Raw genomic sequence first — 57,671 nt, 5'->3', positions numbered from 1 at the left:
CGCTCGAACGGGGAAGGGTCTGGGTGTGTGGCTCGTGGGCGGCGCGTGTGTCTTCACGCTCGCGTGCATTGGCTTGAGTGTCTGGTGGGGCTCGACCGACATCGAGGTGGAAGCGCCGCCACCGCTCGCGGAGGTGCCGCTGCCCATTCCGCCTCCCACGCCCGAGGTGCGTGCCCGCGCGCCGCGGACACGGCCGCCTCCCGTCGCTGCTTCAGCTCCGCGGCCCGCCCCCGAGCCTGTCGCCGAACTGGCCACCGATACCGATGTCCAGGAGCCGGCCATGGAGTCCGAACTGACGGGCATGCAGCTCTACCGGCCCGGGACGAAGCCCATCAAGAAAGGCCTCGTCGTCCCCGATGACTTCGAGCTGCCGCCCGGGTACGTGCGTCATTTCCAGTACAAGGACTCGGGTGAAATCGTGGCGGCTGTGCTGATGTTCCATCCCGACCATCAGCCTGTGGATGCGAACGGCCAGCCGATTCCCAAGCCCGCCGACGGGCTGGTGCCCGAGGAGCTGGCCCCTCCGGGAATGCCTATCCGACGGTTGGAGCTGCCCGAGGGCGCGGAGAGTGGGGCGCCCTCGCCGTGACCGGCGTCCAGGTGGGGGTGGGCCGCGGGCGGCACCTGGGGGTGGCGCTGCTCGGTGTCCTGGGGACCACGGTCCTGTTCGCGCTGTTCGGGCGGCTGGAGGCTCGCTGGCTGGCGCTCGGCTGGGTGGCGATGGTGCCCTGGCTCGCGGCGCTGGACCGGGCCCGCTCGGCACGCGAGGCGCTGGGCCTGGGCGTGCTGCTCAGCGTGACGTTCACCGCCGCCGTCTTTCACTGGTTCCCGGGCGCGCTCCAGGCGTACTCGCGGGCGCCCACGGTGGTTGGTTGGGCGCTGTTCCTGCTGGTGGCGCCGCTGCTCCAGCTCCAGTTCGTCGCTGCCGCGCTGGCCCGGTACGCGGCGCGGCGTCTGGCGCGGGAGGGGCAGGGCTGGTTGCCGCCCCTGGTGGGGACGCTCGCATACGTAGGCGTGGAGGGCGTCACGCCCAAGCTCTTCGCGGACACGCTGGGACACGGGCTCTATGCCTCCGAGTGGCTGCGGCAGGGCGCGGACGTGGCGGGCGCGCCGGGACTCACGCTGGTGTTGCTCCTGGGCAATGAGTGCGTGCTCGCGGCGTTTCGTGCCTGGAGGGGCCATGGGGCGCGTGCCGCCTGGAAGCCCGTGGCGGGGCTCGCGGCGCTGGTGCTCGTGCTGTCGGGGTACGGCGCCTTCCGGCATGCGCAGGTGCGCGAGGCGACCCGGGCTGAGGGCGGGCTGGTGGTGGGCGCGGTGCAGGCGAACATCACCCGCTACGAGAAGCTGAAGGCGGAGATGGGCGCCTACGAAGTCGTGCGGATGGTGCTCGACACGCATTACGCGATGTCAGACGCGCTGCTGCGCGACGGACCGGTGGACCTGTTGGTGTGGCCGGAGACGGTGTACCCCACGCCTTTTGGAGCGCCGCGCAGCGAGACGGGCGCGGCGCTGGACGCGGAGATCGCCGGCTACGTCTCCGAGCGCGGGGTGCCGCTCGTGTTCGGCACGTATGACCTGGAGGGCGAGCGCGAGTTCAACGCGGCCATGTTCCTGGGGCCGTCGTCACCTGGAGGCGCGTTCGAGCGCGCCGCGTACCGCAAGACGATGCTCTTCCCGCTGACGGAGTGGGTGCCGGACGCCATCGACACCCCCACGCTTCGCGAGTGGTTGCCGTGGACAGGACGCTGGAAGCGAGGGCCCGGGCCTCGGGCGGTGAGCTTCACGCTGCGCGACGGACGCCAGCTCCGGGTGGCGCCGCTCATCTGCTACGAGACCATCTTCCCCGAGTATGTCGCGCAGGGCGTGCGGCAGGGCGCGGAGCTGCTGCTCACGCTGTCCAATGACTCGTGGTTCACCGGCACGCCCGCGCCCCGGCTGCACCTGATGCACGCGGCCTTTCGCAGCATCGAGACGCGGCGGCCACAGGTCCGGGTGACGAATTCGGGTGTGACCGCGCTCATCGACATCACGGGCGCGGTGGTGGCCGAGGTGGACGACAACCAGCGCGCGGGCCTCACCATGCGCGTGCCGGAGTCGGCCGCGCTGACGACGCTCGCCCTGGCATGGGGAGACTGGCTGAGCCCATTGGCGCTGGTGTCAGCGGTGGTGGGCCTCGCGGGCGCGGCACTGGCGCGGCGGAGGGCTCGGCACTGATGGGCTTCAGGACGTAGCGGGGCCCTCGGTGCCGCCGTCAAGCAGGCTCAGGCGGTGCCAGAAGCCCGTGTTCATCTCCACCGACGCGATGTGGCGCGTGGGAAAGCGCCGGGGCGATTTCTACGCGAGGCGCGCACCGAGCATGGCGCGCACCGAGCGAGTGAGGCTCTCGATGGAGACCGTATGGCCGCGCTGAGCCAACTGCTCGGCGAGCACCGCCATCGACCTGTCATCGCCGAGCGCCATGAGTTCGCGGCAGTGCGGGTCGCTCGCCAGCCATGCGAGCGCCTCGCGTGTTGCGAGTCCCTTGCTTCCGCGCAGCCGATTCTCGACCTCGGGCCGCAGCGCTGAGCGCCCTTCATTCGCGAGCGCCATCGCCCGGCCAGAATCGAGGTCGCCGCGTTCATCGAAAGCGGCGGGTTCGAACAGCTCCTCGAACGTCGCGTGGTCGTGGAGGTCCGGGGTGAATTCGCCCCAACCAGTCGACCCACACACCAGCGTTCGCCGGCACCGGTCCGCGTCGATGCTCGTGTTGCCGTCGAGCAACACGAGCGCGGCTTCGCACGACCGCGCCCACAGCACCGCGCCGCCGTCACCCCACGTTCCGCTCACGATGCCGAGCCCACCGCCGCCGACCAGGTCGCCTTCGATTCCGACGCGCGCGCTCGCGGCGAAGCGCACGTTCCTCGCGCGCACGTTGCCAATCACAATCAGCGTGCTCGTCAGGTAATCGTCGGTCGCGCACACGAGATCGCCGCTCGTCTCGAGGTCCCCGTCGATGATGACCGCCCAGGGGCCGGGCCCACTCTTGAGCGTGTCGTCGAGGCGCAGACCTGCGTTGACGATGCGAGGCACGACGATGCCGTTGGTCTCCGGGTCGTTGAGCTGCTCGGTCTCGAGGAACGAGGCAAGCCAGCTCGCCCCAGCAAGTCGCCTGGCGACCTCTGCGAACGTCGTCTCTTCTCCGAGCTCGTCGACTTGAATCATCGCGAGCACGCTACGGTATGCAGCGCCGGAGCCGCAACGCTCGCCACCCCGTCACAGACGCCCGGCCTTGAACTCCTTCACGATGTGCGCACTGGCACGCACGGCGATGGCCATCATCGTCAGCGTGGGGTTCTGCGGTCCCTGGGACGGGAAGCAGGCACCGTCGTTGATGAAGAGGTTGGGCACGTCCCAGCTCTGATTATGGGGATTGAGCACCGACGTCTTCGGGTCCGTGCCCATGCGCGCCGTGCCCACTTCGTGGATGGCCATGCCCGGCGTGGACAACGTGGCGTTGGCCTTCTCCACGGTGAAGCCGGCCGCTTCCATCATCTCCTTGCAGGCCGCCAGCGCGTCCTCGGCCATCTTCAGCTCGTTGGCGGAGTGCCGGCATTCGATGTGCGCGGCGGGGATGCCCCAGCGGTCCTTCACCGTCGGGCTGAGCGTCACGCGATTCTCCGGGCGCGGCACCATCTCCCCGAAGGGCACGAAGTGGCAGTTGTCTCCAAAGGTGAAGACCTGCACGCCGTAGCCGCGCGCGAAGTCCTGCTCCTTCGTGGCCACGTTGCGGAACTGGGGGATGTACGCCCAGCTATGCTCCTGCCGCTGGGCTTCGGGAGGCAGGTTCATCTTCGCCTCGATGCCCAGCATGTACGTGTGGTCCATCAGGTTGCGGCCCAACTGCCCCGACGCGTTCGCCAATCCGTCCGGGAACGCGCTGCATCGCGAGTTCAGCAGCAGCCGCGTGGATTCAATCGCGCCCGCCGCCAGCACCACCACCCGCGCGTGGGCCTCGTAGGACTTGCCCGTCCTCGCGTCGAGGAAGTGCACCCCCGTGGCGCGCCCTGTCGCCGCGTCGTACAGCACCTGGTCCACCACCGCGTTCGTGCGCAGCGCGAGCCGGCCCGTCTTCAACGCGGCGGGCATCGTCACGGGCGCTCCCGCGGTGCGGCGGACGATGACGCGGCGTTCCGGCCAGCGGCGCTCCACCTGTTCCTTCAGGCGTTGCTCCGCGGGCGTCATGGCGATGGCACCCGCGAAGACGGAGTCCGGCAGAATGTCCAGGCCATCCGCGTTGCCGTGGATGCCCATCCACCGCTCCACCGTCTCGTAGTGCGGCGCCAGGTCCGCCAGCGTCAGCGGCCAGTCCGGCCCCTGCCCATCCTGCGTGCCTGCTTTGAAGTTGAAGTCAGACAGCCGGTAGAACTGGCGCCCGTGTGCCTTCACGGACGTGCGCCCGCCCACCTGCCGTGCACGAATCCACGTGAAGGGCTGGTCCTCCGGCGTGGTGTAGGGATTGTCCACGTCGTCGACGAAGGCGTGCGGGTGGAAGGGCCACGCGAAGGTGGTGCTCTGCACCGACTGGCGCACCTTGCGCTGGTCGTCCGTCTCCGCCAGGTAGCCAAGGGATTGGCGCATGCGGTGGAGCATCCACAGCATCCGGTCCGCGCCCATGCCGCGGCCCGCTTCGAGCACCAGGACACGCAAGCCTGCTTCCGTCAGCTGCTTGGCTGTCCATCCGCCGCAAGCGCCACCACCCACCACCACCACGTCGAACATCATCCTGGATGTGCCCACAGGTTTCCTGGCGCGACAGTGCCGTCTTTGATGGCACTGTGAGTTGTCTATGTGGAGTGTAAGCTGCTCAGTACGTGGCGGAGCAACGTGGGTCCCGTCTGCACTCCTGGGGTTCAAACACCCCAGCTTCCTTCCGCGAGGTCCAACGAAGATGAAGTGGCGGTGGCTGCTGGGTGGCGCGCTCGCGCTGGGGTTGCTGGCCGCGCTGGCGGTGTTCGGTAGGGCGCTGCGTCATTCCGAGGCCTACTTCCACTACCCACGTCCCAAGGCCGAGCGCCCCGCTGACTTCGCCGAGGCAAAGGACGTTTCGCTTCAGACGTCGGATGGGCTGACGCTGCGGGGCTGGTACGTGCCGTCCCGGAACCGCGCCGCCGTGGTGCTGGCGCACGGCCTGTCCCAGACGCGCGCGGACCTGCTGCCCGAAGCGCGAATCCTGCGGGCCGCGGGCTATGGCGTGCTGCTCTTCGACCTGCGCGCCCACGGTGAAAGCGAGGGCGGTTTCTCCACCTGGGGAGACCTGGAGCGCCGGGACGTGCGGGCCGCGCTGGACTTCGTGCGCGCCCAGCCGGACGTGGACCCGGAGCGGGTAGGGGCGCTCGGCTTCTCGATTGGATCTGCGGCTGTGGCGGAGGTGGCGGCGGAGGACCCGGCGGTGCGCGCCGTGGTGCTGCTGTCCCCGTTCAACACGCTGTGGCTGGCCGCCGCGTATGACTTCCGCCGCTTCGGCTTCGTGTCGCAGAGCGGGGCGCTGGTGCCCTTCTGGCGGCGCGGCATCGCCCTGGAAGAGGTGCGCACCATCGACGCGGTGGAGCGCATCCGCCCCCGGCCGCTGCTCATCGTCATGGGGACGGAGGAGTCAGGACAGCCGCTCGCCGACGAGCTCTTCGCCAAGGTGCGCGAGTATGCCCAGACATGGCGCATCCAAGGCGCCGGGCACGGGAACTTCAGCGCCACCGAGCCGGAGGCGTACCCGCGCCGGCTGACGGACTTCCTCAATGCCGCGTTGCTGGCGCGCGGCACCTCGGCGACGGACGCGCGCTGAGCGTCACTCCGCCTGCGGAGCCGCGCTCGCCGTGGACTCCAGCGCCGCGAGCTGCGCCAGGAAGGCGCGGCCCTTGGCCGGGTCCGTCATGTGGATGAAGGCGGCCATGCCCTTGAGCTGCTCCAGCGACTCGCCCTCGCGGCCCGGCGTGCCCTTCTTCCGGTTGTGGATGGCGGCGCGCAACTGGCGCACCACGTCGCGCGGAACCCGGGCCGCCGGCGCGTCCCTGCCCGCCGCATTCACGACCAGCCCCGTCACCCGCTGCCGCGTGCCCTTGCGCGCCACACGCGTCTTGTCCGGGTGCACGTGGAAGCCCTCCGCCTCCACCACTTCCTGCACGCGCGACAGTAGCACCGCCACCGGGGGACGCTGCGTCCGCCGCGCCTTGGGCTGCTTCGCCTTCGTCCACGAGAAGGTCAGGTCGTCCGCGTAGCGCGTGTACGTGAAGCCCAGCCGCTTCGCGAGCGCGGACAGCCGCTTGTCCAGCTTCAGGCACAGCGCGTTGGTGATGCCCGGCGACGTGGGCGCGCCCTGGGGCAGCGCGCGCGGGCCCGTGGCCACGTGCAGCAGCTTGCCCCGGAACTGCACCGCCTCCCGCGGCGCTTCCGTGGAGAGCAGCGACAGCAGCGTGGACGTGCCCTCCGGCAGGCCGCCCTTGCGCAACAGGCCCTTCACCCGGCGCCAGGTGACGGAGGGGAAGAAGTCCTTGAGGTCCACCTTCACCACCACGTCCGCGCCCTGGTGGGCCTGCGCGTTGGTGAGGATGGAGCGCCCCGCCACGAAGCCGTGCGCCGCGCCGTGCACCGGCAGCCGCTCCACGACGTTGGACAGCACCCAGCGCTGCGCTTCCTTCAGCTCCGGCTTGGGGGACGTAATCGTGCGCTTGCTGCCGTCCCGCTTCGGAATCGTCCAGCTCACGTAGTGCGTGGCCGTGTCCACCTCGCGGTGGAACGCGAACCAGCGCAGCTTGGACACGCTCAGCCCCAGCGCCTTGGCCAGCGCCTCCGCCGAGTCCAGCTCCGTCAGGCCGTTGGCCCGGGCGCGCTCCTCGCGGTGGGGCACGTCGAACGCGTCGGCCGGGCGGTCCTCCGCCCAGTGCACGCCCGCGCCCAGGTGGCCCACGTGCGTGGCCTTCCACGCCTCGTGCGCCTGACGCTTCAGCGCGCGGCGCTCGGTGGCCTCGGCCTTCTTCTTCTCCTTCCAGGCCTTCTTGTCCTTCTCGGAGGCGCTGGAGAAGTCCAGGTCCTCCACCGCGAGGCCCTTGGCGACGAGCTGCGCCTGCACCCAGTCGTCGGCGCCGCCCGCTTCGTCGATGGCCTTCGCGCGGACGAGCAGCGCTTCGTGCGCGAGCCGGCGGGCTTCACGCTTCGCGGCCGCGTCCGGCGACGGAGCGGTGGGTTCGGGCGTGGGCACGGCCTGCGGCGAAGCTGCGGGGACGAACGGGTCCAGCCTGGCGGTCATGTCTGCACCTTGGGCGGGCGCGGCGGTGGAAGACGGGACATGGCGCGAGCAGTCGAGGGAGGCCGGGAAAGCACCACCATCTTACCTGGGGCACGGTAGCCTCACCGGCTCTCCCCTCCTAGGCACTACGGCCGGGGTGGGTAAACGGCGGTCGCGTCGTTGGCTCCGCTACCCACCCTGGCCGTAGTGCCTAGGAGGGAGAGAGCCAAGAACAGGCTACCTTGCGGAGAGTGTCCTGCATTCCAACCGGAGCGGCGCAACGCCGCTCCCGCGCTCGAGGCGCTCAGGCTGATGCACTCCGGACCTCTCTCGGCTGCTCGCGCGTGAAGCGCACGTCGTCGTCTCTTCGTCGCACCTGTCCTGCCCGCCGCGCGTGGCGGCCGAGCCGTGGTTGAAGGGTTTACACCAATGCCGAGGCCGCGTCGATGTAGCCGTCAGCCGCCAACTTCTCCAGGCGCGCGAAGTACGCTCCGCGCGCTTCCGCATCCGAGTCGAACCAGAGCCGCTGGTGACGCGGCGAGCCCGTGCGCGGGCCCCACTCCACCGCCACCACCTGACCATCCAGGGAAACCCGGTACACCGTCTCCAGGCCGCTCTCCGCGTCGCGCCGCACGTAGGAGCGCGTCTCCGCGCGGATGAGCTTGCGGCCCTCGGGCGTCTGCCGCAGCGCCTCTTCCTCCGCGCGGCGGCGCGCGTAGGCCAGCCGCAGCGCCAGCAGGTGCTCGCAGGGGCCTTCCCTCAGGCCGGAGCGCCGGTGGTGCGGACACCCGCAGCTCGCGTCCTTCACGCGGCCTTCCAAATCCAACGTGAAGCTGGGGAAGAAGCTGCGCAGGGCCTCGCGGTCCACCACTTCGCCGTGGATGCGGATGCCCTCTCCCACCACGTCGTGCACCTTGGTCAGCTTCACCTCGCCCGCGCCCGGAGCGCCGTCGCCGCCCAGCAGGCGGTGCGCCCGCGCTTCCAGCTCATTGCCGTAGCGGATGACGGCGGCGTCCACCGGCGTGGGCATCAGCTCGCGCGGACGGTACTGGCCGCGCGCCACGTCGAAGAGGATGCGTCCGCGCAGGCACTCCAGTTGGAGCGCCGCGCGCACGGACTCCTTGGGCGCGCCGGCACTGGCGGCGAGCGTGTCGAAGGGCAGGGGGCCTTCGGTCCGAAGCCGGTTGCGAAGCTGCTCCGCCAGTCCGTCCGGCACCGCGCGGGGCATCAGCACGTCGAAGGCCGCGGCGGAGGACCAGCCGCTCTCCGTCCAGCCCGTGAGGCCCAGCGTGAGCGTGGCCGCGCCCATGTCGATGACCCAGAACACCGGCAGGCCGGGGCCCATGAGTTGTACCCGCACCGACTTCGCGTGGGGCAGCAGGCGCGCGAGCGCGGCCAGGCGCTGACGGCCGAAGGTGCGCACCACCGCGGGCGCGGTGCCGTTGTACGTGCCGCCGTGGCACTCCAGCACCAGCTCCCACGGCTCCAGCACCAGCCGGGGCGGGGCGCCGGGCACCAGCTCGAAGCGCAGCGCGCGGGGAGCCTTCTTCGCCTTGCGAGCGCGCAGGGCGAAGAGGAGGTTGTAGAGGTCGATGGGCGCCAGCTCGCAGGTGCTCGCGGGCAGCGTGGCGGCGGACTGCACCTGGAGGAAGCCGCGCAGCCAGGCGTGGGGCACCTCCACGTTGCGGGGGGCGCGGGCCGGCTGCGAGGCCGGCGTGGCCAGCGCGACGTGCGCCTCCAGGGCGACGGGCACGTAGGTGCGCAGCCGGTCCACGCGGGCGGGCAGGTCCGGCGGCACGTCCAGGAAGGTGGAGCCGTGCGCGGCCTCGCGGCCCTCGAAGAGGCGGTTGTCGAAGGACAGCCGGGCGTAGGCGCTCTCGTCGCGGGAGAAGACCTCCAGGGACACGCTGTCGGGGTCCACCGTGAGCACGGGGTCCAGCACCGCGTCCTGCTTCTTCTCGCCGTCCAGCGCGTTGTCCAGGAACGCCTTCTGCGCCTCCCAGATGAGCGCGCTGGCCCGCTTGCCCTGCTTCATCAGGTAGGCGAGGTACGCGGTGCGGTCCTTGCCCCGGTAGCGCAAGTCGCTGGCGAGGATGCCGAAGGTGGCGGCCAGCGCGTCGCGGAAGAGGGCGGCGTCGGTGACGCGGCCGCTCACGCCCACGGTGCCGCGCGAGCCCTCCAGGGCCAGGCGGACGCGGGAGCCGTCCGTGCCGGACTCGACGTCGCTCGCGGTGGCGTAGCGCAGCTCGACGGGGTGTCGGGTGGCGGTCGTCACGACGGGTTCCCTTCCTTCCGGTTCCGGGCGCGCTCAGCGGCCCGGCGTGCACGTTTATGGGCGCGCCAGGCGGCCTTGCGCAGCTCCACGGTTTGCGACTTGTCGAAGGCGGCCTCGTGCAGCAGCTTCGCCGCGTCGTCTCCGCCCAGGCGGCCCAGCGCGGCCCACGCGTCCTGCCGCGTCTCCGGCTTCGCGTCGGTGGCCAGGGACTTCAGGGGCTCCAGCGCGTGGGCACCCAGCAGCGTCGGCACCGACAGCCGGCGACCCTCGGAGGTGGCCAGCAGCTCCCGTGACGTCCGGGCCCCCATGGGACCGAAGGCCACCGCGTCGAAGGGCTTCACTTCCAGCGCCCAGGCGGTGGCGCGCTCGGGGGCGAGCTTCGCCAGCGCATCCGCCGCCGCCGCCCGCACCCGCGCGTCCGGATCCACCAGCGACTTGCGCAGCGTGTCCGCCGCGGCGGCGCGCTCCTTCTCGTTCGTCAGCACGGCCGCCGGGGCCTGTCCGGTGAGCGTCAGCGTGCCCCCCGGCGTGCCCAGCCGGCCCAGGGCGCGCGCGGCCTCCTGGCGCACGGTGCCCGGGGCCGCCGTCTCGCCACCCTGGAGGAGGGTGCGCGCGGAGTCGGCCATGCCCGCGGTGCCCAGCCGGGAGCCCGCCCACAGCAGACGCTGCCAGGCGCCTTCCAGCACGGCGCGCCTGGACGGCGCGGCGGAGGTCCAGTCCGTGGCCGTGCGGCGCTCGGCCGTCACCAGCGCGCGGGACAGCGCGGCCAGGTCCACCGTGCCGGGCTCGCGGGCCTCACCCGTCCAGGTGCCCACCAGCAGCGCGGCCTCCTCGCGGGCCTCCGGCTTGTCATGGCCCAGCAGCGCCACCACTTCCGGCAGGGGCAGGGCGCCCCGGCGTGCGAGCCCGCGCCGCAGGCGCAGCCGCAGCGTCACGTTGTCCAGCGTGGCCAGCCGGGGCACCAGCAGCGCCGGGTCGCCTTCGTTGGCGAGGTAGGCCGCGGCGGGCGCGGAGATGTCCGGGTAGCGGCTGGCCACCGCGTGGAACTCCACCCGCGTGCGCTCGGTGGGGAACAGCACGTCGAGCGCCTTGCGCGCCTCCTTGCGCAGCTCTGGCTGGGGCGCGTCCAGCGCGGCGGCCAGGGCCGTCTCCGCCGCGGTGTCCTTGAGCTTCCCCAGCTCCTGGGCCGCGGTGAGCTGCACCATCAGCGCCGTGCTCGTGTCGCCGAGCAGCGCCTCGATTTTCACCCGGGCGCGCTCCCCGCCGATGGCGCGCAGGCCCTTCACGCCGGCCTGCTGCAGCACCAGCGTGGCGCCCTCCACCGCGGCGGCCTCCACCTTCTCCTCGACGCGGCGGCGCTCCTCGCCGTCCGGCAGCTTCGCGGCGAGCCGGCCCAGGCCCTCGATGGCGGCCGACACCATGCTCGGCTCCACGGGCGCTTCCGCCGTGCCGCCCGCGGCCACCGTCTCCAGCTCGGCCAGGGCGCGCGCGTCACCCAGCGTGCCCAGGGCCAGCAGGGCCCGCTCGCGCTGGCCGTCCTCGCCCGCGCGGGCGTACAGCATCAGGGGCCGCAGCGCGCTGGCGCCGCCCTTGAAGGCCACGCCTTCCGCGGCCGGCAGCATCAGGTCGCGCGAGCCGCCGCGCAGCACCACCTCCAGCGGCTCCGCCGGGGCGCCGTGCTCGATGACGCGCTTCGCGTAGGCCTCCACGGCCGCGCCGCTCACGGTGGGGAAGCGGTCCGTGAAGAGGCTGACCAGCAGCTCCGACTGGCCGGCCTCCGCGCCGTGCTCCAGGTGCCGCAGGGCCTCCAGCCGCACGGCGACGTCGAAGCTCTTCACGGCCTGCCGCAGGAACGACACGGCCAGCTTCACGTCGCGCTTCTTCACGTCGCTGCCGGCCACCGTCATGGCCGCGGTGACACACTCGCTGCGGATGGCGCCCTCTGCGTCCGTCTGGCACTGGCGGGCCAGCACCTCCAGCGCCTCGGGCCGGCGCGTGTTGCCCAGGGCCGTCACCAGCCGCTTGCGCTCATGGTAATCCTGGGCCGCGGGCAGCCGGGCGGCCAGTGCGGCCACCGAGGCGGGCGTGGCCAGCCGGGCCAGGGCCTCCGTGGCGCGCTTCGCGGCGCTCGCGTTCTCCGCGCGCAGGAACGTGGCGAGCACCTCCACCGCGCGGTCATCGCCACGCCACGCCAGCAGCTCCGAGGCGCGCAGACGCAGGTCCTCGTGCTCGCTGGCCATGGCGCGTCCCAGCGCCTCGGTGACGCGCGAGTCGTTGGCGCCCGCCAGCCGCTCGATGACGCCCACGCGCAGGTCGGCGTGCTCGCTGCCCAGCGCGGCCAGCAGCGGCTCCAGGCTGCCGGGCGGGCTGAGCTTCTCCAGCAGCTCGAAGGCGTAGCGGCGCACGTCCGTCAGCGGCGAGTTCAGCGCGGCGGTGATGCGCGGCTTCGCGGCGTCACCCCGCGTGGCCAGTTCATCCAGCGCCGCGCGCGCCACGTCCGGCGCCAGCGAGGCCAGGGCCAGCGCCAGCGGCTCATCGCTGCCGGCGGGGAAGAGCTCCTTCAGTCCGGCCAGCGCGGCCTTGCGGACCAGTTGGTGCGGGTCTTCCAGGGCGCGCAGCAGGGCGGCCACGGCGGCGGGCGTGCCGGCGAAGCCCTCCAGCGTGAGCTTCACCACGCGGTCCACCGCGTCGCGACGCACGCGGTGGCCCTCATCGTCGCCCGTGGACACCTGCCGCAGCAGGCCGACGTAGGCGCCGAAGGCCAGCCGGCGCAGGTGCTGCCGCTCGGCCTGGGCGGAGGCCTCGGGCGAGGCGGCGGGGGCATCCGTCTTCACGGCGGAGAAGATGCGCCGCAGCCAGTTCTTCGCGGGCGTGGCCTGCACGGGCGAGCTGGTGGGGGCCGTCTCCGGCTTCCAGGGCGCATCCAGCGTGCTCGGCCGCGCCACCTTCTTGGCGTGGCGGAAGTACTCCAGCGGCTTGTCGCGCAGCAGCAGCACCTGGGCCGCCGCGTAGCGCTGCTCGGGCTGGAGGCTGGACAGGGCCTCCGCGAGCCCGACGACGTACTTCACGCGCTCCTCTTCGGCCGGCCAGTCCTTCATGTCGGCCACCTTCTCCGGCCGAGGCGGCAGCAGGGCTTCCACCAACTGGGCGCGCGCCGCGTCCGGCTCCGTGCGCAGCTCCAGTGCGCGGGCGGCGGCGTAGCGGACCTCCGGCCTGCCACTGGAGAGGGCGCTGGTGAGCAGGTCGGGCGGCTCGCCCCGGCGGCTGGCGCGCAAATCACGGGCGAGGACGATGGCGAACACCATCTCCTGCACCTCGCGGGCGCGGTCCTCCAGGCCGTGCAGCAGGCCGCCGTCACCCTCCGGGCCCAGGGCCGCGAAGGAGAGGATGGCGCCCAGCCGGATGGGGAGGTGGTCGTGGCGCAGGTTGCCGGTGAGCACCGGCAGGGCGCGCACGTCACCCAGGCGGGACAGGCCGTCGGCGGCCCAGGAGCGCACCGCCACGTTGGCGTGGCCCAGCGCGTCCAGCAGGAAGCCTTCGTCGCCCCGGCGAGCGGCGGTGGCGAGCCCGCGGCCACCCTGCTCCTGCATGTCACCCAGCTCGTGCGGCAGCAGCACGGTGGCGAAGAAGGTCAGCAGGCGCCGCGAGCCCAGTGACGCCAGGGCCCGCGCGGCGCGGATGCGCAGCGGCACCAGGAAGGCTGGAGGGTAGAGCCGCTCCAGGTCCTTGTCGGTGATGAACGCGCGCATCGGCTCGATGATGTCTTCAGCGCCACGCGGAGCCAGCAGCTCCACCGCGCGCACGCGCACCGGCAGCGGCGCCGCGGAGAGCCCGGCCAGCAGGGGCCCGTTCTCGTTGGGCACCAGCTTGTCCAGCGCCTCCAGCGCGGCCACGGCGACGGGGACTTCCTCGTCCTGGACGCGCTTGAGCAGCGGCGAGCGCAGGGGCTCGATGGGGGCGTGGATGGCGCCCTTCGCGGCGTGCTCCCGCAGCGGCGCGTGCGTGGTGGCGAGCGCCGCCAGGTGGGCCTCCGCGTGCTCCTTGCCCACGTGCTTCACCCACGCGTCATACGCGGCGGTGGCCACGCTGGTGTCGCGGTCCTCCACGGCCTTCTTCAGCCGCTCCAGCGCCCAGCCCTCGGCGGCGCGCTGTGCCAGCACCTCCACCGCCCGGTGGCGCAGGTCGGGGAAGCGGCCCGCCAGCGCGCGGTCCAGCGCCTTCTCCGGCGCCTTCTCGTTCCAGGCCCACAGCGTGCGGAAGGCCTCGCCGCGCACCTTGCCGGATTCGTCCTCCAGCGCGTCGCCCAGCAGCGCCTCCGCGCCCGGCGCCGCCGCGCCCAGCTTCACCAGCCGGTCCAGGCCGCGCACGCGCACGTCCTCGTGGCCCGAGCGCAGGGCGGCCTCCGCCGACGCCAGCGGCGCGTCCGCGTCCAGCGCCACCACCGCGTCCAGCGCGGCGGCACGCACGTCCGCGTTCTCGTCGTCCAGCATCCACACCAGCCGCTCGCGAGCGCGCGCGTCCTGGAGTGCCTGGAGGGAGGAGGCAGCCACCCGGCGGATGGCGGCGTCCGGCTCGCGGGAGAGCTGGAGCAGCGCGCCCAGCGCCCGTGCGTCACCCAGTTGTGCCAGGCCGCGAGCGCCGCGCACGGCCGTGTCCGGCGTGCGGCAGGCCATGGCGGCCAGCAGCGGCTCCAGGTCGCTCTCGGTGATGGCCGCGCCCGTGGTGCCCTGCGCGGGCATCGCATCGCGTGCGGCCTGGAGCTCCGCGTCGGTGATGGGCGGATTGCCCGCGACGCCCTGCGCACGGCGCGCGCGCTGGACCAGCCAGCGGGAGACTTCCTTGGTGCCCCGGCCGAAGTCCTCGTCGCGTGACTCCAGCGCGTGGGACAGCGCCCGGCGCTCCATGACGCGCACGGTGAAGGCCGTGCGGCGAACGCCGGGGTCCGCGTCATCCAGCGCGCGGGCCACCAGGGCCTGCAACTGCGCGTGGCCGAGCAGCCCGCCCGCCACGGCGCGGATGAGCACCTCCACCTTGAGCTGGGAGGGGCCGCGCTCGAAGGCGGTGCGCAGCGGCTCGGCGCCGTCGCCCGGCACCACCTGGGTGAGTGCGTCCAGCGCGGCCAGGCCGACCGCGCCCTGGTTGTCCGCGAGCTGGCCGGCGATGAGGCCCGGCACCAGCGGGGACGTGCCTCCCAGCTTCGCCAGCAGCTCCAGGCCCAGCACGCGCACTTCCGGGTGCTGCGAGCCCAGCGCCGCGCGCGGCGCGGACAGCGGGGCCTCCGGCTCCAGCGCGACGAGCGCGTCCAGCGCGGCCTTGCGCACCATCGGATGCGAGTCGTCCAGCCGCTCGCGCAGCTTGGGGCGCGCGGCGGTGCGGCCCTTGTCCGCCAGCTCGCGCACGGCGAGCCGCCGGACCTCCGCGTCCTTCTCCGAGGACAGCACCTGGAAGAGGAAGTCCAGCGCCTCCGTCTCCTCCAGCGCGGCGGCCTCGCGCACCGCGGCTTCGCGGCGGGGACGGCCGGCCTTGAGTGATTCCGTCAGCAGGTCGATGCCGTGCTGGGACGTGTCGTGGTCGCCCGCGGGCGAACCATCCGCCGCGAGGCCGAAGCGGTGCGTGCGGCGGTCATCCCCGCCCGTGAAGACGGAGCCCAGGGACGTCTTCGCCAGCCGCGGATTGGCCGGCGGCACGAAGGCGAGCGCCTGCACGGGCTTGCCTCCCGCGTCGAGCGAGCGCGGCTTGCGGCGAACGTCCAGGCGCCAGACCTTGACCTGGCCGTCGCTGCCCGAGGACCACACGCGGTCACCGGGCTCTTCCCCACCGGGCTTGGCGGTGGGCGTGGGCGGGAAGAGCAGGGCGAGCACCGGGCCGGCATGGCCGGTGTCCTTCTCGCCGCGGACCTCGAACTCCACCGCGCCCACGAGGTACCAGATGCGCAGCTTGCCGTCGTCACCGGCGGACACCAGCCGGCCGTCGCGCGGCGTGAAGGCGAGCGCGCGCACGGCGCCTTCGTGGCCGGCCATGTCGCGCTGCGCGCCCGTGGCCACGGTGAAGACGCGCACCACGCCGTCGTCACCCGCGCCCGCCGCGTAGGTGCCGGAGGGGTCCACGGCCACCGCGCGCAGGGGCTGGGTGGACGCCTTCCACTCGTGCATCTTGCGCGTGGACTCCCAGTCCCAGGCGCGCACGACGCCGTCCGCGCCCGCGCTGAAGAGGAGCGTGCCATCCGCGCTGGAAGCCAGCGCCGTGACGCCGCCGGGGTGCACGTCGTTGAGCTGGAACTGCACCTGCCCGTCGGACAGCGTGCCGATGCGCACCGTGCCATCCGCGCCGGCCGCGGCCCATTGACCACCGGCCAGGGCGAGCGCGTTCACCGCGGAGGGCAGCTCCGTGCTCCACAGCACCTTGTTGGTGCCGGGCTCGAACGCGGTGAGGCGGCTGGCGGTGGATGCGCGAGCGCCGCCCACCAGCAGCAGGCGCGCATTGGCCGCGAGTGCGCGGACCTTCTCGATGTTGCCGATGGCGAGTACGGGCATCACGCTCCTCAGTGGCTGCTCTTCTTAGCACCAGCGCCCTCAATACAAGAGCGCGCAGTGAGGGAGTTCGCGGGGCCGCGCGCCGTCAGCGCCCGTTGCCCCGGATTCCCGTGGAGCGCAGATAGAACCGGGCCGTCTGCGCGAGGAAGCGCAGGGGATATCCAGGGTCGGCGAGCTGGCGCTGGAGTTCACCGCTCAGCTCCGACAGCAGCGTCCGGAGCAGCTCCAGCTTGCTCGGGTCGTCCAGCGTGGAGGCACGCCCCAGCGAGGGCATCCGCCGCCGCCACACCGGGCTGCTGGCCAGCGCGGCCCTCACCCCGTCGAGGAGGTCCAGGAGCGTGGGCGGCATCAGGCCGATGGAGATGGACAGCGCCTCCTCGGTTGCCTGCGCCATGTGCCAGTGCCCGCCTGGGATGTAGATGAAGTCCCCGGCGCTCAGCGAGTGCGTCTCGACGGGCGTCTTCTCCTGCGCCGCCAGGGAGCCGCTGGGCACGGACTCCGGTAGGGGCGCGGGGTGGAGCGTGTTCTCCCGCAGCAGGTAGTCCTTGCGGCCCGCCGTCTGGAGGATGAACACCTCCTCCGGGTCGCAGTGCCAGCCGAAGCCGTGGTGCCCCGCGGGCGTGCAGTAGATGTGCAGGTTGATGCGGCCGTGCAGCTCCGCGCTGAAGGCGCGCGCCAGTTGGGCCAGGTCCGGGTGGTGCAGGTCCGGCTGCCGCAGCGCGAGCGTGTAGCCCTGCGCGAACAGCTCCCGCGCCGCCTTTGCCGTCTTCGGCCTGTCTCCCGGGTAGGGCACGCCCTGGCGCGCGAGCAGCACGTCGCAGGCCGTCTCCTCGACGAGGAAGTCGATGGTCTCCCACGTCCCCAGGCGCTGGAGGCGCTCCGCGGCGGAAGCGCCGGTGAAGGGACGCCGCAGGTAGTGCTCCTGGAGGAAGCGCTCCCGCGGAAAGCCATTCAGCAGTTCATCGAGCAGCATGGGCGTTCAATCTGCTCAGGCGCTTCCGAGTTGCGCATCCGGGTGCGCGGCCCGCAGCTGCACCAGCGAGGCGAGGCAGCTCTGCCATTCCCCCTTGGCCAGCGAGCCGGTGAACTCCTCCAGCACCGGCGCCACCACGCGGGCGAAGGCCGCGTCGGCCAGGCCCAGGTCGCGCACCAGCTCGATGACGCGGCGCTTGGCCACGCTGGCGGACAGGCGCTTCTGCACCTCGCCCTCGCGGGCCTCCTTGGCGCGGCCCGGCGGCAGGCCGAAGAGCATCTTCCGCAGGAAGGTGCGCAGCGCGTCCACGTTGGCGAAGCGCTCCGTGCCACTGGCGGCCGGGGCCTCCTTGGCGCCCGCGGGCTTCCACCCCTCCGGCAGGTGCGTGGGGCGGTGCTTCTCCCAGAGGAGCCGCACCGCGAACAGGCCCACCTCGCGGTCCGCGCTCTGCATCAGCCACGCGAGCCGCTCGGCGCCGCCCAGCCGCGCGTAGTGCCGGCGGATGAGCTCCACCGCGACCTCGCGCGTGCTGCGCTTGGTGCTCTCCGTGAGGGAGAACACCTTCACCGGGTCCAGCTCCTCCGGCTGGAGCGTGTGCCGGGCGTCCGCGCCTTCCTCGCCCGCGCGCAGCAGGGCGTCATAGGCCAGGTTGCGGATCTCCTTCGCCTCGGCGTCCGCCAGCTCGTACACGCGCGTGTGCCAGCCCCAGGCGCGCAGCTCCGCGCGAGCAATGGCCAGGGCGAAGCGGCGCACGTCGTCCCGTGAATCGGTGAGCGCGGGCCACAGCAGCTCCGGCGTGTACGCCTTGCGCGGCGCGCGGGGCTTGAGGTTGTAGGACTTCGACTCCGGCTGCTCCGGCCCGATGACGGGGTGGTGGCAGCGCAGGTACGTCTGCGCGAAGGCGCGCACGGGCGCCGGCTGCTTCGCGCCCAGGGCCAGCTCGAAGAGGCGCTCCAGGCCCGCGGCCGCGTCGCCCGCGTCGCTGAAGTCCGCGGGGGCCACGTTCTCCAGCAGGTAGCGGTGCGCGAAGCCGTGCAGCTCCGGGTCGGCGCGGCGGGCCAGCGCCAGCAGCCAGGGCACGGTGAGCTGGCGCGCGGTGAACAGCTTGCGGTTGCCCAGCAGGCCCAGCGCCACGCCCCGGTACTTCGCGCTGAAGACGCGCGCCTTCACCTGCTCCACGTCCAGCCCGGGCAGGCTGTCCGCGCGCATGAGCGCCTGGGTCGCCATGTGGCTGATGCGGGGATGGGCGGCCTTCTCCAGCAGCCACTCCGGACCGATGGCCGCGGCCGGGTAGGCCGACAGCGCCCGCATCGCCAGGCCTTCCACGGGGTGGGGCTTCTTCTGCAGCCGCGGGTCGTCCAGCAGCGCCTTCCAGAAGTCCGCGGGCAGCTCGGTGGCGCCGTACTTGGAGCTGATGAAGCCCTTCACCCAGTTGAGCTGCTCACCGGTGCCCAGGTACATGTCGCGCAGGAAGTCCGCGGGCAGCTCCGCCCGGTCGAACGACTGCGCCAGCGCGCCCGCCGCGAAGGACGAGGTGGCCTTGTGCTGCAGGAGCCGCCCCAGCAGCGCCACGCCCAGCTCGCGCGGGTTGCGCTTCTCCAGCGTGGCCGCGGCGAAGGACTTCACGTCCGGGGCGCCCTGGGCCACCAGCTCCTCCAGGCGCTCCGCCGGCAGGTCCTGCGCGTGGGCGCGGGCGTACTCGATGGCGTAGGCGCGGGCCTTGGCGCTGGGGGACAGCAGCAGCGCCAGCACCGCTTCGTGCAGTCCGAGCTCGCGCAGCCGGCCCTGGTGGAACTCGGGCGAGCCCTGCAGCGTCTCCACCAGGAAGTCGTGCGCGCTGCCCAGCGGCCGGCGGGCGAGCCGGTCCAGCCACGCGGGCGTCACCTTGCGCAGCGCCTCCGGGAAGTCCTTGCGCAGGCCCTGGATGGCGAAGCTGGCGGCGGGGTCCGACTCACACACGTCCAGCAGGCGCATCAGCGCGTCCGGCGAGCGCTTCCACGCGTCCGGGAAGGCGCGGTGCTTCACCATGTCGCCCGGCGGCGGCATGGCGAAGGAGTCCTGCGTGTACTTGCCGCTGCCGTGCGCCCAGATGTGGTGGGCCACCCAGACGCCGTACCAGGAGGTGTCCGTCTTGTAGTGGCGCAGCACCTCCACCGCGAACTGCGGGTAGAGCTCCGGCACGGCGGCGCCCAGGTGGCGCAGGTAGCGCCAGGCGCGGCGGCGCAGGTAGGTGAGGGTGCCGCCGGAGACTTCCCGGCTGGCGCTGGGGCGGTGGCGCTCCACGTCGAAGCGCCAGGCGAGCACGCCGAACAGCTCCGCGTCGTGGTGGGCCTCCGCCAGCTTGTAGATGCGCTTGAGTCCGCCCCACAGGCCGAAGCGCAGGTCCGCGCGGCGGGCGATGTCCATCAGCGCCGCGCGTGAGGCCTGGGTGCCGCGCTGGTAGAGCGCCACCAGCAGGTCGGCCAGGGCCAGGCGGGGAGGGCGGGGCACGTCCTGCTGCGCCAGGTAGCGCTGCCACGCCTCGGAGGAGGCCTGACGCCGCCCGTCCGACTCGTAGTGCGCCCGGGCCTGGGTGAGCGTCCGGAGGAGCGCGTCGAAGGTGAAGGCATCCTTCGGCAGCGGCTTCTCTGGCGTCTGCTCGGGCTGCTCGAGCAGGGCGAGGACGGCATCGGCCAGGTCAGGGGACTCGGCGCGGACCAGCCGCTCCAGGTCTGCCGCGCTCAGCGCATCGCTCGTGGACGTGGACATGGAGGGGGATTTACCACGCTACTTCTTCCAGAACATCAACGCGTCGAACAGGTCCAGCCCCGGGCCCAGGGCGCCGCGGGAGCTGTTGTTCTCGAAGTACGTCAGGTCGACGAGCAGGGCGACGGCCAGCACCAGCTGCCGCAGCCGGAAGTCGGTGCACTGGGGCTGGAAGTCGAGGGTGAAGGTGTCCGCGGCGGAGAAGCTCTCCTGGAGGAAGCCACTCCAGCGTTTGCGGACCACGGCCACTTCCACGTCATTCTGGAAGATACGGAAGGTCCAGGGTCTGAGGAGCGGGCCCTTCACGGTGGCGATGACGGCGCCGCCGGGCGTGACGATGTCCAGGTGGCGTCCCAGCAGGGTGAAGCGCTGCTGGATGCGCGCCATCCGCCGGCCGTCCCAGGCCAGGACGTCCGCCTTCGTGAGGAGGATGCTCCAGGGACGCTCCACCACGAGCGCCACGATGCCGCCCAGCGTCATGCACTCCATCCGGGCCTTGTAGAAGGGCGAGAAGGTCCGCCGGAGCATGGCGCCGAAGCCACGGGCCTCCTCCTCCACGTACAGCGCGACGCGGCCCGTATCGTCGCACACCTCGTAGCGGTTGCGCGTCTGGGCGCCGAAGATGATTTCCAGCCCCTCGCGCATCTGCCGCATGCGCAGCGCGGGCGTCTCCATCATGCCCTGCACCGACTGGCGCAGCTCGATGCTCATGTGGCGCGGGTCGCCCGGGAGCCCCTTGCCCGCGCCGGACGGCACTTCCACCTCGGAAAGCGGTTCCAAGGCCGCGCTGGAGGGCGCCTCCGGCTGACGGGGGGCGCGGCCACGCCAGTCCAGCTCCAGTTCGGTCGTGTCCGCCAGGGGGCGCTTGTCGCTCATCCGCTTCACTCTAGGCGTGGGCTGGGACAACCGATAATCGCACCCGCGCTCAGGGCAGGGGCCGTGGCGTCACCTGGATGTCCCGCTCCAGCGTCTCCCCCTCCGCGAGGAAGAGCTCCTCCCGGTGGACGGTGAAGCGAGCGGGCTTCACCTCTTCTTCCAGCAGGACGATGAACGTGTACGCCCCAGCCGGGAGCTGCTCGTACACCAACACGCCCTCCAGGCTCTTCGTGGACGCTCGGATGTCTCCGAAGCGGGCCCGTGTGCGGAGCTCCCGGCTGGACACGGTCGGTGGCAGCGTGCCCGACAGCAACGCCTGGTAGATCCCCACGTCCGGCTTGACCGGAGGCATCCGGATGCCGAGTCGCATGGTGCCGCCACCGGTTGCTTCCGTGAAGGCGAACGTCACCTTGCCCATGGGGGGAATCTTCACGCGCTGCGGAAGGAAGGCCACGCTGCGGCCTTCCGCGTTCTGTCCCATGGACGCCGACAGCGTGTAGGTGCCCGCCGGGACGTTCTGGGCCTGGAACGCCCCCAGCTCCTCGTCCACGGAGGCGGAGTAGTCCCTGTCTTCGGCGACGAGCTGCACGACGGCTTCCGCGGGGTTTCCGTCGCGGTCCTTCAAGGTGCCTTCCACCTGCGCGCCCGGATACACCCGCAACTCCAAGGTTTCGTCACCCGTGCCAATGCGATGGCGCAGGATGGGGTGCCCCTGGTTCGTCTGGACCAGCACGTCCAGCGGGCGCGCTTCCAGCAGTGGGAAGGCGAAAGTGCCATCCGGCTGGGAGACGTCCACGGCCAGCGCGGGGATTTCCTCGAACGTGCCGCCTTCACCCGGCAGATGGACCTCGACGATGGCGTCCTCGATGGGCTTCGACGTCGCCGCGTCCACCACCCGGCCTCGGACGTTGCGCCCAGCCTCCAGCCGCACCTGCCCCAGGTCCAGGTCCTCGGCCGCGGGGACCTGCACCTCGCGCACGGCGCGCGTCAGCCCGGGGGCCTCGAAGGTCAGCCGCTGTGTCCCCACGGCGGGGGCGGCGAACCTGAAGCTCCCCTCGGGGTCCCGGAAGGGCTCCTGGTTGATGGTGAAGCGGGTGATGGGGGTGCCATTCGCGCGCACCACGCGGCCATGGACGTTCCCCTGGCTTCGCAGCACCAGCCGCACGTTGCGAGCTCCCGACTGCGCGAGGACCGCGGGATGCGCGCCGCCAGGAGCACGAGGTTCGGTGGCCTCGAACACATACCGGCCCTTCGCCGCGCGCAGCGAGCACTCACCTTCCTCCAGGTGGTGCAGGGTGAAGTGGCCCTCGTCGTCGCTGGTGGTGACGCTGGGGGGGAGGTCGCCGCGCTGGCCCGACAGGGATTGCCCCTCCACCGTGGCGTTCGCCACCGGGCGCCCGCGCTCGTCCACGACGATGCCGGACACCGGCGCTCCGGTCTCCAGCCGCAGCGAGGCATTCACGACCTCCGAGCCGTGCACGGTGACGGTACGCGACGCCGCTCGGGGGGCCGGGGGGGTGTTCGTCCCCGCGTGCAGGCGGTACGTGCCCGGGAGCACCCCGGTGATGGAGAAGCGCCCCTCCTCGTCGCTCTCGACAATGTGGGAGTTCCCGGTGTCGCTGTCATCCTCGAGGTGAATCGCCATGTGGTGGACGGGGAGGCCCTGGGCGCTCGTGACGGTGCCCTCGACGCGGGCCGTCGCCTCCATCACCACGCGGAGCTCGGGGCTCGGCGCGTCCGCCATCACCCGCGCCTCCAGATGGCCCTGGCTGGTGAAGACGATTTCGTAGCGCCCTGGATGGGGGGCCGCGAGCTCGAAGCGGCCGTGCTCGTCCGACGTGGTGGCGTCCACGCGCTCGAAGTCTGTCGCGGTGTCGGGTAGCGACTCCCTGTCCAGGTCGATTTCCACATCGGGCACGGGGGTTCCCTGGGCGTCGGTGACGATGCCTCGGATGACGTGGGCGCGCGCGAGGGTGAAGTCCAGGCGCAGTCCAGGCGTGGCGATTTCGTCACGCAGCGTGCCCAGATAGCCGGAGGCCAGGACGTTGAAGATGTAGGGCTCCCGCCGCAGCGGGCCCAGCCGGAACCGGCCGTCCGCCATCGTGGTGGCGTAGTCCACGGGAGGGGCTCGTCCCCTGGCCGCGCCAGCGCCCACATGGGCTTCAGGGATGGGGCGCCCGGACTCGTCGCGAACGGTGCCTTCCAGATAGATGAGCGTGCCCAGGTGCACGGTGGTGTCCGCGTCCCCGCCTTCCTCGGTGAGCGTCACCATGGCGAAGCCGTAGGCGCCCTGGTGCTCCGCGCGCACCTCGTAATCACCTGGAGAGAGTGGCTCGAAGGAGAAGCGGCCCTGGTCGTCCGTCACGGTGACGGACGACGTGTAGGCCACGTGGACTTCCGCGCCGGCAACGGGCGTGTCCTGGGCAAGCACGCGCCCGGACAGCCGCCGGGGGAGGTGGAGGACGATGGGATTCAGGTTCTCCATCTCCACGTCTTGAAGGGAGTCTGTCAGCAGGCCGTCGCTGGCGGCGACGACGGTGTAGTCGCCCGGTGGAAGCGGACCGAAGGCGAAGCGGCCATCCGCGCCAGTCCTGGCATCGAAGAAGCGGGAGTGCTCCTGGTGGAAGAGCGTCACGCGGGCTCCGGGCAGCGGCGCGCCGGATTCGACGATGACGCGGCCAGGAAGGAAGAGGCCCGGGTCGAGGACGAGCGTCACGTCCTGCGCGTCGGTGCTGACGTCGAGCGCCAGCGTGGCGTGATGCTCGCCGATGGCCCAGAGCGCCACCGTGCCCTCGGGCAGTCCTTCGAGATGGAACGTTCCTTCCGCCGACGTGACGGCCTGGGCCACCACGGGCGCGCCGCCGTGGCCCACCTCGACGAGGCCCCGCACCTGCTCCTCGGGCGCTCCCATGCAGTCGCCGGAGGACAGCGACACGTCCGGCGCGCGTGTGTCACAGGGAAGTGCGGACAGGGACTCGCCGGGCATCTCACGCGTGGCGGAGACCTGGATGCCCGGGACGGGGCGGCGCCACGGGTCGAGCACGCGGCCATGGAGCGAGTGGTTGCCTTTCGGCGGGGGCGTGGGGGCGTCGAGCTTTCGAAGCGACGGACCGCGCTGCACGGTGCGTGGCGGTGGTCGAGCACCCGAGTCGTCCTGGACATGGACGAGCGCCACGGCCAGCGCCAGTGCGAGTCCACCGAGCGCGACCATCACCACCGGCTGTTTGCGCATCACGTTCCTCGGAGAGCCCCGCCTCGAACCCGGTGGGCATCTTTGCCTGGGTTCTCGAGCCGGTGAAAGGGGCCAGGAGGGATGCGTCAGGCGCCGGGCGTCAGGGCCTCGATGCGCGCCTTTTCCGAGACGATGAGATTCCGGACGTGCTCACGCAGGGAGGCCACGTCGGAGAAGGCGCTGGGGTCGACGGGGGGCATGACCTGGACGTGGCAGCGGGCGGTGGTCTCCAGCACCAGGCCGTGCTTGGGCAGGGTGCGCGCGGTGCCGGTGAGGACCACGGGGATGACGGGGCAGCGCTGCTTCAAGGCCAACGCGAAGGCGCCGTCCTTGAAGGGCTTCACGACGCCGTCGGAGGAGCGCGTGCCTTCGGGGAACATGAGGATGGGCACGCCGCGAGACAGCCAGTATTCGCAGTCGGCCATCATCTTCGTGATGCTCGCCTTGTCACCGCGCACCAGGGGGACATAGCGGTTGAGCCGCATGTTCCAGCCGATGAGCGGCAGCTTGAAGTTCGACGCCTTGGAGACCCACTTGAAGGGGCGGTAGAGGCCGAAGAGGACCAGGATGTCGCCGAGCGACTCGTGGTTGGACACGAGCACGGCCGGGCCCCGCCAGGGCAGGTGTTCGCGGCCGTCGACCTCCAGGTGCCAGAGCGGGTTGACGTAGAAGTAGAGCTGCGCCCAGAAGCACGAATACAGGTGCAGGACGCGCCCGTCGCGGTCGAACGGCAACGTGACGAGCCAGACCAGCACGGCGCCCACGAAGAGCACGGCGCTGGAGAGCATCAGGAACGCCCAGAAGACGATGGAGAAGAGGAGTCGAATGGCGCGCGCAGTGTGCCACAGGCTCGTGGGGTGTGGGCTTGTACTTGGAGGTGTCGCGCGGCGCCGGTCCGCTTCGTGGCTCATGCTCTGGTTAGCCCGTCTTCAGCACGGACACCGGCGCGGGCGGTTCGCTCGTGGAAGCGTCCAGCGCCTGCACCCGCGCGCCCTCGGCGGCGAAGGCGTCTCGCAGCCAGGGATGGCAGGTGAAGGCGATGACCTGCTGGTGCTCGGAGAGCTTCGCCAGCAGGTGGATGGCGCCTCGCGCCCGCTCCGGGTCGAAGTTCACCAGCACGTCGTCGACGATGAGCGGCAGCGCCCCGCGTGTCTCGCCGAAGTCGCGCACCACCGCCAGCCGGAACGCGAGGTAGAGCTGTTCGCGTGTCCCTCGGGAGAGCTGCGCCGCGCTCCAGTCACGCTGGCCATCACCCACGCGCAGCTCGCGCTCCTCTCCCGTGGGGATGAAGACGCGCTGGTAGCGACCCTGGGTGAGCGTGGCGAAGTGCTCCGAGGCGAGCTGCACCACCCGCGGCTGCTGCTCCTCCTCGAAGCGGCGGCGCGCCCGCGCCAGCAGTGCCAAGGTCAGCCGGTCCGCCGCGTACTGCTTCGCCAGCTCGGCGGCCCGTGCGCGCAGGGACTCCTCGACGATGCGGAGCTTCGCCAGCGCGTCGTCGTTCTCCCACTGCTCCAACTGGTGGCTGAGCGCGCCGCGCTCCGTCAGCACCGCCTTCAGCCGGTCCTGGGCCTCCGCCTGTCTGTCGCGCAGGGATTCCAGCTCCACGCGCAGGCCCTGCTCGCCGCCCACGTCGATGAGCGCCTGCCGCGCGAGCGTCTCCGACAGGCCCGTGCGCGCCTCGATGCGGTGTGACAGTTCCCGCGTCCGGCCCGTCAGTTCCACGTAGCGGCGTGCCTGCGCGGCGCGGCGGCGGAAGGTCTCCTCGTCGGCGCTGCCACCTTCAGCCAGCAGCGTCGCCAATGCCGCTTCTTCGTCGTGGCACAGCCCGTCCAGTCGCGCCTTCTCCGCTCGCAGTTCGTGCCGCCGCTCTTCCAGCGTCCTGCGCTCCAGGCTCTGCGCGCGCTCCGCTTCCAGCGCCGCCGCCACCCGCGACGCCAGGGGCTCCATGACACCGGCGTCCAGCTCGCGGGCCTCCGTCGCGCCCGGGATGAGCTCCGCCACCACGGCCTCCGCCCACAGCCGCGACGTCACCAGGGCGCAGACCTGCGCGTCCACCGTGAGCGCGGCTTCCTCCGCGCCTACGTCCAGGAGTCGCTGACGGAGCGCCGCCGCGTCGCGCCACAGTGTCAGTGCCGCGGACGCGGCCAACGTGGGAGGGAAGCACCGCTGGGACAGCAGGGCCGTCAGCTCCGCGCCCAACTGTTCCTGCCGCGACTCCGCCTCGCCCACCACCTCACTCGCGCGGTGCTCCTCACGTCGCGTGGCGGCGTGCTCGGCGTGCAGTGTCTCCCGCTCCCGCTCGAGCTGCTCCCGCCGTCCCGCTCGCTCCAGCGCATCCGCCAGCACGGCTTCCCGCGCCGCCATGTCCGCCGCCGTCGCGACCAGGTTGAGTCCGGCCTCGGACGCCGCGGACAGCAGCTCACGGTGCAGCAGCTCCTCTCGCGCGGACAGACCCATCAAGGCCGCGCGCAGCCGCTCCTCCTCCTGCTGCCGCCAGCGCTGGCGAGCGCGTTGTGCCTCCACGTCCGCGTCGCGCGCCGTCTCTACACGGCGCCGGGCAAGCTCCAGCACGCCTGTCAGCAGCAAGCCGCCCACGAGGCACAGCGCGCCCACCACATCGCCCGCCAGCAGCCACGCCGTCACCGCGAGCGCCACCACCACCGCCGCGACCGCCGGCACCCACCACGTGGGCAGCACCGCCGCCGTCGCCTGCGGCTCGCCCTGGGTGCGGACGCTCTCGAATTGCCGGTGCAGCTCGGCCCGCTGCTCCGACAGGCGCTCCATCTCCGCGCGCACGGTGCGCAGCCGTCCCAGCCCCGCCTGTTGCTGGCGAATTCGCGACGCCCGTTCCTCCGGCAGCGTCGCCAGCTCGGCGTCCACTCGCGCCAGCGCGCCATCCAGCCGCTCACGCTCCGAGACGGCGCGGGCCCATGCGCCCTCCGCCTCGCGATGCGCGACTTCGGCCGCTCCCAGCCGGAGCGCCAGTTCCTCCAGCGTCACGCGGACGCTCACGCTCAAGTCCAGCGCCAGCAGGCCGGGCCCATCCACGGGCAGGCCCAGCTCGCGCAAGGCCAGCTCCACCTGCCGCTGCTTCTCCGCCAGGGCGGCCCGGCGGGAGGGCAGGGCGCGCAGCAGCGCGGCGCCCTCGGTGTATGCTGCCAGGGCCTGGCTCAGCGCCTCTTCGCGACCCCGGACGCCGGACGGCGCGGACAGCCGCTCCAGCCCGGCCTCCACCGTGGCCAGTCGCTCCGCCAGCCGAGCGCCTTCCGCGCGATAGCTCCGGCGCCGGTGCAGGCCGTCCTCGAGCCGCGACTCGCCTGCCTCGGGGAAGGTCTCCAACGCGGGCAGCGTCGCCAGCTCGGCGCGGGCCTGCGTCAGCGCCGCCACGTCCCCGAGCGCCGCCTCCAGCCGCGTCAGCCGCTCCAGTTCGGCCCCCGCCTCCAGCAGCGCCGCTTCGAGCGTCCGTTGCTCCTCCACCAGCGCGCCCAGCCGCTCCTTCTCCGCGAAGTAGCGCGCGGGCCGGTCTCCCTCCTGCCTCAGCCGCGCCTGGACGTCCTCCAGGGCCTTCAGCGTCTCATTCAGCGAAGGCTTCACGCCGTTGGGTTTGTAGATGCCCTCGGTGCTCTTGCGGAGCTGGTCCATGACCTCCGGCAACCGGCGCGCGCCGCGCATGCTGGCGGCCACCAGGGCCTCGGAGGCGCCTCGCTGTTCGGTGAGCCGCTCGAAGCCGGCCAGCTCATCCAGGCGGAAGGCGAACACGTCGAAGAACAGCTCGCGCGACACGTGGGCCAGCGCGCTCTCCAGCGACTCCTTCGAGAGCTCCTTCCCCTCCGCGTCGCGCACCGACAGCTCGCCCTCCGACGAGCGACGGCTCGCGATGCGGCGCACCAGCAGCGGTCCCGCGTGGGTAGTCAACGTCAGCTCGCCGCCGAACGCGCCGCCGTGGGCCGGCTCGTAGCGCTCCGGTTGCCCGCGCTTTTCGAAGCCGAACAGCATGCTGCGCAGGAAGGCCAGCAGCGTGCTCTTCCCCGCCTCGTTGGGGCCGTACAGCAGGTGCAGTCCCGGCCCCAGGTCGCGCGTGAGGCCGGAGAAGCGGCCGAAGCCGAGCACGCGCAGCGCGTCGATGCGCAGCCCCGGCTTCATGACGTCTCCTCCTCGTGCAGCGACTCCACGCCGTGCAGCCCCGCTTGCACCACCCACTCCGCGCGAGGCGCCTCCAGCGCGTCCACGCCCAGCCGCTTCAGCCGCTGGCTCAGCGCGCCCAGGGCCTCCTCTTCCCACAACCGCGCCAGCGCCGCCGGGTCCTCCGCGAGGAAGCCCACCTCATCCAGCAGCGTGCGCGCGAAGCCGCCCGCCGCGCACACCGCCTCCAGGTCCACCTCTGGCCGGCTGCTGTCCCGCAGCGACTCCAGCAGCACCGGTGGGTGACTCCTCGCGAGCTGTTCGCGCAGGTCCACCTCCAACTGCGCCAGCGCGCCGGGGCGGGCCAGCTCGCGGTGCAGCGGACCTCTTCCGGTGAGGGTGAGTCGCACCGCGTGGCCGTCCAGCTCGGGCGCGCAGCGTGCCTCCACGCCCTCCATCGCCGTGGCCAGCAGGCCGTCTAGCGTGCTGACGCCGGACAGCGGCACCTCCAGCTTGTGCCAGCGCACCCCGTCCACGGGGATGAAGCGCCGCCGCATGCCGCCGTCCTCCACCTCCACCAACATGCAGCCGCGCGGGCCGGTTTCGTTCGCGTGCCGGCCCTGCGGGTTGCCGGGGTACACCGCCACGCCGCCGCCGGGGAGCATGTGCTCGGCGCGCGTGTGGACATGGCCCAGCGCCCAGTAATCCAGCCCGCGCGAGCCCAGACCCGCGGTGGTGCAGGGCGCGTAGTTGGCGTGGCCCTCCGCGCCGCCCAGGTTGGCGTGCAGCAGTCCCACGCTGAAGCCATCCCCGGTGCGGCGGAAGCGCGCGGAGAGGTCGTCGCGCACCTCCACGTCCGGATAGGAGATGCCCTGCACGCGGCACAGCCGCCGGCCCTCGCGCTTCACCTCCACTTCTTCCCAGTCCGGGCCGAACACCTTCACCGACGGCGGAAGCCCCAGCGCGCCGGTGTCTCCGCTCAGCGGGTCATGGTTGCCGTGGACGATGAAGGTGGAGATGCCCGCCGCGTCCAGCCGGCCCAGCTCGCGCCGCAGCGCCAGCCGCGCGCGCACCGAGCGGTCCTTCACGTCGAAGAGGTCTCCGGCGAGCAGCAGGAAGGCCACCCGTTCTCGCAGGCACACCTCCGTGATGCGCGTGAGCGCTCGGAACGTCGAATCCTGGAAGCGTCCCAGGAGCGGCCCCTGGGTCGCGACACCCCGGAAAGGCGTGTCCAGGTGCAGGTCGGCGGCATGAACGAACTTGAAGGGCATGGCGCGCCGCACAACGTACCCGATGCGGGCGGGTGACCCGACATTCCGGCCCGGACGCACGGTCGCTGGCCGACAGCGACCCCTCCCTTTGTGCCCGGGTGGCGTCGACTCGCCGCCAGAACGGGTGTGGCGGGTAGGACAGAGCCGAAGGCCCAGAAGCGGAGCGGGGCCCGGGAGCATCCCGGACCCCGTGGGTTGCTTGCTCGCGGCGGTTCGCGAGCAGGCGGGCTACTGCTGACCTTCGGGGCTGTGCGTCCCGGTGTCCTGGGTGTTGTGGTCGTTCATCATCCCGGAGCCTCCGGTGCCGGCGTCCTCGTTCATCATCCCAGAGCCGCCCGTGCCGGCGTCGTAGCCCTGCATCTCATGGCCGGAGCCGCCGGTGCCGCCGCTGGGGCGCGGCTGGTTGCCCTGGCCGCTACCGCCGGTGCCCTCCATGCCCGGGGTGGTCGTCGTCCCTCGCTGGTCACGGTTTTGTTCCCTGCATCCCGTGACGGACATCGCCACCGCCACCGCACCGAGCACCATCCACCGATTGAAAGCCTGCATCGCGTTTCCTCCCTGAGTAGCGACTGGCCCAAGGCTGGAGGCGGCCCTCGCGTGTTGCACCCCGTCCCCTCGGCCGTTGCACACGCACGCCTGGGCTGCGGCCGGGCGGCCAGGGGCTGGCTTTCGTCGGAAGGGTCGCGGCCTCAGTCCACCCGCCGGAGCACGAGCAGCCCGTACTCCAGGCCGCCGTCCATCAACGCCTGCTGCAGGCGCAGGTGCTCGCGGCTGGATTCGCCGCGGCCGGCCTGAGCGAGCGCACGCAGGGGATGCTGGGAGGGGTGTGCCGAAGCGCGCTCATGCACCATCAATTCCAGGGTCAGCGACCAGAAGCCCACCACGCGTGAGGACACGTCGTCGCGTACCTCCAGCTCCAACCCCGCGGCGTGCGCGGCGGACAGGTACTCATCGAGCGAGCCGATGCGCGTGCGCCAATACCGGTCAAAGCCGGGGGCCAGCTCCGGACGGCAGAGGAAGCAGTCGGCGATGGCCAGCACGCCGCCTGGCTTCAGCAGCGTCCGCGTGCGGCGGAACCACTCGGCGCGCGGCAGGTAGCAGGCGCTCTCCACCGCCACCACCGCGTCGAAGGCCGCGCGGCCCGGCACGGAGAGAGCATCACAGAGGATGGGGCGCACGCGCGCGCTCACGCCCGCGGCCTCCGCGAAGCCGCGCACCAGCGCGACATGCGAGGGCACGTTCGTCACCGCCGTCACGTGCGCCTGATGCTCGGTGGCCCAGTAGAGCGCGCCGCCGCCCAGGCCGCAGCCGATGTCCACCACCTCGCCGCCGTCCGGGAAGCGGCCCACGGCGCGCGCCAGCTCCACCAGCAGCGCTTCCTGCGCGGCATGGACCGTCTCGCGCAGGACCTCCGAGGACGCGCCGGGCGGCGGCACCACGTCCACCAGCCCGGAGTGATAGTGCACGCGTGGGCCGGGCCCGTAGCGTTGGAGCAGCCGCTCCGTCTTCGCCTCGTAGTACGCGCTCACCTCGTCGCGTCTCCACTCGGGTTGCACGGCTTCGGCTCTCATGACTCCCCCTCTGGCAGCATCGGTTCGATGCGGCGCAGCGCCGCGTCCAGGCAGCGCAGGTCCAGTCGCCGCAGCGCCTGCGCGGCGGCGCGCGCCCAGGCCACCACCGCGTGACGGTCCGCCCCGGGCATGCTGGTGAAGCGCACGTCCCGCGTGCGGATGTCCTCCGCCACGTGCGCGGCCACGCCCAGCGCCCGGCCCGCCGCCGCCGCGCGGGGCTCCAGCACCGTGCCCGCCCACAACACGCGCAGGTACGCGGCCCACTGCTGGCCGGCGATGCCCTCCGCCACCTGGCGGAACAACGGCGCCGTCCAGTCGCTGGCGCGCACCTCCAGCGCCTGCGGGCCGGCGGCCACCGCCAGGGTGCGGACCGCCTCTTCCAGCACCGGGCCCGGTAGCTGCGCCTGCGCGCCGCACAGCGTGGCGAAGGCCAGGTTCTGGAGGATGAACTGCACGCACGGCCCCACGCGGATGGGTGGGTCGTGGTATGTGCACTCGCCGTCGATGAGGTCGTCGGCGAGGTTGCCCGCGCTGAAGCTGAGGAAGAGCCCGGCGCCGCGCGCCATCAGGGCCTCGCGCGGCAGACCGGCCTCCGCGCCCGCCTCGTAGAAGAGGGACAGGGGGCCCGGCTGCGCCGCCTCCAGCGCCGCGAGTACGTCCCGCTCCGACACCTCCGGCAAGCCCAGCCGGCGAAGCGCGCGCAGCGACTCCTGGTACAGGGCTCCGCCGCTCATCGGTACTCCCTGGGAAGGACCATGCGGAGCACGGCGCCGCCCCCTGCCGCGTTCTGCCGGTGCAGCATGCCGCCGCTGGCGCGCAGCAGGCACTCGCTGGTGTAGAGGCCCAGGCCCGTCGCGTGGGACTTGCTGGTGTACAGCGCCTCGGCGGGGCGGCCGAGCTGGCCGGGCGGGAAGCCGGGGCCATCATCCGTGATGGTGACCTCCAGGCGCCCGCTGAGCGGCTCCACGCGCGCACGGATGAGGACCCGCGCCGCGCCTTCCTCGCCGTTGCCCTCGCAGGCGTTGAGCACCAGGTTCTCCACCACGCGGCGCAGCGTGGGCGCGCCGCCGCGCATCAAGGCGCGCAGGGGCGGGGAGGGCGGCTCCACCTCCACCTGGATGTCCACGTCCGGGAAGCGCAGGCCCACGCTGGCCTGCACCGAGTCCAGCACCGGCGCCAGCTCCACGGGCTCCGGCTCCATGCCGGCATGGCGCCGCCCCTTGTTGCGGGCGTCCATCATCATGTCCCGTATCTGCGTCAGGTTGTCGTTGAGCTGCCGGAGCAGGTCGTCGAACTCGGTGCGGCCGGGGCCCGGGCGGTGCGCGCCCACCACGGCCAGCATGTCCGCCGCGCTGCCCGCCGCCATGAGCGCGTTGTCGATGTCGTGGTGGTAGCCCAGGATTTCCGACAGCGCCTGCGACAGCCGGCCCACGTCGCGCTCCTGCTGCTCCAGCAGTTGCGCGTGCACGGCGGCGCGCAGGCGCTCCGCGTCCGCGCGGGCCCGGTCATGCTGCACGGCGAAGGTCCCCAGGTAGAGCTGGGCGGTGAGCGCCGCGGGGCCGATGACGCCGAAGAGGGCCAGGTGTTCGTCGCTGCCGCGCAGGGGCAGGGCCAGCGCCAGGGCCAGCGCGGTGCCCAGGGCGAGGAAGGGCTGGCGCGGCGTCACCCGGTGCAGCCGGCCATGGAAGGCGGTGGTGAAGAGGAACAGCGAGGCGATGACGGCCGCCCCTGGCGGCGCCGACAGGGCCATCAGCGCGGCCACGAAGAAGTGCATCGTCGCCACGCCGAAGATGAGCCACACCCAGCCCCAGGGCTCGATGCGGCGGCGGCGCCGGTGGACGAGCGAGAACAGGACGCCGCTGGTCAACATGGGCGCGGCGCACAGCAGCGCGGTGCCGAAGTGGATGCCGAAGAAGCTCCGCGCGCCGGGGGCCCAGGCCGTCATGGCCAGCAGGCTCGGCACGAAGGCACAGAGCGCGAGCCACGCGCCCAGGCCCGAGGCGGCCAGCACCTCCGCGGCATTCTGGGCGCGCGTCCACCGCCGGAACGAGGACAGGACGGCCTGTCGCCCGGCGGAGCGCGGACTCATACGGTGGCGGACAGGATGTCACCCGCCATACCCAGGCTGGACGACTCCTCGGTGGCGTGTTCGGCCCGGAGGTTCAGTTCGTTGACGATGTCCGCGTTGCCGCGCTGGAGCAGCTGCACCGACACCTCGCCACCCGCGAGCAGGTGGTGGAGGGCCTCCAGCACGGGCCGTAGTGCGGGGTTGAGCGTGCGCGCACCCAACGCCCCCTCCACCGCGCCCAGCTCATTGCAGCGCGCCAGGTAGGCTGTCAGCGCGTCGTCACGGACGGTGTCACCGCTCGAGCCGCCGTGCTCTGGCTTGATCGCGCGGTTTCGAGGCCGCGGCGTCGCGAGCGCGCCCGTGCGGGCATCCCAGCGCGGTGGGCATTCTCGTCGCGTGCGAAGTGGATGGAACCGGATTTCTCGGACTCTTGGCGTCATGCTGGCTCCCCCCCGGGGCCTGGCACAGTCGTTTCACCCCCGAGCAAAGCGAAGGCGCCCCCGCGCCGTCAAACTCCCGGCCAGGCGAGTGTTGTCCAGCGTGTTCTCTTCACCCTTCAGGGCAGGCGGGTGATACGGGATGGACAGAGGGCGCGGTGGAAGAGGTGCGCGGAATGTCTCGAGTCTTGACGAAGCCGGGGCCAGTCACGGTGGCGGTCCTGACGTTGCTCGTCGCGATGGCCTCCATCCAGACGGGCGCTTCGCTGGCCAAGCAAGTCTTCCCCGTCTTGGGCGCGGCGGGGGCCACGGCGCTTCGCGTGTTCTTCGCGGCGCTCATCCTGGCGGCGGTGTTCCGGCCCTGGCGGCAGCGGCTCACCCGCAAGGACTTGCGGGCCGTGGCCATCTACGGCGCGGCGCTGGGCGGGATGAACCTGACCTTCTACCTGGCGCTGGAGCGCATCCCGCTGGGCATCGCCGTCGCCATCGAGTTCACCGGGCCGCTCGCCCTGGCCATCTTCTCCACGCGCCGGGCGCTCGACTTCGTGTGGGCGCTGCTGGCCGTGGCGGGCATCCTGCTGATTCTGCCGCTGTCGGAGACGTCGCGGTCGCTGGACTGGATGGGCGTCTTCTGGGCGCTGGTGGCCGCCACCTGCTGGGCGCTGTACATCCTCTTCGGTCAGCGGGCCGGAGGCACCGTCCACGGCGGCACGGCGGCGTCGCTGGGGATGTGCGTCGCGGCGCTGCTCGTCATGCCCTTCGGGGTCGCGCACGCGGGCGTGAAGCTGCTGGACGTGTCGCTGCTGCCCATCATCCTGTGCGTGGCCGTGCTGTCGAGCGCGCTGCCGTACTCGCTGGAGATGTATGCCCTCAAGGCGCTCCCCACGCGCACGTTCGGCATCCTGATGAGCCTGGAGCCGGCGCTGGCCGCCGTGTCCGGGCTGCTGCTGCTGAATGAGCGGCTGTCGCTGGTGCAGTGGGCGGCCATCGGCTGCATCATCCTGGCGTCCGTGGGCAGCTCCGCGACGTCGCGCAAGCCCGTTGAAGCCGCCGCCGCGAACTGACCAGAAGGGTCCGCAGACACCATTCTCCGGGGGCGGGCCTGTCTTCGGGCTCGCAATGGGGCCCGGCGCCGGGCTAGAGGACGGCCTCATGCGTGACCGAATCCAGGCCGTGCTCCGCCAGCTTGCCCAGTCGCCCGACATGGAGGCGCGCTGGCTCCACACCCTGTCCCTGATGGAGTTCATCGGCGCGCGGAAGATTTCGCGCACCGTGGCGGACCGGCACCCGACGCTGGAGGTGCTGGGCCACCTGGCCGACGAGACGCGCCACGCCTTCGCCTTCAAGCGCCTGTCCGCCGAGGTCGCGGGCGCGGAAATCACCACGTTCCTCTGCCCGGAGGCCGCGGGCCGCTACTTCCAGGCGCTGGACCACGAGCTGGCCACCTGGGCGACGTCCTTCACGGGCGCGCCGGACGTCTATCTGCACTACCTGCTCACGACGACGGCCATCGAACGGCGCGCCATGGTGCTGTACCCGCTCTACAAGGCCGCGTCCCGCCAGCCGGCCGTGCGCGAGGAGCTGGGGCGCGTCGTCACCGAGGAGCAGAGCCACCGGCGCACCATCGAGGATGCGTGTGTCGAGCGCCTCACCGCTGTGGGCGCCACGCTGGATGCCGCGCTGGCGCTGGAAGAGCAGCTCTTCGCGGCCTTCATCGGTGAGCTGGAGGCCACCGTGGCGCGGGAGCCGGGCGCCCAGGCGGCCTTCGTTCCAGCGCCCGGCGAGGACGTCGCGGCGCGGTCGCAGCAAGGGTGACTACAGCGCGTCGTCGTCGCCCACAGGCGCGCCCGTGCCATGGGCGCCTGACAGGACAAGCGTGCCGTCCATCAGCTCCGCGCGCAGGTTGCGGGCCTTGCGCGCCCGCTTGCGGCTGAGCTCCACGCCCACCGCGTCCAGACCCAGCGCGTTGGCCACGGCCAGCACGGTGCCGTGGCCACAGAAGGGGTCCACGACGGTGCGCGTGCGGGTGTGCTCCAGGATGAAGCGGCACGCGATGAGACACGCCTCCACGCCCATGCCGCGCGTCCACGTCACCTCGCCCGCTTCGGGCAGGACGTCCGGCGTGGACTTCGCCATGTCCACGCGGACGCCGCGCGAGAAGCACAGCATGTGGGAGTACGCGGGCCGGCCGAACGTCACCGTCCCGGGCGGCCGTCGGCACACCACCTTGTGCCAGAGCAGGTCGACGCCCACCTCCTCCGCGGCGCGAGCCACCAGGTAGCCCTTGTCCACCCAGGTGCCCTCGTCCTTCACGTCCGTCTGGTAGAAGATGGCCACGCCTTCGGGCGGCACGCGCGCGAGGATGAGCGCCGCGGCACGGATGAACCAGGCCTTCCACTCCGCCAGCGACAGGGACGGGAACTCGGACCAGTCCGGCAGGGACGCGATGGCCGAGCTGCCCTCCAACACCGGCCGCGCCTCCAGCCACACGAGTGCGTCTTCGCAGTACACCGTGCGCTTCGCCGCGCCCGCGGCGCCTGCCTGTTCGTCCACCATGTGGTGCCGGAGTCTGCCAGAGCCGCGCGCACTCCGCGTCGGGCTGGTCAACACGCCCAAACCGTGGCTTGCTAGCGCTTCCCTAGATTTCTACAATCCTGTTTTATCTCGATGCAACGGAGAGACGGAATGCCCACGACTTCAGCGAAAGACGGGACTTCGCTCCACTACCGTGTCGTGGGTGAGGGTCCGCGCACGGTCATCCTGGTTCACGGTTGGATGGTATCAGGCGCGGTCTGGGATGCGCTGGTGGAGCGCCTGGACCTGACGGGGCTGCGGCTGGTGATTCCGGATATGCGGGGCTCGGGTCAGTCGGGCCGGCCGGACGGAGGCTTCAGCCTGGAGTCGCTGGCGCACGACGTGCTGGCCGTGGCGGACGCCGTGGACGCGCGGCGCTTCACGCTGGTGGGGCACAGCATGGGCGGCCAGCTGGTGAAGTGGGTGGCCGCGGAAGTGCCGGCGCGCGTGGAGGGGCTGGTGCTCCTCAATACGGTGCCCGCCGCGGGTCTTCCGCTGCCTCCGGACGCGGCGGGGCTGTTCCGCACGTCGGCGGACAGCCGCGAGAAGAAGCAGACCATCCTCGGCCTCGCGTGCAAGCAACTGTCGCCGGAGGCCCTGGAGGCGTTGGTGAAGGACTCAATGGGCGTCAGCCCGGCGGCCATCGAGCACGTCTTCGACGCGTGGACGGCGGGTGGCTTCGCCGACAAGCTGGCCTCGATTACGGCGCCCACGCTGGTCTTGGCCACGGACGACGCCTTCCTGCCGGCGGCCTTCCTGCGGGAGGCGGTGGTGTCGAGGATTCGCGGCGCGCGCCTGTCGTACCTTCCCGGCCCCGGTCATTACCCACAGGTGGAGCGCCCGGCGGAGACGGCGGCGCTGGTGTCCGCCTTCCTCGCCGGCTCCCAGCCGGTCTGAGCGCCCGCTTCGAGGAGGCAGCACGATGGCCTGGAACATGTCCTTCGAGTACGACGCGCTGAACGACGTCGTCACCGCCTACTTCACCGACTGCGTGTTGGTGAGTGAGGCGGACGTCCTTCGCTGGCGGAAGGAAGTCGAGGAGCACCTTTCCAAGTACCCGCCCAAGGTGGACCTCCTCATCAACCTGGACGGGCTGGTGGTGAAGTTCACCGCCGGCCGTGTCTTCGGCAAGGAGCGGCGCGAGGTGCTGGAGCGCTACACGCACCGCTCGTACCGCTTCGGTGGTGACGAGATGACGCGCATGTTCGTGCTCACCAGCGGCGCCATCAACGGCGCGGCCGTCAATCACTACGCCACTCGCGACGAGGCGCTGGCCGCGCTTCAGGCCGAGCGCGAGGCGCTGCGCAAGCGGGGCTTTTCGCCCTTCGGTGGTGGCTTCGTCAGCAGCAAGGTCTGAGTCTTGCTCCCCAGCCTCATGTGCGGCGGTGCGTCTGAACACACGCCCCGTCGCAGGCGTCGATGGCTGTCGTTGATGTCGTGGGCGCGTGGCGAGTTGAGGGGGCCTCACACGCCCGCGAACCACTCGTAGCCGCGGTCCTCCCAGTAGCCTCCGGTGGGCTCGGGCAGGAAGTTCACCTCGGTGAGGTACTTCACCATCTTGTAACCCAGCTTCACGCCCGAATAGAGGCGCAGCGGCGCGCCGTGGCCGGGCGTCAGCGGCTGGCCGTTCATTCCGTAGGCCAGAATCGTCTGCGGATGGAAGGCGCTGGGCCGGTCCCAGGATGAGTAGTAGCCCGCGTCGAACGAGCGCAGCTCCACGTAGCCCGCGCGGGTGTCCGCGCCCACGTGCCGGGCCAGCTCGCTCAGGCGGACGCCATGCCAGGACGCCACCGCGCTCCAGCCTTCCACGCAGTGATGGCGAATGCGCAGGTCCGTGCGAGGCAGGCGCTGGAGGGCGTCCAGCGTCAGCACGGTGGGGTGCGCCACGAGCCCGCCCACTCGGAGCGCCCATCCCGAGGGCGCGAGCGGCACCGTGTCGGAGACGTAGTATTCGGGGAACTTGCCTGGGGGCGTCGTCTCCTCGGGAGGCAGCTCCGGCGCCAGCCGGCGTTCATCGAACAACACGGCCTGGGCGCGCGCGTTGAAGCGCTCCATGACGCCCAGGAAGCCCTCGCGAGGGCGGCTGCTGTCACACGCGCTGGCCGTGAGCGCGGTGGTGCCCAGCAGCGCCGTGCGCCGCGTGAGGAGGTGCCTAGGCATCCGGCTTCCTTCCGCCCGTCACCATCTCCGCCAGGCTTCGCGGGTGGAGCAGCACCAGGGCGATGTGGCCCACGGTGAAGAGGGCGAGCAGCGCGAGGATGACGAGGTGGATGGCGCGCGCCGCGTCGTAGCCACCGAGCAGCGACGTGAGCGCGCCGAGCTGCACGGGCTTGTAGAGGACCAGCCCGGAGAGCACCGCGAGCAGCCCCAGCGCCAGCGTGCCCGTGTACGCCAGCCGCTGAAGGCCGTTGTAGAGCCCCTGCGCGGGTGCGTGCTTTCGCACGCGCAGGTAGAAGGCGAGCGTGTCCAGGGCGTTGCGTGTATCGCGGCGGGGCAGGAAGAGGCGGCGGCGCCACTCACCGCTGAGGGCGAGGTAGAGCACGTACGCCACGCCGTTGAGGATGAGGAACCACGCGAAGGCGAAGTGCCAGTGCCGGGCGCCGGCCAGCCAGTTCCCCAGCCGCATCCATTCGGGTGGAGGGATGCCCTGGAAGGGATACCAGCCGTAGGGCCGGCCCTGGGGCCCGAGCATGGGATAGGCGACAAGTATCTGGAGTCCGCTGGCCGCCATGATGAGCAGCAGCGGTACGTTGAGCCAGTGGGTGACTCGGATGAGCCACGGCTGAGGTCGGCGTCGTTCAGGGGCTTGCACGCACGCGGAAGAAAGCACCCGGCGTCACGCGGCGTGGGCGCGGCTCGTCCCGCGTTGGTGGACAGCCGTCATTCAGGGCGGGGGCCGCTCGCCTTGCGTCGACGTGAGGACGGGCCCTGGCCTCGCGGGGCAGGACGCGGCGGCGGATTTCAGCGCGCACGATGCTGTCGAGCCCGTTCGTGCAAGTTGCAACCTGGAGAATGGCGGCAAGGACACAAGCCCCTGGAATGACAGGGGGCTCGTGAGCCGTGGCCGGGCACGGCGCGTGCTCTTGGGGAGACGCGACCATGCTCGCTTCTCCACTGCCATCCCTGGTGTCCTCCCTATTGCTGTCGCAGGCCCCTTCGCCGGAGCCGTCTCCCGATGCCGAAGCCACGGGCCTGCTGTCTCGCCTGGAGGTGGAAGGCGGGGTGGACGTCTACTTCGGCTACAACGCCAATCGCCCCGCCGACGGTGCCAGTTTCATCCCTGGCACGGGCACCACCGCCCTGCGGGACAACGAGGTCTCCATCAACCTCGCGTCGCTGGGCGTGTCGCTCGCGCCCGAGCCCGTGGGCTTCAAGGTGCTGCTGGGCTTCGGCACCGGCATCGAGGTGCTGCACCAGGCCGAGCCGGAAGGCCCGGCCATCGGGCCCGAGGTGTGGCGCCATCTCCAGCAGGCCACGGTGTCGTACGCGACGGGACCGCTCACGTTGGAGGCGGGCGTCTATCCCAGTCACATCGGTCTGGAGTCGTTCCAGTCGCAGCTCAACTGGAACTACACGCGCTCGTGGATGGGCGAGCTGTCGCCCTTTTACCAGTCCGGCCTCAAGAGCACCTGGGCCTTCAATGACGCGTGGAGCGCGCAGCTCCACCTGCTCAATGGCTGGCAGACGATTGGGGAGAACAACCGCGGCAAGGCGCTGGGCACGCAGGTGGCCTATGCGGGCCCGCGGCTATCCACCGCCCTCAACACCTTCGTGGGGGAAGAAGGTGACGGTGGCCTGCGACTCTTCGTGGACGCCGTGACCACCTGGAAGGTGACACACGCCTTCGCGCTGGCCGCCACGGCGGACGTGGGCCGGCAGGCGCGTTCCGGACAGTCCGCGGCCTTGTGGTACGCGGCGGGCTTCAACGCGCGGATGCAACTCTCCGACGTCGTGGCCATTGCCGCCCGGGTGGAGGCCTATCGCGACGAGGACGGGCTCATCACGGGGGCCGTCCAGACGTTGGCGGGCGGCACCCTCACCCTGGAGTTGAAGCCCGCGGAACACCTGGTCCTCAAGATGGAGGCGCGCCGCGACACCTCCACCGCAGACGTGTTCACCGGCCGCGCCACGGGAGGGGATGGCGCGCCCACGCTCGAGGACGCCGAGACGCTCGGGGTGCTCAGCGCCGTCGCCTGGTTCTGAACAGGAGCCCCGTCTCATGGACCTCGTGCTCGTTCTTGTCACCGCCGCTTTCTTCGCGCTCGCGTGGGTCTACGTCCACGGATGCGAGCGCCTGTGAGGCATTGCCTGATGACTTTCGAATACGCCGCTGGCGCCGTCCTGGCCGTGTTGCTCGGTGCCTACCTCCTCTACGCGCTGCTTCGCCCGGAGCGCTTCTAGGCCCCCGCCATGTCCTTCATCGGTTGGTCGCAAATCCTGTTGTTCTTCGCCCTGGTGCTGGCGGTGACGAAGCCGCTGGGGGCCTATCTCTTCCGTGTCCTCGAAGAGGACACCCGTCCGCTGCCGCGCGTGCTGGGCCCCGTGGAGCGCCTGCTGCTGCGCCTGTGCGGCGCGGCGGACCGGCACGAGCAGACGTGGGTGGCCTACGCGAGCTCGCTGCTGGCGTTCAGCCTCTTCAGCGTCCTCATCGTCTACGGCCTCCAGCGTGTGCAGCACCTGCTGCCGCTCAACCCGCAAGGGCTGGGAGCGGTGGGGCCGGAGTTGGCGTTCAATACGGCCGTCAGCTTCACCGCCAACACCAACTGGCAGTCGTACGCCGGTGAGTCCACGCTCAGCTACCTCACGCAGATGGTGGGGCTGGCGTGGCAGAACTTCGTCTCCGCCGCCGCGGGAATCGGCGTGGCGCTGGCGCTGGCGCGGGGCTTCACCCGCCGGCCCGGTCCGGACGGACAGAAGACGTTGGGCAACTTCTGGGTGGATGTGATGAACGCCACCCTCTACGTGTTGCTGCCGCTGTGCCTCGTCTACGCGCTCTTCCTGGTGTCGCAGGGCGTACTCCAGAACTTCGCGCCCTATTCGCAGGGGGTGACGCTGGAGGGCGTGCGTCAGACGCTGGCGCAGGGACCGGTGGCCTCGCAGGAGGCCATCAAGACGCTGGGCACCAATGGCGGCGGCTTCTTCAACACCAACAGCGCGCATCCCTTCGAGAACCCCACGCCCTTCACCAACCTGGTGCAGATGCTGTCCATCTTCGCCATCCCCGCGGCCCTCACGTACACCTACGGGAAGATGGCGGGTGATAGCCGGCAGGGCTGGGCCTTGTTCGCGGCGATGTCCGTCCTCTTCCTCGCGGGCGTGGCCGCGGTGTACGCGGCGGAGGCCCAGGCCAACCCGGCGTTGAGCGCCGCGGGGCAGGTGGCGCAGGCGGGAAACATGGAGGGCAAGGAGGTGCGCTACGGCGTCGCGGCCTCCGCGCTCTTCGCCGCTGTCACCACCGCGGCCTCGTGCGGCGCGGTGAACGCGATGCACGACAGCTTCACGCCCCTGGGCGGCCTGGTGCCCATGGTCAACATGCAACTGGGCGAGGTCGTCTTCGGCGGCGTGGGCGCGGGCCTCTACGGCATCCTCGTCATGGTGGTGCTCAGCGTCTTCATCGCGGGGCTGATGGTGGGGCGCACGCCCGAATACCTCGGCAAGAAAATCGAGGCGCGGGAGATGAAGCTCGCGATGTTGTACGTGCTCGTCTTCCCGCTCTTCACGCTGGGCTTCAGCGGGCTGGCCGCCGTGCTGCCGCAGGGCGTGTCCTCGCTCAACAACGCGGGGCCGCACGGCCTGTCGGAAATCCTCTACGCGTACACCAGCGGCACGGCGAACAACGGCAGCGCCTTCGCGGGCCTCAACGCCAACACGCCCTTCTGGAACGTCACCCTGGGCGTGGCGATGCTCGGCGGGCGCTTCCTGATGATGGTGCCCGCGCTGGCCATCGCCGGCTCCATGGTGGGCAAGAAGGTGGTGCCAGCGGGCCCGGGCACCTTCCCCACGCACGGCGTGCTCTTCACCGGTCTGCTGGTGAGCGTGATTGTCATCGTCGGCGCGCTCACGTTCTTCCCCGCCCTCTCCTTGAGCCCCATCGTCGAGCACTTCCTCGCCGGGGCCGGAAAGCGCTACTGAGATGTCCTCGCCTGCTTCGAAACCGGCGTCGTTGCTGGACGCCTCGCTGCTCAAACCGGCGCTGGTGGACAGCCTGCGCAAGCTCCACCCGCGCGATGTGGCGCGCAACCCCGTCATGTTCGTGGTGTGGGCTGGGAGTCTGCTCACCACGGTGTTGGTGGTGAAGGACGTGGTGTCGCCGCGCCCGGATGCCGCGCCGCTGGGCTTCACCGTGCAGGTGATGCTGTGGCTGTGGTTCACCGTGCTCTTCGCCAACTTCGCGGAGGCCGTGGCGGAGGGCCGCGGCAAGGCCCAGGCTGGCGCCCTGCGGAAGATGCGCAAGGAGACCACCGCGCGCCGCTGGAAGGACGGGCGCGAGGAGCGCGTGCCCGCGCCGGACCTGCGCAAGGGTGACGAGGTGATTTGCGAGGCCGGGGACCTCATCCCCGGTGACGGTGAGGTGGTGGAGGGCATCGCCAGCGTGGACGAGTCCGCGATTACTGGCGAGTCCGCGCCCGTCATCCGGGAGTCGGGTGGCGACCGCTCGGCGGTGACGGGCGGAACGAAGGTGCTCTCCGACCGGATCCGCGTGCGCATCTCCGCCAACCCCGGCGACTCCTTCCTGGACCGGATGATTGGCCTGGTGGAAGGCGCGGCCCGGCAGAAAACGCCCAACGAGGTGGCGCTCCACATCCTGCTGGTGGGGCTCACCCTCATCTTCCTGTTGGCGTGCGTGACGCTGGTGCCGCTGGCGCTCTACTCGGGCGTGCCGCTGTCGGGCACGGCGGTGGTGGCGCTGCTGGTGTGCCTCATCCCCACGACGATTGGCGGCCTGCTGAGCGCCATTGGCATCGCGGGCATGGACCGGCTGCTGCGCAAGAATGTGCTGGCCATGAGTGGCCGCGCGGTGGAGGCGGCGGGCGACGTGGACACGCTGCTGCTCGACAAGACGGGGACCATCACCCTGGGCAACCGCATGGCCACGGAGTTGCTCCCCATGCCGGGCGTGCGGATGGAGGAGCTGGCCGAGGCCGCGCAGCTCGCCAGCCTCGCGGATGAGACGCCCGAGGGGCGCTCCATCGTCACGCTGGTGAAGGACACGTACAAGATGCGCCCGCGCGAACTGCAGGCGCACCACGCCACCTTCGTGCCCTTCACCGCGCAGACGCGCATGAGCGGCTGTGACCTGGTGGACCCGCACCCGCGCAGCATCCGCAAGGGCGCGGTGGACGCCATCGTCACGTACGTCCGTTCCCAGGGCGGCGCGGTGCCGGATGAGCTGGCGCAGGCGTCGGGCCGTATCGGCGACGCGGGTGGAACACCGCTGGCGGTGACGGACGGTGCGCGATTGCTGGGCATCATCCACCTGAAGGACGTGGTGAAGGGCGGCATCAAGGAGCGCTTCGACCGCTTCCGCGCCATGGGCATTCGCACGGTGATGATTACGGGCGACAACCCGCGCACCGCCGCGGCGATTGCGCGCGAGGCGGGCGTGGATGACTTCCTGGCCGAGGCCACTCCCGAGGCCAAGCTGGCCCTCATCCGCACCGAGCAGGGCCGCGGCAAGCTGGTGGCCATGACGGGCGACGGCACCAACGACGCGCCCGCGCTGGCCCAGGCGGACGTGGGCGTGGCGATGAACACCGGCACCCAGGCGGCGAAGGAGGCCGGGAACATGGTGGACCTGGACTCCAATCCCACCAAGCTGCTGGAGGTGGTGGAGGTGGGCAAGCAGTTGCTGATGACACGCGGCACGTTGACGACCTTCTCCATCGCCAACGACGTGGCGAAGTACTTCGCCATCCTCCCGGCGCTCTTCATGGGCGTGTTCCCGCAGATTGCGCCGCTCAACGTGATGGGGTTGTCCTCGCCGTTCAGCGCGGTGTTGTCGGCCGTCATCTTCAACGCGCTCATCATCATCCTGCTCATCCCCCTGGCGCTGAAGGGTGTCCGCTACCGCCCGCTGGGCGCCGAGGCCCTGCTGCGGCGCAGCCTGCTGCTGTACGGCGTGGGCGGCGTCATCGTTCCCTTCGTGGGCATCAAGGTCATCGACGTGCTGCTCGGCGCCGTGGGTCTGGCGTGAAAGGACTTATCCCCATGTTCTCCACATTCCTCACGGCCCTGCGCACGTGCGTCGTCACGATGGTGCTCACGGGCTTGCTGTACCCGCTGGCCGTCACTGGGCTGGCGCAGCTCCTCTTTCCAGGGGAGGCCAACGGCTCGTGGGTGAAGGACGGCCGGGGCCGCGTGGTGGGCAGCGCGCTCATTGGCCAGGGCTTCACCCGGGCGGGGTACTTCCATCCGCGTCCTTCCGCCGCTGGCGAGGGCTACGACGGCGCGGCGTCCTCGGGCAGCAACCTGGGGCCCACGTCGCTGAAGCTGAAGGAACGCGCGGCGGCCGAGCTGGAGCGCCTGCGCCGGGAGAATCCGGATGCATCAGGGCCCGTTCCCGCCGAGTTGGTGACGACGTCCGCGTCCGGGTTGGACCCTCACCTGTCGCCGGAGGCGGCGCGCTGGCAGGCGGCGCGGGTGGCACGGGCCCGCGGCGTGGCGCTGGAGCGGGTGCTGAACGTGGTGGACGCGTTGGTGGAGGGGCGGACCTTCGGCGTGCTGGGCGAGCCGCGCGTCAACGTCCTGCTGTTGAATCTCGCGTTGGACAGGCGCTTCGGGCCGCTCCCGGACGCGGCGCCGGGCGTGGGGGGCGGGGGCTCGCCGGGCCAGGGCGCACCTTGAGCGGCGTGGGGGCACGCACATTCACCACGTGAGATTCACCGGGCGCGAGGGCATCCTCCGCTCGGCGTCCCACCGGATGGGCAGAGGATGACGATGACGCGGCGCTCGCGCGCGGAGGACTTCCTGGAGCTGGTGGAGCGGGGCAGGCGTGGCCGGCTCAAGCTCTACATCGGCTTCGCGGCCGGGGTGGGGAAGACGTACCGGATGCTGGAGGAGGCACACGCGCTGAAGCGGCGCGGCGTGGACGTGGTGCTGGGCTTCGTGGAGTCGCATGACCGCGCGGACACACAGGCGCTGGTGGAGGGCCTGGAGGTGGTGCCGCGCAAGCAGTACACCTACCGCGACGTCACCGTGGAGGAGATGGACCTGGACGCGGTGCTCGCGCGCAAGCCCCAGGTGGCGGTGGTGGACGAGCTGGCTCACACCAACCTTCCGGTGTGCCGCCACCGCAAGCGCTACCAGGACGTACAGGCGTTGCTGGACGCGGGCATCAACGTCATCGGGGCCTTCAACGTCCAGCACCTGGAGAGCCTCAACGATTTGGTGGAGCGCGCCACCGGCGTCACCGTGCGGGAGACACTGCCCGACAGCTTCCTCAAGGCCGCCGACCAGGTGGTGAACCTGGACCTGGCGGTGGAGGACCTGCACGAGCGGCTCCGGACGGGGAAAATCTACGCGAAGGACAAGGTGCCGCGGGCGCTGGAGCGCTTCTTCACGGAGGAGAACCTGGCCACGCTGCGCGAGCTGGCGCTGCGTGAGGTGGCGGAGAGCCTGGACCGCGCCACCGCGAGGCCGCCTCCGGGGGAGGGCGATGAAGGTTCGCAGCGGAGCGCGGCGTGGGGCCGGGTGCTGGTGGCGCTGTCCAGCTACCCCCGGCACGCGGCGACGCTGCTGCGCCGGGGCTCACGGATGGCGGGCCGGCTCAACACGGACTGGTTCGTGGTGTACGTGGAGACGCCGCGCGAGGCGCCGCACCTCATCGACGCGGAGGCGCAGCGGCATCTGCTGACGAACATCGAGAAGGCGAAGGAGTTGGGCGCCGAGGTGGTGCGCCTGAGGGCTCGGGACCCGGTGGAGGGCATCCTGGACTTCGCGCGCTCGCACGGCGTGGGCCACATCATCGTCGGCCGTTCGCATCAGCCGTGGTGGAAGCAGCGGCTGGGGCGCGCGGTGGACATGAGGCTGGTGCGTGAAGGCCGGGGCTTCGACATCCACGTGGTGGCCTTCGAGCCGCGCGAGGAGGGACGCCGCCCATGACGCTGCGAGCCCGGTTGTTGTTGGCGCAGGCCCCCCTGGCCCTGGCGCTGTTGTTGGTGGGCATGGTGGCCGTGGTGACGTTGTCCCAGTTGGGGCGTTCTGGGCCTCGGGTGCTTCAGGACAACTACCGCAGTGTGCTGGCCGCGCAGGAGATGATGGCGCAGTTGGAGCGCATGGACAGCGGGGCGCTCTTCATCATCGCGGGTGAGCGGCAGCGCGGGCTGACGCAGCAGGCGGCGCAGCGCGAGCGCTTGGAGTCGCAGTTGCGGGTGCAGGAAGGCAACGTCACCGAGCCCGCCGAGGACGCGGCGACGCTCCAGTTGCGCGCGGCCTGGCGGCGTTACCAGGAGGCCTATGACAGGTTCCTCGCCCAGTCGTCGCCGGAGGCGGCGCGGGAGGTGTACTTCGGTGTTCTCGAACCGGCCTTTCAGGAAGTGACGGGAGCGGCCCGGGCCATCCTGGACCTGAACCAGGACGCCATGGTGCGCAAGAGCGAGGCGTTGCAGCGGCAGAGCGCGCGGGTGAACACGGTGATGGTGGCGGCGGTGATGGTGGCCTTCGTGGTGGGGTTGTTCGCCTCGCAGTCGCTGACGCACCGGGCGCTCCGTCCGGTGTCGGTGCTGTCGCAGGCGGTGCGGCGCCTGGGCGAGGGCGACTACGCGGCGCGCGCGGTGGTGGAGGGACAGGACGAAATCGCGCAGGTGGGGCGGGACTTCAACGCCATGGCGGAGGCGCTTCAGCAGTACCGGCGCAGCAGCCTGGGTGAGTTGCTCCAGGCGCAGGCGGCATCACAGGCGGCCATCGACAGCCTGCCAGACCCGGTGGTGGTGTTCGGCGCGGACGGAGGGCTGCTCAACGTCAACCGCGCGGCGGAGGACGTGCTGCGGCTGTCGCTGGAAGCGGGCGGGGACATGCTGGGGCAGGTGGTGCCGGAGGCGCGCGCGGTGCTGGAACGGGTGCGTGAGCACGTGTTGACAGGGCGAGGGGCGTATCAGCCGCGCGGGTACGAAGAGGCGGTGCGGGCGCCGCTCCCGGACGGGGACCGATGGCTGCTGGCTCGGGGAAGTCCGGTGCATGGCGAGTCAGGGGAGGTGGTGGGGGCCACGGTGATTCTCCAGGACGTGACGCGGCTGCGGCGCTTCGACGAGCTGAAGAACGACCTGGTGGCCACGGTGGCGCACGAGTTCCGCACGCCGCTCACGTCGCTGCGTATGGCCCTGCACCTGGTGACGGAGGGCGTGGTGGGGCCGATGACGGAGAAGCAGGCGGACCTGTTGTTCGCGGCTCGCGAGGACTCCGAGCGGCTGCAGGGCATCGTGGATGACCTGCTGGACCTGTCGCGCATCCAGGCGGGGCAGCTCCAGTTGGAGATTCGCCGGGTGCCCGCGGAGGCGTTGGTGGACGCGGCGCTGGACGCACAGCGCGCGGCGGCGGAGGAGCGCGGGGTGCGGTTGTCGAAGCAGGTATCGCTGGATGTGGAACTGGTGGACGTGGACCCGGAGCGGCTGGGGTTGGTGCTGGGGAATCTGGTGGGAAACGGGGTGAAGCACACGCCCCCGGGAGGCGAGGTGGAGGTGCACGTGTGGCAGGAGTCGCACGGGGTGCGCTTCGAGGTGCGGGACACGGGGGCGGGGATTGCCTTGGAGCAACAGGCGCGCATCTTCGAGAAGTTCTACCGGGCACCCGGCGCGCCTGCGGGAGGCGCGGGGCTGGGCTTGTCGATTGCGAAGGACATCGTCCAGGCACACGGCGGGGAGATTGGCGTGGTGAGTACGCCCGGCCAGGGCAGCACGTTCTGGTTCACGCTGCCCCGGCGGGAGGCGCCCGGGCCGGCGAGCGCGTGAGGACGTGACGCGGGGGAGCTGACCGCTGCCTGCTGAGGAGCGGTGTGCCTCAAGGCAACACCGCGCCCTCGTCTTCACGCTGCTTACGCCCCCGTGCGTTGCCCCCAGGCCCTCAGGCGGTCGCCTGGCCCTGGAGCTTCTGCATCTCCTCGCGGCGGACCTCGGAGGCGGTGCGGACGATGTCCTTGCACGACATGCCCAGGTCCTCCTCGGTGACCTTCTGACCGAGCTTGGGCAGCACGTCCCGTTCCTCCATCGTCACGTGCTCCTTCACCACCTTCTCCAGTTCGCCGAACAGGGAGACCAGCTTCTGCGGGTCGTTGCGCGCGCGAATCATCTGGGCGATGAGCTCCGTCATCTCCCCGTGCTCCTCGACGGAGTCCTGAATCAGCTTCTCCTCCACCACCCGGCGCGCAGCGGGGTACACCCAGCGTTCTTCAATCGTGGTGTGCAACGTGAGCGCCTCCGCGAGCTGGATGCCGAGCTCTCGCTTGCTCTCGTCGTCCTTCGCCGCGCGACAGGCATCGAACAGCGCTTCCACCTCGCGGTGCTGCTGAATCAACAAGTCAATCACGTCCACGTCTGCGCTCCTTGGAATCGGTTCGGTGTCCTCCAAGGCTCCGCATGCGCGCAGGACGCTGCAATCGCCGCTCCAGGCACGCGGCGGAGCCCCGCCCGGTCGGCTTCCCGGAAACTCCGGCCCGGCACGCGTGCGACCGCTGTGCCTGGCTTGCGCGTTCTCGGCTGACGTGGATGTGGGAATTCGGGGCCCTTCAGCCCTCGCCCGACTCGTACTTCTTCCGCTTCCGCCACAGCGTGGACGCGTCGATGCCCAGCACCCGCGCCGCCTCATCCAACGTGGGCGCCGAGGCCATGACGCGCAGCACGTGCTCGCGTTCGATGTCCTCCAGCGTATGCGGCCCGCCCAGGGTCATCACCGGACTTCCCGCCGCGGCGATGCGGTCGGGGAACGCCTGTGGCTCCAGCACCTCCGCGGGCCAGACGATGAGCGCTCGCTCCATTGCATTCCGCAGCTCGCGCACGTTGCCCGGCCACCCATAGGCCAGCAGCATCTTCTCCGTCGCGGGCGACAGCTCCGGCGGTGGGCGCTGCGCCGCGCGAGCGAAGAAGGAGACGAAGCGACGGGCCAGCGAAAGCAGGTCCTCCGGCCGCTCCCGCAGCGACGGCAGCTTCACCTCGATGACGTTCAGCCGGTAGAGCAGGTCCTCCCGGAAGCGCCCCTCGGCCACGTCCTTTTCCAGGTCCCGATTCGTCGCCGCCACCACCCGCACGTCCGCCTTGCGCGTGCGTCCCTCGCCCAGCCGTTCGAACTGCTTCTCCTGAAGGAAGCGCAGCAGCTGCGCCTGGAGCCCCGGACTCATCTCCGCGATTTCATCCAGGAACAGCGTGCCCCCTTCCGCCGCCTCCACGCGTCCCGGCTGGTCCTTCACCGCGCCGGTGAACGCGCCGCGCACGTGGCCGAACAGCTCGCTGGCCAGCAGTTGCTCGGACAGCGTGGGACAGTTGACGGTGACGAAGGGCCGGCGCCGCCGAGCGCTCATCGAATGCAGCGCACGGGCGAGCACCCCCTTGCCGGTGCCACTCTCTCCCCGCAGCAGCACCGCCGCGTCGGACGCCGCCGCGCGCGTCAACAGCCCGATGGCCGCGTGCATCGCGGGCGAGGCCGTGTCCAACGTGGCCTCTGGCACCGCCTGGGAAAGCTGCCCCTCCAGGCTCTCCAACTGCGATGCCAGCTCCCGGTGCCGCCGCGCCTTCTCCACCACGTGGCGAATCTGCGCGGGCGTGAAGGGCTTGGGCAGATAGTCCCGCGCCCCGCGTCGCATCGCCTCCACCGCCGTGTCGAACGTGGCGTAGGCGGTGATGAGCACGACGTCCAGGTGGGGCGACTCGGCCAGGAGGCGCGGCAACAGCTCCATTCCGCTGGCCGTGCCGAGCCGCAGGTCGACGAAGGCCAGGTCGGCGGGGCCTTGCGCCAGCGCGGCCAGCGCGGCCTCGGGGGTGGCCGCCTCGCGGACCTCACAGCCGAAGCCCTCCAGGCACACGCGCAGGGTGTGGCGGATGTTCCGCTCGTCGTCCACCACCAGCACCCGCATGGGGCGCTCTCGGATGTCCATGTCTTTATCCTAGGAGCAATCCGCGCCGCCGCGCGGTCAGACTCCCGCGCAGCGTGCGGGAGCACGCGCAATGGCAGCCCGGCTGTTGGCGGTTCCCGCACATCCGCTGCACTCCGTGCTGGCGTTGCTCTCCGGTTTGGGCTGGAACAGGGGGCGTATGCGCTTGATGGGGATGATGGCAGGCGGCCCACCGCCCGAAGACGGTGAAGAGGAGAACGTCTTCTCCCGAGCCCGGGGCCCCTCGCTGGCCGAGAAGCGGACTCGGAAGGCCGTGCTCGTGGGGCTGGTGCTGCTGTTGCTGGCCGGCGTCTGGCTGTACCTCCAGGGCGGGGAGAACCGGGCGCTGAACGCGCTGTCACCCGCGCAGCGGGCCTCGCTCTTCCAGGAGACGCGCGACTCCTTCCGCGAGATGTGCATGGGGGATGCGGGCACCAGCCGCTTCCCGAGGCGCTGCGCGCAGATGGCGGACTTCCTCACCCGCTTCACGGAATGTGACGCGACCTGCCAGCAGGAGATTGCGCCCGCGCTCCAGCGCTCCGTGCGCTGAGACGGGGCTCCACCGGGGAAGCGACGGCCTGCCCTCCTACCCGGAGCGCGTGGTGAAACCAGGCCATGGGTTGGAATGATCTCCCGCAGGTGGGGTCGGGTCCTACCCGTCTTTCATGGCGCTCCGCGTCCGTCTGAATGACACGGGTGGTGAGAGTTACCAGCCCGCAGACAGTTGGCTATCCTACGACGCGCGGCGTGAGCACCGGCCGCGCGGGTTTGTGGCTCCCACGGGAGTTCACGGAAGGATGGCGACATGTGCTGGCGCAGCGGGCCCTGGAAGACGGGGTGGCTCTTCCACAGCCGGATTCTGGCCGCGGCGCGCGGCGTGGAGTCGCGGGCGTTGAAGGGTGCTCACGGTAGCGGGGAGGCCAGCGGGTGCGTCTGAAGCTCAAGCAGAAGATGATGTTGTTGCCGGCCGTTGTCGCGGTGTTCCTGGTGGCCATCCTGGTGGCGTTCATCGCCCTGGGCGCGCGCTCCGGTGGCGTGTACGCGCGCATCAGCAGCTCGCAGGTCCCCACCATCGAGCTGAACCGTGAGGTGATGCACCGCTTCCCGGGTCTGCACCGCAACGTGCTGGCGGCGGTGGCGGCGAAGGCGGGCGGGTTGGAGCCGCTGCGCGCGGAGGTGGACGAGCTCCAGTCGAAGCTCGACCTGACGAGGGCCGTACCGGGCGCGAACCTCCAGCGGGTGGATGAGCTCAAGTCGTCCCTGGCCACGTACTGGAGGAACTCCAGGGCGGCGGTGACGTTCGCGGTGGAGGGGGACGAGAAGGCGGCGTCCGCGCTCGCGAGCGTGGAGTCCCTGGCCGCGGGGCTGTCCCATGAGCTGGAGAGGGCCGTGGAAGCGGATGGCCAGGCCATCGCGACCTCCTACGCGGAGGTGGCCGGGCTGCACCGCGCCACCACCTGGACGGTGTGCGTGCTGGTGCTGTTGTGCATCGCGCTGACGGTGGGACTGGCCTACTGGCTGCACCGCGAGGTGACGCTGCCGCTGGCGAAGCTGACCCACGTGGCCACGCGCATCGCGGAGAAGGGCGACCTGACGCAGGCCATCGACGTGAGCGCCCACGACGAGGTGGGCGAGCTGGCGCGCGGCTTCCAGGTCATGGTGACCCGGCTGCGCAACGTGCCCACCACCATCCAGACGGTGGTGACGGACCTCACGAACGCGGCGAAGACGCTGACGCAGGCCAGCCAGGAGCAAGTGAACTTCCTCACCAATCAGTCCCGCAGCCTCACCGAGGCGAGCACCACCATCGCCGAAATCGCGCAGACGTCCAGCATGGCCGCCAGCCGCGCGGAGATGGTGCTCCGCGTGGCGGGACAGGCGGATACGTTCAGCGCGTCCGGCCAGGAGTCCATCGAGAAGAGCGCCGAGGGCCTCCAGCAGATTCGCCAGCGCGTGGGCGCGCTGGTGGGCAGCATCGCGCACCTGAGCGACCAGGCCGTGCATGCCGGTGAAATCATCGGCAGCGTGAAGGACCTGGCGGACCAGTCCAACGTGCTCGCGCTCAACGCGGCCATCGAAGCGGCGCGCGCCGGGGAGCAGGGCCGGGGCTTCGCGGTGGTGGCGCGGGAGATGCGCTCGCTCAGCGGCCAGTCGCTGCAGAGCACCCAGCGCATTGGCAAGATTCTGCTCGAAATCAACCAGGCCATCCGCCAGACGGTGGGCATCGCCGAGGGCGACAGCGAGAAGATGGAGGAGGGCATCGAGCAGGTGCTCGCCTCGGCCAACACGCTGAAGGAAATCACCACCGTGGTGCAGGAGAGCAGTCAGGCCGCGCGCCAGATTGTGGCGTCCGTCACCCAGCAGAACGCGGGCATCGCGCAGATGACCGAGGTGATGACCACGCTGTCCTCCATGATGGCGGACGTGGTGACGGCCACGATGACGGCCGAGCAGGCGGTGACGCAAATCAACGCGTCGCTGGGACAGCTCCAGGAGCTGTCCACCGGCTTCCGCATCTGACGCTGCCTCGGGGCCGCGAGGGTGCCACCGTCCTGGGTGGCACCCCGGCTTGGGGCTCGGCTCACTCCCCCTGCATCAGCCCGGTGACGCGCCCGTCGTCGTGGACGGTGACGCGGCGGGCAGCGGGCTCGCGTGGCAGGCCGGGCATGGTGAGGATTTCTCCAGTGAGCGCCACCATGAAGCCCGCGCCCGCGGACAGCCGCACCTCGCGCACGGTGAGCGTGAAGCCGCGCGGCCGTCCCAGCTTCGTGGGGTCATCCGACAGCGAGAGGTGCGTCTTCGCCATGCACACGGGCAGCCCGGCGCCGCCCAGCTCGCGCACGGCGTCCAGGTCCTTCTTCGCGCTCGCGGTGAAGGCCACGTCGTCCGCGCCGTAGACGGTGCGGGCGATGGCGGCCACCTTCTCCTCGGGCGACTGCGCCACGTCGTAGAGGAAGCGCGGCTGGGGCGGCGCGGCGTCCGTGCCGTCCAGCATCTCCAGCACGCAGTCGGCCAGCTCCAGCGAGCCGTCACCCCCTCGCGAGAAGCCATCACACACGGCCGTCTCCACGCCACGGGCCTTGCCGAAGGCGCGCAGCTCTTCCAGTTCGGATTCGGTGTCCTGCGGGAAGCGGTTGACGCACAGCACGGCCGGCAGGCCGAAGGCGGCCACCGACTCCAGGTGCTTCTCCAGGTGCGCGAAGCCGCGAACCAGGGCCTCGCGGTCCGGCTCGGCCACGCGCGCGGGGGAGGCGCCTCCGTGGTGCTTCAGCGCGCGCAGCGTCACCACCAGCACCACGCCCCGGGGCCACAGCCCGCTGCTGCGGCACTTGATGTCCAGGAACTTCTCCGCGCCCAGGTCGAAGCCGAAGCCCGCCTCCGTGATGACTTCATCCGCGTAGGCCAGCCCCATGCGCGTGCCCATCACGGAGCTGCACCCGTGCGCGATGTTGGCGAAGGGGCCCGCGTGCACCAGCGCGGGGCCGCCCTCGCGCGTCTGGGCGAGGTTGGGCATCAGCGCGTCCTTGAGCAGCGCCACCATGGACGCCGCCGCGTCCACGTCGCGCGCGCGCACCGGCTGGCCGTCCCGGGTGTGGCCGATGATGACGCGTCCCAGCCGCGCCTCCAGGTCCTTCAGGCCCTCCGCGAGCGCGAGGATGGCCATGACCTCGCTGGCGGCGGTGATGTCGAAGTGGTCCTCGCGTGGCACGCCCTGCGCCTTGCCGCCCAGGCCGACGATGACGTTGCGCAGGAAGCGGTCATTCATGTCCAGCGCGCGCCGCCAGCGCACGCGCGTGGCATCCAGGGCCACCGGCTGGCCGTAGAAGACGGCGTTGTCCACCAGCGCGGACAGCAGGTTGTTGGCGCTGGTGATGGCGTGCAAGTCCCCGGTGAAGTGCAGGTTGATGTCGGCCGCGGGCTCCAGGCTGGCCTGCCCGCCGCCGGTGCCGCCGCCCTTCACGCCGAAGACAGGGCCCAGTGACGGTTCGCGCAGGGCCGCCACCGCGCGGCGCCCTCGCTTGCGCAAGCCCATGGCCAGCGCCACGGACATGGTGGTCTTGCCTTCGCCTGGTGGCGTGGGGTTGATGGCGGACACGAGCACCAGGCGTCCCTGCCGGCCGCCCCGCTTGCCGAGCGCGTCCAGCGACACCTTGGCGCGGTGGGTTCCCCACGGCAGCACGTCTTCGGGAGACAGGCCCAGCTCGGCGCCCACATCGGTCATGGCTCTCAGCGTCATGCTGGGAATGTCCGTGCGGAACTGGCAGCGGTCAACGGCGGAGACGCGTGCCTGCTACAATTCAGGGCCGTGAAGACCTTCGCTCGTGTGTCTGGATTCCTGCTCGTTTGCATGAGCGGCGTCAGCCCCGTGCTGGCGGCGGACCCGCGCGACATCGAGACGCGGTCCGATGTGTCTGTCGGAATGGATGTCGGGCCCGCTGGTCGCAGGTCCCATCACCGAGGACTGCTCCTAGCGCGCGTCAGTCCAGGCGGAAGCCTTCGGGGGCCCGCGGGTCCTTCCTGTCATACATGTTGAGGTACAGCACCACCGGCTTCTCGAGTCCCTCGTAGCTGACGACGTACACGTCGAGCATGCCGGTCCCGAAGGGCGAGCCCTCCGACTCGAAGGCGCAGCAGCTTCCTTCCCGCTCGTAGCGGACCTTCTGCCCCTCTGGCCCCCGCAGGTGCTGGAGGTATTCGTGTTCCCCTTCGACGCCGCCGCCCACGTGGATGGGGTCGTCCTTGCTGTAGCCATATCCGGAGGGCGCGCTGGGCGTGGCCTCGGGGGCCGCCGCTTCCGTCGCGGGCGCGTCCGGCCGGGTGGCGCCGGCGGTGGATGCACAGCCCGTGGCCAGCACGGGCACCAGGAACAGCATCGCGAGGCGGGAGGTCGTCATGTGGCGGAAGCCTACCGCTTTCGCACGGCAAGCGGCCTGGGAGTCGGAGCCCCTTCGGCGGTGGCGGACGAGCAGGGGGGCCCCTTTCATGCCCTTGGCGGGCGCCGCATCTTTCCGCCGGAAATGTCCCGCCAACGAGGCCGAGGAGCGCCCATGTCGAAGGCCCACATCCATGAGGAAGGACGGAGCGGATGGGGCGCGCCGGGGCCTGCCGAGGCCCGTCACCCGAGCGGGGCCGACGTCGTTCCGGGGCTGCTGAGCTTGGGGCAGGCGCTCCAGGCGGCGCTCATCGTCGACGCGCACGGACGCGTGCTCTGGATGGACGATGCGCTGACACACGCCACCGGACCGCAGGGTGAGCCCTTCCAAGGGCGTCCCGTGGCCGCGGTGCTCGCTCGGCTGCCCTGGCTCGCGCAGGCGATGCGGCCCGCGCTCCAGGGCAAGGCCGGTGTCCACGAGGAGTCGGGCCTGAAGGCCTTCGTCCTGCCCGTGTTCGATGAGCAGGGGACATTGTTGGGCGCCTGCGCGCGCCTCCAGCTTCCTGAGTCCTCGATGGGGCAGGTCGCCGAAGGCGGTCTGACGCGGCACGCGCCGGAGAGCCTGGCGCACATGAACTCGGTGCTGCGCGCCACGTTCGACTCGATTGCGGAAGGCGTCATCGTGGTGGACCTGAACAAGCGCGTCACGGCCTTCAACAAGCGCTTCCTCGACATCTGGGGGCTGACCGAGGAGATGATGGTGGACCGCGACGCGGAGCGGGTGCTGGTGCGCGCGGCGGGCGGCGTGAAACACCCGGAGTCGTTCACCTCGCGAATCCGGGAGCGCTTCGAGCCTTCCGAGCAGGTGGACGTGGAGACGGTGGAGCTGCTGGACGGGCGCATCCTGGAGCGCAAGTCGCTGCCGCAGCGGATGGGGGGCGCCATCATTGGCCGCGTGTGGAGCTACCGCGAGGTGACGGCGGAGCGGCAGGCCGAGGCCGAGCGCGAGCGGCTGCTGCGCGAAGCCCAGGAGGCCATCCGCGTGCGGGACGACTTCCTGTCCATCGCCGCGCACGAGCTGAAGACGCCGCTCACGCCGCTGAAGCTGCACCTCCAGATGCTGCGGCAACACGGCGCCGAGGGGGACGGGGCCTCCGCCCGGCACGTGGACAAATCGTTGATGCAGGTGAGCCGCCTGACGGGATTGGTGAATGACCTGCTGGACACCTCGCGCATCCAGGAAGGGCGGCTGACGCTGAAGCATGGGCCCGTCGTGTTGCAGGAGCTGGCCCATGACGTCGTCTCCGAGATGCGCCTGTCCAGCGCGCACCACCGGGTCGAGTACGAAGCGCCGGAGGCGCCCCTGGTCGTCCTGGGGGATGCGGACCGGCTCGCGCAGGTCCTGGTCAACCTGATGGAGAACGCCTTCAAGTACAGCCCCAGTGGGGGAACGGTTCGCGTCCGGGTGGCTCGGGAGGACCGCCACGCCCATGTCTCCGTCCAGGACGAAGGCATCGGCATTCCGCGGGACCAGCAGGCGCACCTCTTCGAGCGCTTCTTCCGCGCTCGCAACGCCCCCATCTCCGGCTTTGGTGGGCTGGGGCTGGGGCTCTACATCTGCGGGGACATCGTCGAGCGGCATGGCGGCCGTCTGTGGGTGGAGAGCGTGCTGGGGCACGGCTCCACCTTCCGCTTCACCGTGCCGCTGGCGTCCACGTGACGGTGCCTCACCGGGACAGGGCCTGCGCGGCCTGACGCTGGCGGGCCACGCGCAGGCGCCACACCGTTACGGGAATGCCCACGGCAAGAGGCGCCACGCTCCAGAGCCACAGCCGCTCCGTCCATACGCGCTCACGCAGGGGCGCGGGGGCCTGGGCGCTCAGGAGGAAGGCGGCGGTGGTCAGTACGAACACGGCGAAGCCCTTGCGCAGCAACGCGGGGGACACGCGCCCCGCGAGCCTTCCGCCCACGAGGCTGCCCGTCATCGCGGCCAGGAGGACTTCGCCGGTGAGCATCCAGGGCAGGTCCAGGTGGCCCAGGTGGCCCACCAGGCCGGCGGCGCACTGGAGCGCGATGACCACCAGGGACGTGGCGGTGGCGACTGGCATGGGCAGCCCCGCCAGTGACAGCGCGGGCACGATGAGGAAGCCGCCCCCGGCGCCCACCAGTCCCGACAACACGCCCACCGCGATGCCCTGTGCGAGCACGCGGGGAGCGGGGAGCGGGGAGACGCTGGTGGCGGCGGGCCCGGCTTCCCGGCGGCGAAGCATGGCCACGGCGGCGGCCACCATGACGCCCGCGAACAGGAGCAGCAGCGTGTCGGGCGCGAGGTGGGGATTGAGCCGGCCACCGAGGAAGGCCCCGCCCATGCCCCCTGCGCCGAACACGAGCGCGGTGCGCCAGCGGACGCGGCCCGCGCGCGCGTGGAGGAAGGCGCCACTGGCGCTGGTGACGCCCACCACCACCAGGGACATGGCGATGGCCGTCCGAGGCTCGACGCCGAGCACGTAGATGAGCAGCGGCACGATGAGGATGGAGCCGCCACCTCCGAGCAGACCCAGCAGGATGCCCACGAGCATCGAGCCCGCGATGCCCGCGTACAGCATCACCGCTCGCCTTCCGCGCGCGCGACGGCGAGCAGGTCCCGGTAGGTGCGCAGCAGGTGCTCGAAGGCGGCGGTGTCCCGGACATCCGTCGGCCGCGCGGCCTGGAGCGCGTCGAGCACGGCGGTGAGTGCTTCCCGAGACGGGGTCGTCAGGGGGGGCACGGTGGGACCTGTCTCTTAT

At 71.4% G+C, this 57,671-nt stretch carries 43 protein-coding genes (1 of these 43 running past the window's edge); 17 read left to right on the top strand and 26 right to left on the bottom strand.

Features of this window, described 5'->3' with window-relative positions:
* Both FL344_RS20920 and lnt read left to right on the top strand, forming a co-directional pair.
* On the top strand, nt 1-589 hold the 3' portion of the coding sequence (locus FL344_RS20920; RefSeq protein WP_141619771.1) for a hypothetical protein. Its footprint begins 65 nt before the window's first position; only the last 589 of its 654 coding nucleotides appear in the window; its start codon lies beyond the left edge, outside the window; the stop codon is at nt 587-589.
* Nucleotides 586-2,214: an apolipoprotein N-acyltransferase gene (lnt, locus tag FL344_RS20915; protein ID WP_141619770.1), complete on the top strand. Its 1,629-nt coding sequence runs from the start codon at nt 586-588 to the stop codon at nt 2,212-2,214. The genes FL344_RS20920 and lnt overlap by 4 nt, the downstream gene beginning before the upstream one ends.
* A gap of 120 nt (nt 2,215-2,334) precedes the next feature.
* Here lnt and FL344_RS20910 read toward each other — a convergent pair whose 3' ends face one another.
* Both FL344_RS20910 and FL344_RS20905 read right to left on the bottom strand, forming a co-directional pair.
* A complete protein-coding gene (locus tag FL344_RS20910) occupies nt 2,335-3,201 on the bottom strand; it encodes a hypothetical protein (RefSeq protein ID WP_228565237.1) in 867 nt (288 codons plus the stop codon).
* Nucleotides 3,202-3,252: 51 nt separating this feature from the next.
* On the bottom strand, nt 3,253-4,761 hold the full coding sequence (locus FL344_RS20905; RefSeq protein WP_228565233.1) for a GMC oxidoreductase: 1,509 nt from the start codon (nt 4,759-4,761) through the stop codon (nt 3,253-3,255).
* 166 nt (nt 4,762-4,927) lie between these two features.
* On the opposite strand from FL344_RS20905, the gene FL344_RS20900 reads away from it, so the two are divergent.
* Nucleotides 4,928-5,818, top strand: coding sequence for an alpha/beta hydrolase (locus FL344_RS20900; protein ID WP_011550286.1), 891 nt, complete (start codon nt 4,928-4,930; stop codon nt 5,816-5,818).
* Nucleotides 5,819-5,821: 3 nt separating this feature from the next.
* Here the strand turns inward: FL344_RS20900 and FL344_RS20895 are convergent, their stop codons facing one another.
* The 15 genes from FL344_RS20895 to FL344_RS39220 all read right to left on the bottom strand — a co-directional run bounded on the left by FL344_RS20895 (nt 5,822) and on the right by FL344_RS39220 (nt 33,364).
* Entirely contained in the window at nt 5,822-7,279 is a 1,458-nt protein-coding gene (locus FL344_RS20895) for a reverse transcriptase family protein (protein ID WP_141619767.1), read from the bottom strand.
* 400 nt (nt 7,280-7,679) lie between these two features.
* Nucleotides 7,680-9,533 carry an SWIM zinc finger family protein gene (locus tag FL344_RS20890; protein WP_141619766.1) on the bottom strand — a complete coding sequence of 618 codons (1,854 nt, stop codon included), beginning with the start codon at nt 9,531-9,533 and terminating at the stop codon, nt 7,680-7,682.
* Nucleotides 9,530-16,066: a HEAT repeat domain-containing protein gene (locus tag FL344_RS20885; RefSeq protein WP_194863186.1), complete on the bottom strand. Its 6,537-nt coding sequence runs from the start codon at nt 16,064-16,066 to the stop codon at nt 9,530-9,532. Before FL344_RS20885 ends, FL344_RS20890 begins: the two co-directional genes overlap by 4 nt.
* Nucleotides 16,067-16,151: 85 nt before the next feature.
* Nucleotides 16,152-17,039, bottom strand: coding sequence for a cupin domain-containing protein (locus tag FL344_RS20880; protein WP_141619764.1), 888 nt, complete (start codon nt 17,037-17,039; stop codon nt 16,152-16,154).
* A 15-nt stretch (nt 17,040-17,054) separates the two neighbouring features.
* Nucleotides 17,055-19,787 (bottom strand): hypothetical protein, encoded by a 2,733-nt coding sequence (locus FL344_RS20875; protein WP_141619763.1) that lies wholly within the window; start codon nt 19,785-19,787, stop codon nt 17,055-17,057.
* 18 nt (nt 19,788-19,805) lie between these two features.
* Nucleotides 19,806-20,660 (bottom strand): phospholipid scramblase-related protein, encoded by an 855-nt coding sequence (locus tag FL344_RS20870; protein WP_228565232.1) that lies wholly within the window; start codon nt 20,658-20,660, stop codon nt 19,806-19,808.
* Between the two features lie 49 nt (nt 20,661-20,709).
* Nucleotides 20,710-23,892, bottom strand: a complete 3,183-nt coding sequence (locus tag FL344_RS20865) for a carboxypeptidase-like regulatory domain-containing protein (protein WP_141619761.1) — start codon at nt 23,890-23,892, stop codon at nt 20,710-20,712.
* An 86-nt stretch (nt 23,893-23,978) separates the two neighbouring features.
* Entirely contained in the window at nt 23,979-24,803 is an 825-nt protein-coding gene (locus tag FL344_RS20860; RefSeq protein ID WP_141588378.1) for a 1-acyl-sn-glycerol-3-phosphate acyltransferase, read from the bottom strand.
* A gap of 7 nt (nt 24,804-24,810) precedes the next feature.
* Nucleotides 24,811-28,035: an AAA family ATPase gene (locus FL344_RS39935; protein ID WP_141619760.1), complete on the bottom strand. Its 3,225-nt coding sequence runs from the start codon at nt 28,033-28,035 to the stop codon at nt 24,811-24,813.
* The gene (locus FL344_RS20850) at nt 28,032-29,285 is read right to left on the bottom strand and encodes a DNA repair exonuclease (protein WP_171410322.1); all 1,254 of its coding nucleotides are present in this window, start codon (nt 29,283-29,285) and stop codon (nt 28,032-28,034) included. The genes FL344_RS39935 and FL344_RS20850 overlap by 4 nt, the downstream gene beginning before the upstream one ends.
* A gap of 228 nt (nt 29,286-29,513) precedes the next feature.
* The gene (locus tag FL344_RS20845; protein WP_141588380.1) at nt 29,514-29,831 is read right to left on the bottom strand and encodes a hypothetical protein; all 318 of its coding nucleotides are present in this window, start codon (nt 29,829-29,831) and stop codon (nt 29,514-29,516) included.
* 143 nt (nt 29,832-29,974) lie between these two features.
* Complete coding sequence (locus FL344_RS20840) at nt 29,975-30,856, bottom strand: cyclopropane-fatty-acyl-phospholipid synthase family protein (protein WP_141619759.1); 882 nt, start codon at nt 30,854-30,856, stop codon at nt 29,975-29,977.
* Complete coding sequence (locus FL344_RS20835; protein WP_090491020.1) at nt 30,853-31,590, bottom strand: hypothetical protein; 738 nt, start codon at nt 31,588-31,590, stop codon at nt 30,853-30,855. Before FL344_RS20835 ends, FL344_RS20840 begins: the two co-directional genes overlap by 4 nt.
* Nucleotides 31,587-32,945, bottom strand: a complete 1,359-nt coding sequence (locus FL344_RS20830) for a sensor histidine kinase KdpD (RefSeq protein WP_141619758.1) — start codon at nt 32,943-32,945, stop codon at nt 31,587-31,589. The genes FL344_RS20835 and FL344_RS20830 overlap by 4 nt, the downstream gene beginning before the upstream one ends.
* Nucleotides 32,942-33,364, bottom strand: coding sequence for a hypothetical protein (locus FL344_RS39220; RefSeq protein WP_228565231.1), 423 nt, complete (start codon nt 33,362-33,364; stop codon nt 32,942-32,944). Before FL344_RS39220 ends, FL344_RS20830 begins: the two co-directional genes overlap by 4 nt.
* A gap of 173 nt (nt 33,365-33,537) precedes the next feature.
* Between FL344_RS39220 and FL344_RS20820 the strand changes: the two genes are divergently transcribed.
* Together FL344_RS20820 and FL344_RS20815 are read left to right on the top strand one after the other, a co-directional pair.
* Nucleotides 33,538-34,425: an EamA family transporter gene (locus tag FL344_RS20820; RefSeq protein ID WP_141619757.1), complete on the top strand. Its 888-nt coding sequence runs from the start codon at nt 33,538-33,540 to the stop codon at nt 34,423-34,425.
* Nucleotides 34,426-34,513: 88 nt separating this feature from the next.
* Nucleotides 34,514-35,176, top strand: coding sequence for a hypothetical protein (locus FL344_RS20815; RefSeq protein WP_228565230.1), 663 nt, complete (start codon nt 34,514-34,516; stop codon nt 35,174-35,176).
* Here the strand turns inward: FL344_RS20815 and FL344_RS20810 are convergent, their stop codons facing one another.
* The gene (locus tag FL344_RS20810) at nt 35,177-35,917 is read right to left on the bottom strand and encodes a DNA methyltransferase (RefSeq protein ID WP_194863185.1); all 741 of its coding nucleotides are present in this window, start codon (nt 35,915-35,917) and stop codon (nt 35,177-35,179) included.
* Between the two features lie 129 nt (nt 35,918-36,046).
* Between FL344_RS20810 and FL344_RS20805 the strand changes: the two genes are divergently transcribed.
* Both FL344_RS20805 and FL344_RS20800 read left to right on the top strand, forming a co-directional pair.
* Nucleotides 36,047-36,832 carry an alpha/beta fold hydrolase gene (locus FL344_RS20805; RefSeq protein WP_141619754.1) on the top strand — a complete coding sequence of 262 codons (786 nt, stop codon included), beginning with the start codon at nt 36,047-36,049 and terminating at the stop codon, nt 36,830-36,832.
* 25 nt (nt 36,833-36,857) lie between these two features.
* Nucleotides 36,858-37,292, top strand: coding sequence for a hypothetical protein (locus tag FL344_RS20800; RefSeq protein WP_141588388.1), 435 nt, complete (start codon nt 36,858-36,860; stop codon nt 37,290-37,292).
* A 107-nt stretch (nt 37,293-37,399) separates the two neighbouring features.
* Here FL344_RS20800 and FL344_RS20795 read toward each other — a convergent pair whose 3' ends face one another.
* The gene (locus tag FL344_RS20795) at nt 37,400-38,095 is read right to left on the bottom strand and encodes a molybdopterin-dependent oxidoreductase (RefSeq protein WP_141619753.1); all 696 of its coding nucleotides are present in this window, start codon (nt 38,093-38,095) and stop codon (nt 37,400-37,402) included.
* On the bottom strand, nt 38,088-38,747 hold the full coding sequence (locus FL344_RS20790; protein ID WP_255508233.1) for a cytochrome b/b6 domain-containing protein: 660 nt from the start codon (nt 38,745-38,747) through the stop codon (nt 38,088-38,090). Before FL344_RS20790 ends, FL344_RS20795 begins: the two co-directional genes overlap by 8 nt.
* Before the next feature lie 287 nt (nt 38,748-39,034).
* Here FL344_RS20790 and FL344_RS20785 point away from each other — a divergent pair, with 287 nt between their 5' ends.
* The 7 genes from FL344_RS20785 (at nt 39,035) to FL344_RS20755 (ending at nt 47,880) form a co-directional block, all read left to right on the top strand.
* On the top strand, nt 39,035-40,138 hold the full coding sequence (locus FL344_RS20785; RefSeq protein WP_141619751.1) for a porin: 1,104 nt from the start codon (nt 39,035-39,037) through the stop codon (nt 40,136-40,138).
* 108 nt (nt 40,139-40,246) lie between these two features.
* Nucleotides 40,247-40,336, top strand: a complete 90-nt coding sequence (gene kdpF, locus FL344_RS20780; RefSeq protein WP_141588392.1) for a K(+)-transporting ATPase subunit F — start codon at nt 40,247-40,249, stop codon at nt 40,334-40,336.
* Between the two features lie 9 nt (nt 40,337-40,345).
* Nucleotides 40,346-42,067, top strand: a complete 1,722-nt coding sequence (kdpA, locus tag FL344_RS20775; RefSeq protein ID WP_141619750.1) for a potassium-transporting ATPase subunit KdpA — start codon at nt 40,346-40,348, stop codon at nt 42,065-42,067.
* A 1-nt stretch (nt 42,068) separates the two neighbouring features.
* Complete coding sequence (gene kdpB, locus FL344_RS20770; RefSeq protein WP_141619749.1) at nt 42,069-44,129, top strand: potassium-transporting ATPase subunit KdpB; 2,061 nt, start codon at nt 42,069-42,071, stop codon at nt 44,127-44,129.
* A 14-nt stretch (nt 44,130-44,143) separates the two neighbouring features.
* Nucleotides 44,144-44,779, top strand: a complete 636-nt coding sequence (kdpC, locus tag FL344_RS20765) for a potassium-transporting ATPase subunit KdpC (RefSeq protein WP_141619748.1) — start codon at nt 44,144-44,146, stop codon at nt 44,777-44,779.
* Between the two features lie 87 nt (nt 44,780-44,866).
* On the top strand, nt 44,867-46,036 hold the full coding sequence (locus FL344_RS20760; protein ID WP_141588396.1) for a sensor protein KdpD: 1,170 nt from the start codon (nt 44,867-44,869) through the stop codon (nt 46,034-46,036).
* Entirely contained in the window at nt 46,033-47,880 is a 1,848-nt protein-coding gene (locus FL344_RS20755; RefSeq protein WP_141619747.1) for an ATP-binding protein, read from the top strand. The genes FL344_RS20760 and FL344_RS20755 overlap by 4 nt, the downstream gene beginning before the upstream one ends.
* A 112-nt stretch (nt 47,881-47,992) precedes the next feature.
* Here FL344_RS20755 and FL344_RS20750 read toward each other — a convergent pair whose 3' ends face one another.
* Both FL344_RS20750 and FL344_RS20745 read right to left on the bottom strand, forming a co-directional pair.
* Nucleotides 47,993-48,460, bottom strand: coding sequence for a hemerythrin domain-containing protein (locus FL344_RS20750; protein WP_141619746.1), 468 nt, complete (start codon nt 48,458-48,460; stop codon nt 47,993-47,995).
* A gap of 193 nt (nt 48,461-48,653) precedes the next feature.
* Nucleotides 48,654-50,015, bottom strand: a complete 1,362-nt coding sequence (locus FL344_RS20745; protein ID WP_141619745.1) for a sigma-54 dependent transcriptional regulator — start codon at nt 50,013-50,015, stop codon at nt 48,654-48,656.
* Nucleotides 50,016-50,085: 70 nt separating this feature from the next.
* Between FL344_RS20745 and FL344_RS20740 the strand changes: the two genes are divergently transcribed.
* On the top strand, nt 50,086-50,562 hold the full coding sequence (locus tag FL344_RS20740) for a hypothetical protein (RefSeq protein WP_228557577.1): 477 nt from the start codon (nt 50,086-50,088) through the stop codon (nt 50,560-50,562).
* 377 nt (nt 50,563-50,939) lie between these two features.
* Complete coding sequence (locus FL344_RS20735) at nt 50,940-52,532, top strand: methyl-accepting chemotaxis protein (protein WP_141588401.1); 1,593 nt, start codon at nt 50,940-50,942, stop codon at nt 52,530-52,532.
* Between the two features lie 61 nt (nt 52,533-52,593).
* On the opposite strand, the gene FL344_RS20730 is transcribed toward FL344_RS20735, so the two are convergent.
* Together FL344_RS20730 and FL344_RS39215 are read right to left on the bottom strand one after the other, a co-directional pair.
* On the bottom strand, nt 52,594-54,249 hold the full coding sequence (locus FL344_RS20730) for a formate--tetrahydrofolate ligase (RefSeq protein WP_141588402.1): 1,656 nt from the start codon (nt 54,247-54,249) through the stop codon (nt 52,594-52,596).
* A 241-nt stretch (nt 54,250-54,490) separates the two neighbouring features.
* Nucleotides 54,491-54,907, bottom strand: a complete 417-nt coding sequence (locus FL344_RS39215) for a hypothetical protein (RefSeq protein ID WP_228557578.1) — start codon at nt 54,905-54,907, stop codon at nt 54,491-54,493.
* Between the two features lie 153 nt (nt 54,908-55,060).
* Between FL344_RS39215 and FL344_RS20720 the strand changes: the two genes are divergently transcribed.
* Nucleotides 55,061-56,605, top strand: coding sequence for a cell wall metabolism sensor histidine kinase WalK (locus tag FL344_RS20720; RefSeq protein WP_228565229.1), 1,545 nt, complete (start codon nt 55,061-55,063; stop codon nt 56,603-56,605).
* A gap of 7 nt (nt 56,606-56,612) precedes the next feature.
* Here the strand turns inward: FL344_RS20720 and FL344_RS20715 are convergent, their stop codons facing one another.
* Both FL344_RS20715 and FL344_RS20710 read right to left on the bottom strand, forming a co-directional pair.
* A complete protein-coding gene (locus FL344_RS20715; RefSeq protein ID WP_228565236.1) occupies nt 56,613-57,491 on the bottom strand; it encodes a sulfite exporter TauE/SafE family protein in 879 nt (292 codons plus the stop codon).
* A complete protein-coding gene (locus tag FL344_RS20710; RefSeq protein ID WP_228565228.1) occupies nt 57,491-57,652 on the bottom strand; it encodes a hypothetical protein in 162 nt (53 codons plus the stop codon). The genes FL344_RS20715 and FL344_RS20710 overlap by 1 nt, the downstream gene beginning before the upstream one ends.
* Nucleotides 57,653-57,671 lie beyond the last annotated feature (19 nt).

This window comes from Myxococcus sp. AB036A (assembly GCF_006547355.1).
Taxonomy (GTDB): Bacteria; Myxococcota; Myxococcia; order Myxococcales; family Myxococcaceae; genus Myxococcus; species Myxococcus virescens.
Note: the sequence above shows the minus strand (reverse complement) of the source record. Positions and strands in the feature narration are given on the sequence as shown.

What these genes read in the sequence shown, in the direction of transcription:
- FL344_RS20830 (WP_141619758.1), bottom strand. Translation starts at nt 32,945, where the DNA reads ATGAGTCCGCGCTCCGCCGGGCGACAGGCCGTCCTGTCCTCGTTCCGG.
- FL344_RS20900 (WP_011550286.1), top strand. Translation starts at nt 4,928, where the DNA reads ATGAAGTGGCGGTGGCTGCTGGGTGGCGCGCTCGCGCTGGGGTTGCTG.
- FL344_RS20885 (WP_194863186.1), bottom strand. Translation starts at nt 16,066, where the DNA reads ATGCCCGTACTCGCCATCGGCAACATCGAGAAGGTCCGCGCACTCGCG.
- FL344_RS20845 (WP_141588380.1), bottom strand. Translation starts at nt 29,831, where the DNA reads ATGCAGGCTTTCAATCGGTGGATGGTGCTCGGTGCGGTGGCGGTGGCG.
- FL344_RS20880 (WP_141619764.1), bottom strand. Translation starts at nt 17,039, where the DNA reads ATGCTGCTCGATGAACTGCTGAATGGCTTTCCGCGGGAGCGCTTCCTC.
- FL344_RS39220 (WP_228565231.1), bottom strand. Translation starts at nt 33,364, where the DNA reads ATGACGCCAAGAGTCCGAGAAATCCGGTTCCATCCACTTCGCACGCGA.
- FL344_RS20895 (WP_141619767.1), bottom strand. Translation starts at nt 7,279, where the DNA reads ATGACCGCCAGGCTGGACCCGTTCGTCCCCGCAGCTTCGCCGCAGGCC.
- FL344_RS20730 (WP_141588402.1), bottom strand. Translation starts at nt 54,249, where the DNA reads ATGACGCTGAGAGCCATGACCGATGTGGGCGCCGAGCTGGGCCTGTCT.
- kdpB (WP_141619749.1), top strand. Translation starts at nt 42,069, where the DNA reads ATGTCCTCGCCTGCTTCGAAACCGGCGTCGTTGCTGGACGCCTCGCTG.
- FL344_RS20715 (WP_228565236.1), bottom strand. Translation starts at nt 57,491, where the DNA reads ATGCTGTACGCGGGCATCGCGGGCTCGATGCTCGTGGGCATCCTGCTG.
- FL344_RS20865 (WP_141619761.1), bottom strand. Translation starts at nt 23,892, where the DNA reads ATGCGCAAACAGCCGGTGGTGATGGTCGCGCTCGGTGGACTCGCACTG.
- FL344_RS20720 (WP_228565229.1), top strand. Translation starts at nt 55,061, where the DNA reads ATGTCGAAGGCCCACATCCATGAGGAAGGACGGAGCGGATGGGGCGCG.
- FL344_RS20800 (WP_141588388.1), top strand. Translation starts at nt 36,858, where the DNA reads ATGGCCTGGAACATGTCCTTCGAGTACGACGCGCTGAACGACGTCGTC.
- kdpC (WP_141619748.1), top strand. Translation starts at nt 44,144, where the DNA reads ATGTTCTCCACATTCCTCACGGCCCTGCGCACGTGCGTCGTCACGATG.
- FL344_RS20815 (WP_228565230.1), top strand. Translation starts at nt 34,514, where the DNA reads ATGCGTGACCGAATCCAGGCCGTGCTCCGCCAGCTTGCCCAGTCGCCC.
- FL344_RS20820 (WP_141619757.1), top strand. Translation starts at nt 33,538, where the DNA reads ATGTCTCGAGTCTTGACGAAGCCGGGGCCAGTCACGGTGGCGGTCCTG.
- kdpA (WP_141619750.1), top strand. Translation starts at nt 40,346, where the DNA reads ATGTCCTTCATCGGTTGGTCGCAAATCCTGTTGTTCTTCGCCCTGGTG.
- FL344_RS20740 (WP_228557577.1), top strand. Translation starts at nt 50,086, where the DNA reads ATGGCAGCCCGGCTGTTGGCGGTTCCCGCACATCCGCTGCACTCCGTG.
- FL344_RS20810 (WP_194863185.1), bottom strand. Translation starts at nt 35,917, where the DNA reads ATGGTGGACGAACAGGCAGGCGCCGCGGGCGCGGCGAAGCGCACGGTG.
- FL344_RS20835 (WP_090491020.1), bottom strand. Translation starts at nt 31,590, where the DNA reads ATGAGCGGCGGAGCCCTGTACCAGGAGTCGCTGCGCGCGCTTCGCCGG.
- FL344_RS20910 (WP_228565237.1), bottom strand. Translation starts at nt 3,201, where the DNA reads ATGATTCAAGTCGACGAGCTCGGAGAAGAGACGACGTTCGCAGAGGTC.
- FL344_RS20870 (WP_228565232.1), bottom strand. Translation starts at nt 20,660, where the DNA reads ATGAGCGACAAGCGCCCCCTGGCGGACACGACCGAACTGGAGCTGGAC.
- FL344_RS20805 (WP_141619754.1), top strand. Translation starts at nt 36,047, where the DNA reads ATGCCCACGACTTCAGCGAAAGACGGGACTTCGCTCCACTACCGTGTC.
- FL344_RS39215 (WP_228557578.1), bottom strand. Translation starts at nt 54,907, where the DNA reads ATGACGACCTCCCGCCTCGCGATGCTGTTCCTGGTGCCCGTGCTGGCC.
- FL344_RS20905 (WP_228565233.1), bottom strand. Translation starts at nt 4,761, where the DNA reads ATGATGTTCGACGTGGTGGTGGTGGGTGGTGGCGCTTGCGGCGGATGG.
- FL344_RS20850 (WP_171410322.1), bottom strand. Translation starts at nt 29,285, where the DNA reads ATGCCCTTCAAGTTCGTTCATGCCGCCGACCTGCACCTGGACACGCCT.
- FL344_RS20860 (WP_141588378.1), bottom strand. Translation starts at nt 24,803, where the DNA reads ATGAGCCACGAAGCGGACCGGCGCCGCGCGACACCTCCAAGTACAAGC.
- FL344_RS20745 (WP_141619745.1), bottom strand. Translation starts at nt 50,015, where the DNA reads ATGGACATCCGAGAGCGCCCCATGCGGGTGCTGGTGGTGGACGACGAG.
- FL344_RS20760 (WP_141588396.1), top strand. Translation starts at nt 44,867, where the DNA reads ATGACGATGACGCGGCGCTCGCGCGCGGAGGACTTCCTGGAGCTGGTG.
- FL344_RS20840 (WP_141619759.1), bottom strand. Translation starts at nt 30,856, where the DNA reads ATGAGAGCCGAAGCCGTGCAACCCGAGTGGAGACGCGACGAGGTGAGC.
- FL344_RS20875 (WP_141619763.1), bottom strand. Translation starts at nt 19,787, where the DNA reads ATGTCCACGTCCACGAGCGATGCGCTGAGCGCGGCAGACCTGGAGCGG.
- FL344_RS20785 (WP_141619751.1), top strand. Translation starts at nt 39,035, where the DNA reads ATGCTCGCTTCTCCACTGCCATCCCTGGTGTCCTCCCTATTGCTGTCG.
- FL344_RS20755 (WP_141619747.1), top strand. Translation starts at nt 46,033, where the DNA reads ATGACGCTGCGAGCCCGGTTGTTGTTGGCGCAGGCCCCCCTGGCCCTG.
- FL344_RS39935 (WP_141619760.1), bottom strand. Translation starts at nt 28,035, where the DNA reads ATGAAGCCGGGGCTGCGCATCGACGCGCTGCGCGTGCTCGGCTTCGGC.
- FL344_RS20795 (WP_141619753.1), bottom strand. Translation starts at nt 38,095, where the DNA reads ATGCCTAGGCACCTCCTCACGCGGCGCACGGCGCTGCTGGGCACCACC.
- kdpF (WP_141588392.1), top strand. Translation starts at nt 40,247, where the DNA reads ATGACTTTCGAATACGCCGCTGGCGCCGTCCTGGCCGTGTTGCTCGGT.